We start from the raw sequence: 57,671 nt of genomic DNA, 5'->3' as shown, positions 1-57,671 counted from the left end.
TCGATAATAGAAGGAATGGAATGATTTTGGGTTCCGGCGCCGTAGGACTGGTAATAGAAAAAGAATCGGATGTATCAAATAGAGGTATGGACGGGATATGCCGTATTATTGGAACTCATATGTTTAATACTGCCGGGCATCAGGTTAAGATTGATGGTAAAGAATTCAGTATTCAACTGGATAGATTCCTAAATAAAATGGAAAGTGAGCACGGAATCAATAGAAATACGATTGCTCCTAAAACCGTTTATTACTCCCATGAGACCTATTCTCCAAGAAAAGGAGGCTGCTCAATTGCTGAGAAGCAAGCATTGCACCATGCTTTTGGAGAAAAGTTCAGAGAATTGAAGGTTATCAACACTAAGGGAATGACCGGACATACCCTTGGAGCATCAATTGAGGAAGCTGTTGCTGCTAAGTGTCTGCAATACCAGAAGATTCCTCCTGTTGTAAATTACAGAGAACCTGATCCGGAACTTGAAGGGTTAAATCTGTCAGAGGGCGGAAATTACAATTTTGATTACATTTTAAGGATAGTTGCAGGTTATGGGGCTCAAGGTAATTTCCATTTGCTGCAAAAGCTGGCGAACGGGGATAACAGATTCAGCGATAAGAATAAATATCAACAGTGGCTGGCTAATATAACGTCATCAGAAGCAGCTGAGTTGAAAAATATGGGCAGAATTTTGATAGCGGAAGGTAATAGAATTGGAATACAAAGAGTAGAAAATAATCTGCAGCAGCCAAGTATTGAAAGGGAAGAAACAATCAGTGCTAAGGTGCCAATGGCACCACAACAGGATAAGGTTGAATTAATTGTTCCAAAAGCAGATACTTTAATGAATGCAAGTATCAAAGATGAGATATTGAACATATATTCCAGTGTGACAAAATATCCTAAGGATATGCTTGATCTATCGATGGAGATGGAAGCGGATCTGGGAATTGATACTGTAAAGCAGGCGACTATATTCTCAATGATTTCCGATAAATTCAATTTGGCTCCTGAACAAGGTGTAAGACTATCCAATTATCCTACAATAGGTGATGTGGTTAACCTGATTTGCCAAATGAATGGCAGTGAAGAACAAGCTATGGTAGAAAAAGTACAGGATTCTGTTGAAACTGGTAATTCATCGGAAGGTTTGTTTGATTGCTCCTCGGACGTATTTCAAGTAATATCTGAAATTACCAAGTATCCTGCTGACATGTTGGATAGGGACATGGAGATGGAAGCGGATTTAGGAATTGACACTGTCAAACAGGCCACGATATTTTCTATACTCGGTCAGAAATATGGTGTTAGTGAAGAAATGTCCAAAAATGTTTCAATGTACAGGACGATTGATTCTGTAATTAAATTTATAGAGCAAAATCAAAAGACCGGTACAGGTAAATCAGTTGTGGGCAATAGTCCTGAAGAGAAAAATAGAACATCTATAAATAAGGCTGCAATCGAGACAGTGGGGCAATCAAAAACCATTGTTAAAAATACTGAGCTTAAAGAAGATTCAAAAAGTATTAACCATCAGGTATTAGCATTGATTTCAGAGATAACGAAATATCCTAAGGATATGCTGGAGTTGGAAATGGAGATGGAGGCAGACCTGGGGATTGACACTGTAAAGCAGGCTACTATATTTTCAATGATTGGTGATAAATTTGAGATTGGTAAAGAGAAGTTCAAGAATATCTCACAATATAAAACTATTGGTGCTATTATCAATATGATTGAGGAGTCTTTGGATAATAACGTAAAAGCAGATGATGAGGTTCTGAAAGTCAATAATGCAGAAAGTGACATAACTTATGAAGATGAATTAATTAAAACCGATGATGATAGCAAAATGCTTTCACTTCATATTCCTGTTTTTGTTGAAGAAGCTTTGGGTGTGCCCGATTATGAAATCAAAGATAAAAATATCTGGTTATTGGGAGATGATGATAAGACTGTTCAGAGGGTCTTAAAACATTTCAAGGAATATTCATATAATGTAAATAGCTTTGTGTTTGAAAAGAATTTCTCAAAAGGAGAGTTGGAAGGCAAAATAGCTCAATTTGTAAAAAATCCTGTAGATGTAATTGTCGATTGTACCCATCTTGGAGGAGCAATCGAGTTTGACAAAATGACAGGAGATGAAGAAGAGCAAATGCTGTTTTTAAGCAGTGAAGCCAGGTTTTATTTCTATAAAAAACTTTCAGAAGTTTTGGCCGAACCGCAGTTAAGAATACTTTGCCTTGTTAATATTGACGGATGCCATGGATATGCCAATGAGCAGGAAATAAACGATCCTTTTTACGGCGCTATTGGCGGATTTTATAAGGGGCTTCGCAAAGAGTGGCCAAAATCAAGTATAAAGGTTATTGATTTAGGCTGTGAACAAGTATCAGATATACCTGAGGAGAGCATGTCAAATATAGTTAAGGAAGCTCAAGAGAGTTCACTTGATTATGAAATAGGCTACCAAAACGGGGAAAGGAAAGTTCTAAAGATTGATATTCCTGATAGGGCAGAGTATAAAAACATTGAACTGCCCGAAAAGCCACATTTCCTCATTACTGGCGGAGGTTACGGAATTACAGCTGAGATAGTCAAGGGGTTATGTCAAAGGTTTAATGGAGGTAAATTCACTATATTAGGGCGTACACAGCTTCCTGAGAATGTTAGGGAACTATCGCAGCTTGATGAAAATGCTCTGGAACAAAAAAAGACGCAAATTCACAGTAAATTAAAGGAAGAAGGGAAAAAAGTAACCCCTGCATTGGTCCAAAGTGAATTTGATAAAATTGTAAAGGCAAATTCGATCTATCAGTTAATCGACTATGTCGAAAAAGCTGGTGGAAAAGCTTTATATGTACCATGCGATGTAAGAAATTATGATAGCATGAAGGGTGCAATGCAGGAAGCATTGAACCAAAATGGTGCCGTACATATTGCTGTTTATGCTGCAGGGATTGAAAAAAGCAGGTTAATAAAGCAAAAGACTTACGAGGAGTTTAAAGAAGTATTTTCTGTAAAAGCACAAGGTCTTTGCAATCTGTATAGATTGCTGGACTTAAATGACCTTAAGGCATTTGTAGGTTTTTCATCCGTTTCGGGCAGATTTGGAAATGAGGCACAGTTGGATTATTGCAGTGCAAACAACTTTATAAACAGTTTTATGGGAATGATTAAATCAAAGTATAAATCAGTACATGCTTTAAGCATTGCTTGGTCTGGTTGGAAAGATACCGGAATGGCGTGGAGAAATGAGTTTGTTAAAAATCATTCGGAAGAGTTAGGTTTACATCTGATTGAAGTTAAAAGGGGAACAGAGGCATTTGTTGAGCTTTTAACCAACGGAATAAACTCTCACGAAGTTATTGTCAGTAATGGGTTGCGTCATTTTGCCCATAACGGAATGATGAAATGCCCGGTGGAGGAAACACCTCTTTTGGACTGGGTATCGAAAACAAATGGAAAGTATGATAAAGGACATAAGGTACTTTCGGTTAAAACAGATCCGATTATTGACCAGCACAGACTTGGAACAACGCCAATAATGCCGGCGGTAGGCTTTTTGGAAATGTGCGCAGAATTTCACAGTATTAATTTCGGCCGTAAAGAACAGTATTGCTTCAGAAATGTTAAATTGAATAACGGCTTGAAATTGTACCATGAGAACCCTCAGGAAGTGATTTTAACTATCACTGATGAACCCAAGAATGGAAGCTTTTCAATAGCTTCGCACACTTATCTTAAATCAAAGTTTGGAATAACAAATCGTATTGAACTGAACAGTATGGAGGTAAGTGACAAGATCGGAGATTATTTATCTTTACTGGAAATAAGAAATATCGAAAATGAAACAATGGAGATGTTGTATCAGAAAGATATGATGTATGAATACAATACAAAAATACCAAATTCCATACATGTAGGGCCATTATTTATGAGTCAGGTCAAGGAGGACGGCACTATAAAAAGGGGCAAAAATGGAGTGGTATATTCGACAGTGCTGCCACCGGAGCAGATTAGCAATAAGAAGTATCAATTGGATAAATTATTGATAAATCCTGCATTTATGGACTCGGTATTTCAGGTTTGTGCAATTCATACTTTGATTGAAATCAAGAGAGTTTATCTGCCATGGCAAATTGAAGAGCTTGGAGTAGTAAAAGTTCCGAAAGAACCTTGCCAGTATAAAGCATATTCGAAAATTACGAATGAATCGGATGATGCTAAAACCTATGATGTTATTTTTCTTAATGAAAATGATGAAGTGTGTTACTATGCTAAAAATGTTGTTATGAAGAGAATAAATCTGTAGGATGGTAAACTTTTCACGTTAGTATATCGCATTTGCATATAAAAATTGTGCCCACCTGTTAGTTGAGGTGGGCACAATTTTTATAGAGCTATATAAACTTAAAATCTACTCATAAATTAAGGTTCGATGAGGCTATTGGAGCTTGCTTGAACATCTTTTGCAAAATCAGCAATTGTTTGGAAAGATTTATCAAGCTCATCCAAAACGTCGGAAATACCTAATATATCTGATGAAGTCGTCTTAAATTCAGAAAGTGTCTCTCCCATGACAGATTTTATATTTTGAATATAATCTTCCAGCTTCCTTATAAGTTTTTCGGATTGCATTATTTCATCTATAACAGAATTCTGACTGCTAAACATTTTCGAAAAATCTCCCTTGGTATTTTCCAAAAGTTCCATGGTAGCGCAGATATTTGCTTCTGTAAAATTAACAGCTTCTATAGATTGATTGGTTCTTTCAATCATTTTACTCAAAATATCGGTAATGGTTTTGGTAGAAGCATTAGTCTGATCTGCCAGCTTCCTGATTTCTGTTGCTACAACTGCAAATCCTTTTCCTGCTTCTCCAGCCCGGGCTGCTTCAATAGAAGCATTTAAAGCCAATAGATTAGTTTGATCTGATACAGCATTGATAATCTCTAGAGCTTCATTTATTTCCATATTGTTCTGCCTTATATATTCAAACTGAGTTATGGTCTGTTGATTAGATGTATTGATAGTGTTAACTTTATTAACGATATCATCTATATTGTTCTGATTCTTTCCAGTAATGTAACTCATAGACTCTGTTAGTTCTATAATTGCAGTAGAATTTTCCATAGTTTTATCAATATGCGCCTTAATCTGATCTATAAAATCTTGACTTTCTTCAGCTTTAGCAGCCATAGTTTCGGACTTTGATGAAATGGAGCATGCTGTCTTTGAAATATCAGTTACTGAATCACGGCTGTGATATATGTAGCTATACAAATCATTAATGTTTTTATTGATATTTCCGGCGTTGGTCATAACTTTATTCAATAAGGCTTCACTGTTTTCACTTTGTTCCAATGCACTGTTTAATATACTGTTTGTCTTTTTAGCCAGAAACATGAACATATAACCAAACCCTATTAGCTGTATTATATAATATTCAGTGGAACCCATAGCTAATTTCTTTGTAAATACAACATCATCCAGAATAAGCTTTCCATTATATAACAGATACAAGAAAAAGGACATTGCTATTAAGGATGGAATCTTAATAAACAGCAATTTTTTTAGAGTCTTTGAGTCATAGTACATTGCTCCGATAACAAATGGAAGCACCAGTGCCGGTGTAGCATAAACCCAGGAGCTCATGTATAATCCAACCGAAATAAGTTCTGTAGAAATCAGCAGAACACTAATAAAATTCTTCTTACCTTTTGAGAACTTATTATAAAAAAGCGGAATTAGCGCGGCTAATCCAGATAGAAGGATTAAACAATCCCCGGCATCTGCTTTTCCTTTTTTATTTATTTCGACAAGAATAAAGTCAAGTACAGAAAGAATCGAAAGGAATTTCATACATTTTAATGAAAAGGCATCGGATTCCTTACGACTTCTGGCAATAATATCTTTTGAACTCATATATAATAGCCTCCCATAATAATATATACCAAGCTTATATGCTGGAGAAAATTTGCTTTTTGACGCATAATTAGATTTAATTATTTTTAAACATAGCTGATATAAATATCGGCATAGTCTATTTAAATTTAACTATATTTTTATAATCAATATCAAGTGATCGGGGCCAATCTAAAAGCCCCCCTGACTCAAAAAAGAAACGGGTAATAAGATTAATGACGTATCAAATTCATATATAATATGTATAATATAAAAATGCTATAGGACAGAACAATATGGTATGCTTGGAGGAGCGATATGGTGATAACGAATTTGCTGTTATTATTGATTTTGTTTGTAGCTGGTGTTCTTTTCTTCGGAACCAGATATACGCAAAGATATTTTGGAGGCGTTAACCTGGAGACTATTTTGATTCAGCTTTCCATGCCGCTTGGAGGTACAAATCCGGAAATTGTCAAAAGTGCTGTGGTAAGTTGTGCAATATTGCCTTTGCTATACTCAGCAGCAATACTTGTTATGTATAATGTTTTTGGGTACTTCATAGGAATATTCATGGGGAAAACTGAAAGTTATCTATTACTTGCATTTCTTGCAATGTCCTTGATTCTCCTGTTTTCCAGCATGCTTTATTTTAATACACTCTTGAAGGCAACTAGATTTATGTCGCTAAGAAGTAAGAAAACCGATATCTATGAAAAATACTATCAGGCTCCCGAATCCGTATCAGTTTCCTTTAGAAATGGGAAGAGGAATGTTATTGTTATTTATCTGGAGTCCATGGAATCCACCTTTGCATCTAGAGAAGAAGGCGGATTAATGAAAGAAAATTATATTTCGGAGCTTGTAGCTCTTGCAAAATCAAATACAAGCTTCTCAAGTGTGACTGGCTTTGGCGGCTATGACCAGATAGATCAGGCACAGTTTACGATAGGGGCACTTGTAGCATCAACAGCAGCAATTCCGATAAATTCAACTGTGAATTGGAAAGAGATGCGCGATCAGGGAAATATATTCCCTGGAGTAAAGACGCTGGGAGACATGCTTAACGAAAATGGTTACAAGCAGGAATTTCTTTGTGGATCAGATGCCTCTTTTTCTGATCGGGATTTATGGTTTTTAAGGCATGGAAACTATCAAATCTGGGACTATTACGCGGCAGTGAAAAATGGATATATCCCGGAAGGCTATCATGTGTTTTGGGGGCATGAGGATCAGTATTTATATGAGTGTGCAAAGGGTGAGCTTACACGTCTGGCAGCAGGAAAAGAGCCGTTTAATTTTACCATGCTTACAGTGGATACACATCATCCCAATGGATATATCTGTGATAAGTGTGAAAACAAATACAAGGAGGAATTCTCTAACGTGCTAGCTTGTTCCAGCGAGCAATTAAATGACTTTGTTTCCTGGATTAAGATGCAGCCTTTCTATGAAAACACATCCATTATTATAACGGGTGATCATCTGAGTATGATCGGGGATTATTTCAAGGGGATAAATAAAAGCGATCGTAGAATTTATAATTGCTTTATTAATTGCCCTAATATCAGCAAAGCGGTGACTGAAAAACGGGTGATTACGTCATTTGACATGTTTCCTACAGTTTTGGCTTGTGCCGGAGCTACGATAGAGGGAGAGCGATTAGGCTTGGGAACGAACATATTTTCCAATGTCCCTACATTGGCAGAGGAACTGGGTTTGGATGTTTTAAAGACAGAATTATCCAAACATTCGGAGTATTATACTGGATTTTTTTCATAACCGTTGATCAGTAGATTAATCAGCTTCTTTTTCCTTAGCTCTACTAAATCCGGAAAGTGGATTCTTGTCAACAGCATCCTTGAGCTGTTCCTTATCTAAGTGAGTATATATTTCTGTAGTCGCAATACTTTCGTGACCTAGCAGTTCCTGTAGCGCTCTAATGTCGACTTTGCCATACTTATACATAAGCGTTGCTGCTGTGTGTCTTAGTTTATGGGTTGAATACCGCTGAGGGTCGAGACCAGCCTGCTTTATATATTTTTTAACTATCTTCTGTACTGATTCCTTGCTTATACGTTGTTTTCTCCCGCTTATAAAAAGAGCATTTTTATCTTTAACACCATTTACGGGACGAACTTTCATATAGGCTTCAATAGCTTCAAGACAAGCACTATTTAAAGGTATGCTGCGCTCTTTATCACCTTTGCCAATAACGGTAAGGGTGTCGTTTTTTATATTATTTATATTTATTCCAACTAATTCGGATAAACGCATACCACAGTTTAGGAAAAGGGTTAACATTGCATAATCACGTTCAGAATATGTTCCGGTGTTCACTGACGATAATAGTTGTTTGCTTTCCTCAACATTTAAATACCTTGGCAGGCGTTTTAAGATTTTAGGCGATTCAAGTTCGCTTGCAGGGTTTACATTAAGAAGTTTAGCCTTATTAAAAAGGTAATTGAAGAATGATTTTAAGCTTGCAACTTTTCTGGCACGGGCATATGAAGTATTGTCACGATTATTGCTGACGTATGACATAAATGAATATAAATCGCTTAAAGTAACAGTTTTAATTAGTTCTATATCAACATCACAAATATCGATCTTATCAAAATCCAGTTTTTTATCGACCAGATTTCTGTCCATTTTAAGGAATCGAAAAAAAACCCTCAAGTCATAAAAATATACTTGGACAGTGTTAATTGATTTTCCTTTGATTGTTTGAAGATAGTTTAAAAAATCTTTTAAGATTAAAGGCATTTCATAAGCAGAAATATTTTTCATAAGTATGACCTCAAATATAAATTTAGTTACATAAATACATATTATTAATAATACCTCTAAACATTGGGTTTTACAAGTCATGTCAACAATCTGTAATGTTATAAGTCTATGTAAAGAATCCCGGAGCTATGAAAGGGGTAAGCATTATGAATGCTGCTGATAAAGATAAGTTGTCAGGGAGTGTCGCAAAACTACTTAAAAGTAGAGAGCGATGCTCCCTGGTAAAATCTACTGAGCAGGTCTTGCACTGTCAATTACTTCATTTACATCAAATAGATCTTTAAGCTTTTCTGAATGATGCCTAAATGAATATCCATCTATGTTTTTCCTGTCAATTAAAGCGCAGTCTTCATATTTTTCCAGATAGTCATCGATACCTACACTGCAAAGTATGTTAAAACCGTTATTTAGCAGGTATTTTAACCTTGGGTCTTTGTGGCTAAAAGCGCTTCCATAGGGATAAATATATATCTGGGTAGGTCCAACCAGAGTTTCTACTTCCTTTTTCCAGCGTTCGGTATCCCGCTCAAATCTCTCGCGGCTTACCTTTACATCGTCAAGATGCCCATAACCGTGGCATGCAAAGGTCCAACCTGTTTCCTTTAGTCGTTTAACTACCTTTAGCGCTTCGCTCTTTTCTTTTTCGTAATCTAAGGAGTCCAATTTATTTGTCCTGTACCCTAAAATGCCCTCATAGCCTGTTGAGGCAATAATTCCTTTCGCGCCGTTAAAAGAAAAATTATTATGCTGTTCCACAAACGTATCTAATATGGGAACTATTTCGTTATCCATAGAGATAATTTCCTTGCCGTCTGGAGCCACGGAATACGTAGCAACATCGCCATTTTCATCTAGTACTAGTTTGTATACGTTTCCGTTTTCGAGCATATAATCATAGTAGTTTAGATCATCAATGGATACTATAAGAGGTTTTTTTCCGGCGGGAAGCTTTAGCTCTTTTTTCGCCAGTACAATTTTACCGTTTTCATTTTTAGTTTCATAGACATCTCTATAAGCTACCAGGATGAAGTCTTTTTTGTATAGAGATTCCAGAATTTTCTTAAATTCCTTTACCGTTACCATCCAATCATTATAGCCTTTGCTCATAGAGTCATTATCAAAGGCTCTTTCTGTGTAAGCTATTAAGGGATGGAAAAATATGTGCTGAATAGTTCCCTTATATGTAACGAGTTCGACAGCTGGAGTCGGAGAAGATACAACTGTTGGATCAGCTGATTTGATAGCTGGAATTACAACTTTCTCAGAACTTCCATTTTCATAAACCTTATTACTTACAGCCATAGTACTCTTGTCCATGTTGTTCTGCGTACTGCAGCTAGAACAGCAGAGTGAAATCAATAGGATAAAGAATACTATTTTCTTTCTAGATATGCTTTCTCTTATCATTTGTATAGCCCCCAAAAAACAAAAAACTACATTTTTTTATCTTCTTCTACCTAATTATACAACATTTATCCAGTTTGGAAAGCAGTAATTGGGTCTAAATTGTAGAAAATTTTTCAGCATTTTCGGAACAAAAATTGATACCTATTTATATTTGAACCTTTAAAAACCGTGAAGATAACTTTTATATGATGAAAATAGGAGTTTATATTTTAAAAATTGTAAAAATGGAAAAATGGTTATTGTTTTAGGATGAAAGTTATGTTAATATCTTTATGAGTTAAATTATATACAGACATAGAATTATATAAATATAGAGGATTTAGTTTATAATGAGTTGTTTTAGTTAATGATGAGTTGTTTTAGGGGTCATGCTAGTAGAAGAATTTTGCTTAATGATATTTAGATTGAAAAGTTTGATAAGCTTTGTTCTTTGTAGTCTTCAAACGTAATGTCTGATACACATTCTACTTTTTGAACCCAATTATAAAATTATATAATGTTTAAGTTTAATAGATTTAATTTAGTGTCTGTTATTTATATTATTATTTCTTAAAAATTGAGATTAGAGGTGTAAGAATGGCAGTTAAAATTGTCGGAACAAGAAGAAACAATGTAGGTATGATAATTATTACAGGTACAGTTTTTGTGCTTTTTGTAGTATCTGGGGTGCTGGGAATATTTCAATATTTCAAAATGAAGGGTAATTACCAGAAGCAAGTAGATGAATATAGTATCAAGGTTAAATCATACGAAAAACAGATTGAGCAAAGCTTGAGAACGGTTTATGTACCTATAGAGGATTTGAAGTATAATACAAAATTAGAAGAGTCAATGTTTGATACAATTGAAATATTATCTTCATTACCAAAGGATCAGTATATGGACAAAGAAGATTTCGGAAAGTTACTAAAAACTGATCTAAAAGCTCAAACTCCTTTGATGAAATACATGCTGCAAGCAGATAAAGTTGATGACGATTTAAGAGATGCCGAATTTAATACACTTACACTTCAAACAAACATAGCAAAGAACGATTTTGTAGATGTAAGAATACGATTTCCAAATGGTGAAGATTACATAGTATTATCAAAGAAGAAGGTTAATGATATTAAGTTAAATACCGGTACGATCTGGATTAACATTAATCAAAGGGAGTTAATTACTGTAAGTAGTGCCACTGTTGATGCTTATTTGAGAAAAGGTACAAAATTGTATGTTGTTAAATATGTACAGCCACAGACACAAAAAGGAGCCAAAACTACATATCCATTTAATGCTGATGTGCAAAAGGTTATGATGGCAGATCCTAATATACTGGAAAAGGCTTCAATTGCTTTAACTACTCAGGCAAGGGCTGACTTGGAAGCACGTATCAACATAATACCTAAGGAAAACTTAAATAGTGTTGGTTCCGGCGTTGATAAGGAGAATTCAGAGTTTAAAAAGAATATTCAAGATTTGGAGAAAGTGCAGAACAGTAAAACTAATGAAAATACTCAAACGGACAAAAGTCAGCAAAAGCAGAACGGACAAACTGGTAATCAGAGCAGCGGTCAAGTTGCTGCGCCTAATACAAAAGTAGACAATGGTGATGACCAGGGAAGTTCACTGGACGCGGTTTTGAATTAATAGCAATGATTATGGCTTGATAGAATTAGAACAGACAGAAACATTGATAATTCAAATATAGGTCAAGTTTACGTTAAAAATTAATGCAGAAAATTGCAAAATAATGGGGGAAGTGTTATATATGAAGGCTTTAATGCAAATTGGTTTTGCTGGCTCATATAAATGTGATTTACTTTTGTATCTTGCAAGAACAGTTTTGGCAGCGGGCAAAAAAGTTGCTATAGTGGATGCTGTGGATGATGATATATGGAGCTATAGTGTACCTGTATACTTGGATAACAAGATAGTAACCTATAGCGATGTTGATATATACTTAGGCTGTAAAACTGCTGAGTACTATGAAGAAATTAAATTTAACAACTATGATATTGTATTTGTTGATTTTGGTTTTAACAAGAATATGTCCAATTACATGAATCAATGTGATTCAGTTATTATGGTTACAGATATTGAAAGAAGTAATGTGCTCAAATTAAGAGAGTATATAAAAGCATTTATTGCATCTGAGGGCTTCGGCAGAAAATATACAGTTAATACAAGTGAAGATGGAAAAGAGTCTGAAAACAAATCACAGGTAGATATAATAAAAATATATCGTGATGTTATAGGAAGTAAGATAAATACCAGGTATACCGACACTCTTTTAGATATTAATGAAAAGTTGAATGTATTAATGGAGTACATAGTGCAATTTGATGAGATTAACTATAGATGTCAAATAGAGAGTCAATATAATGATAGATTCAGATTTGATAAACTTACCAAAGCTTATAAAGTCATGCTGCTTGAAATTATAGAAAGTTGTACTAATTTAGACAGAAAGAGCATTAATAAGGCGTTTAAAAAGGCAGAAAGGGGAAATTGACATGCAGGTAGCATTTTGGAGCAATTATCACCAGACGGGCACAACATGCAATCTTGTTGCGGTGTCTGCAATGATAATAATGGAATATAGATTAAAGGTGTTAATGACTCACAACCATTTCGACAGGAGTGCCTTGGAGACATCGTTTATTGACAGAGATTATGTAAAAAATGAATTATCAAGCCTTAATGATGTGGGGATTGATGCGTTAAGCAGTTTTATTAAGTATAATAAGGTTGACAAAGATAACATATCAAGATATACGACAACCATTATAAAGAATAAGCTGGAATTGTTGGTGGGTACGTCGATAACAAACAAGGATTTGTATGTAAAGGATATAAATGAAGTTATTGATATAATTCTGGCACACGCAAAATCTTACTATGATCTGATTTTTGTAGATGTTGCCCCAGGACAAGCTGATACTACCAAAAAAATATTTGAACATTCTGATCTGATTGTTGTCAACCTCAATCAAAACTACAATATTATTGAAGATTTTTTTGAGGAATATAGCGAGTATAAAGATCAATGCATATTCTTGTTAGGCAAGTATGACAGGAACTCGAGATTCAATGCAAAAGCCCTGCAAAGAAAATTCGGCATAAAATCAGGTATTGGGGTAATACCCTACAACATAGAATTCTCAGATGCTTGCTGTGAAGCGAAAGCATTAGATTTTATAATGAGAAATCTTAAGGCAGGCAAAGATGACATTAATTATTACTTTATTCAGGAAGTTCGTAATACAGTGGAGCTTATATTAAAGAAGCTTAATGTTGATATTTCTCTAAAGAAAATAGGTGATTAAATGCGGAATATATTTCTTATTATGCTTATAATTACCGGGGTTGCCGGAGGTATAATTTATTATTTTAAAGCCAATAAGTCAAAATATCTTGATTATGATATAGACGAAGACAAATATCAGCTTGATACTATATTAGAGTATATAAAGAATACATTTAACGATATTCTTAAGACAAACCTGTACTCTATGAATATTACCAGGGAAGAATTTGAGAAAAGAGTGCAAAATAAGAATGAGTTGAGAAAAGCGTTAAAGACTTGTATATATGGTGATATAAATGCAAAGAATTATGTAAAAAATTACATAAGAGACATATTGCTAAAGACTTATAAAATAGATGAATCAAATATAGATAAAATTATGAATTTCAACAGTGCAAAAGAATTAAGCATTCAGGACAAGTTTGAGATTTTGTTGTATGTATATAAAAAGAAACATGACCTAAAAGCGTTGGAAATGCTTTTAGAGGAAAATACTCTAGATAATGCAAAAGGGCTTGAAGAGGGAAATGACGGCGATGGAATAAGATATGCTATAACTTCAGAGGAAATTGAGCAGGCATACATACAAAAGGTTAAGAGGCTGACAAGCTTTGATGATAAGCTCAATGTTATTGTTCAAAGATTATACCAACGCTATAAAGGATATGGGGTTATAGATGAAATAAGAGATATGAAAATTGATGGGGTTAGCGGAGGCGTATCAGGTATTCCAAGTTCTTTCTTCCAACAATTTGATTATAATGGCGGTGTTCTTTCCAGTTTACCGATGTCTTATGACAGTGTATGGATATTCTTTAAAGGTAAGACAATTCATCTTGAATTTTTAAGTTTTGGTTCAGAGCAGGAGCTTATAAGGGTGTGTAAAAACATCTACAGGTATAACAATCCAGGGCAGCTCTCCGAGACTAATGGTTACAAGGTTAATGAAATGAAGGATGGAAGCCGTGTTGTTGTTGCAAGACCTCCTTTTTGTGAATCGTGGGTATTTTTTGTAAGAAAATTTGACAGTGCCGAGAATAAAGAACCAGAAGACCTGATAACTGACAAAAACAGCAAGCTTGCTATTGATTGTATGAAGTGGCTTGTAAAGGGATGCAGAGTTACAGCTGTTACAGGATTCCAGGGTACAGGAAAAACAACTCTTCTCATGTCCATAGTCAAATTTATAAACTATACCTTTACACTAAGGATACAGGAGATGGCTTTTGAGCTGCATCTTCGAAAGTTGTATCCGAAAAGAAATATAGTATCATTTAGGGAAACTTCTACAGTATCAGGTCAGGAAGGTCTTGACCTCCAGAAAAAGACCGATGGTACGGTAAACATAATGGGTGAGGTTGCCACAGCTCCGGTAGCAAGTTGGATGATTCAGATGGCACAGGTTGCATCACTCTTTACTATTTTTACGCACCACGCCAAAACTTCAAGCGACCTAGTGCTGGCTTTGAGAAATAATCTTTTGCAAACAAGGGTTTTCAGCAATGAGAAGGTAGCTGAAAGACAGGTTGCAGAAGTTGTTAACTTTGATATACACCTTTATAAAGACATCTCCGGACACAGGTATATTCAAAGAATAACCGAGATAATTCCTGTTATAGATGAATCTGATTACCCTGAGACCTATAAGGAAGGGAAGACACAGGAAGAAACCATGCGTGCGTTTGCTGATACTGTAAAGGAGTATTTTACAAGGGTTACAGACCGTAAAACATTTGAAACTCGTGATATTATTGTGTGGGATAATGGTGAATACAAAGTTGCAAATCCTATCAGCAAAAAAAGCTTTGATGAGATATGCAGCCACTTAAATGAGGAGGAGAAGGACGAGTTTAACTTGTTCTTGAAAGAGGGCTGGGGTGTTGCTTATGAATAGCCAGCGGATAAGAATTCTAATTGCAGCAATGGCGTTTATAATAATAATTTGTGTAATTGCCATTTTTGCAGCACTCAGCATGGATAAAAAGAAAAAATCAAAAAAATTTAAAAAGCAGGTATACAGAAGTAAAGGTAATGATATATGGTTCAGTACTTATACATATTTTAGCAAGTTTTTTCTTACCAAAAAGTACTTACGAAGGATAAGAAAAAGGATTGAGATGTTGGAAATGTCAGATAACTGGACAGTTTCCAGAAAAACTATGAAATTTGCTGCGATATCATTCTCAGCAGTTTTTGCCATGCTGGTAGTGTTAATGCTTTTGGATCTCAATCTATACTATTTTATAATTTCTCTTATAACGGTTGTTATTGTACACAACCAGATAATTAACATGCTTGTTGATGGTATAGAGAAAAAGCTTATAGTTCAGTTTGATAAGTTCCTTGGAGATGTAAGGCATCACTACCATGAACATGGAATGATTGACGAAGCAGTATATGATTCGATTAATGATTGCAAATATGAAATGTCGATACATGCAACCAGGATGTACGAAATACTGACATCAGACGATCCTGAGAATGAGATAGAAAAGTACAACGAACTTGCACCGAACAAATTTTTTAAAACTTTTATTGCAAACTGTTATACTGTACAAAAGTTTGGTGATAAAATAGTTGATGATGAATCCATGTTCCTGACAAACCTCAATTATTTGAAGCAGGAAATAAACCTTGAAATGTTAAGGCGTCAAAAGCTGGACTATCTTTTTAATAGTCTGTCAATAATAGCTTTGGCTCCAATATTTACATTAAAGCCTTTAGAAAGTTGGGGGAAAAGCAATTTACCTGAAATGGTAGACTACTTTCAAGGACCATATGGTTTCGTGGTGCAGATAGTATTGTTTTTGCTGGTAATACTATCCTATAAACTTATAAATACACTAAAAAGTGATTACCAGCACAATGAATATGATAACGGGATTTATCAAAGATTACTTAAAATTCCTGTATTAGCAGGCTTTATAAGTATACTCAAGAATAAACAGTATAATAAGGCCTTAAAATACGGTGATTTGCTGAAATCAGTAGGCATGAACCAGAGAGTTGAGCACTTTTACTTAAGAAGAATAATATATTTGATTGCAGCTTTATTTGTATGCATTTTTGTTTTTGTAAACATACATTCAATTTCTAAGCACAATATATTATATACTTCTGAGAGCTTGATGACTGATGATAAAAATACAGACAAAAAAGCTGAAGAAGAAATGCTTAAAATGGATCGTGAGATTATACAGAAATACGGTAATAAGAGAGTTGACTTTAAAACAGTAGAAAAAGCGGTTTTGGAATATGGCGTGATAGAAGACAAAACACTTGCAGGTATAGCTTCTAAAAGGATTATAGAAAAGTTGAAAAAATATCGTGAGGAGTATTTTAAATGGTGGGAACTTTTGATATGTCTTTTAATAGCTGTAATATCTTATAATATTCCTTACTGGTTAATTTTGTTCAGGAAAAAAGTTATTCAGATGAATATGGAAGATGAAGTTATGCAATACCATGCCATCATATTAATGCTTATGCATATAGACAGAGTCTCAGTAGAGGATATACTTAAATGGATGGAGCAATTTGCTGTGGTATTTAAGGATTCTATAAGCAAGTGCCTGAATAACTTTGAAAATGGTGATATGGAAGCCTTAGAGCAGTTAAAGATTGATGAACCCTTTGTTCCTTTTAGCAGAATTGTAGAGAATCTTCAATCTGCTTCGGATAAAATACCAATAGTAAGGGCATTTGACCAGTTGAAAGTTGAAAGGGGGTATTACCAGGAAAAAAGAAAAATGGATAATGAAATTACTTTAAATAAGAAGGGAATGTGGGGGAAAATGATAGCGTTTGTACCGCTTATTGCAACAATATTTCTCTATATCCTTTTGCCGTTTATACTAATTAGTATAAATCAGTTAATGGACTACTCAAGCCAAATGGGTAATTCAATTTAGAAAATCTAATTTTATAAAAGTGAGGAGAATTTTTTATGGAAAACGCAACAAAAGCAATTATTATCGCGGCAGCAGTACTAATCACAATGGCAATTGTTACTATCGGATTCTTTATTATGAATTCAGGTAAGGATGCTGCAACAAATGCAGTAACAAACATAAACAGCATGAATAACAAGCTTGCTGAAAGCGAGTATACAATGTACGATAATATGACGGTAACAGGCAATGATGTAGTAAGTGCAATAGAAAAAGTAGAAAGCTCAAAGGATTATATTGGAATACTTGTTGTAACAGGAGTGGGAGGAACTACCCAATCAAACTGGTACGCATATAATGCTTCAAATATAAATGCTCTATCTAGTGCTTCTAAAACAGTAGAAGATGCAGAGGACATTGAAGCTCCTTCAACTTACATAAATCCAGCTGGAAGATTTAAAGGTGAAGTGGCAAGAGATAATAATGGAAGAATTGCTTCAATAACTTTCACACAACAGTAATTTTTGTAGTGTATTTCATGAATGTTATGAATTGAAGCTGAAGGATGATTATAAATGGGAGAAAATTTAGCTGATTTTTTATTTGATGTGGCTATGATCTTGGTTTTTGTTTCAGCATTATCGTTATTCTTGTTTTTGAATCCATTGTCGGAAAAGAATGTTGAGTTGCTGGCAGGTACAATAAACAGGGACAAAGAGGTTGCAGAGAATAGAGTATATAATTCGGAGTACACTACTGTGACTGGAGCAGATATAATCAGCGACATTATTAATGGACTTGAAGCAGATATTATAGTTGATAGCAAGTACATTTCTAAAGATGTTGATATATTTAAAGATGATTTTAGTTTTTCCAGTATTAATGAAAGAGGCAATTATAAAGTTAAGAGGAATATTGATTCAAATGGTATAGTTGAATCAGTTAAATATGAATCTGAATAGGGGGCGGGGCTTTTTTAAGCCCGCCTAAAATGTTATTACGAGGTAGGTACGATGGGAGATTCATTGGGCAAAATAATTGCAATAGTTTTAGCAGTGTTATTATTATTTATTTATCCTACAAAGAATGAGTTTGAAAGACTTGATGAAACAAGTAGGATATATGTTCTAACTGAGACTTCAAAGTTTGTTGATTCTGTAAGGAATCTTGGATATATTACCCCAGTTATGTATGAGGAATTTTCAAGCAGACTTGCAGCTACCAACAATTTATATGAAATAAAAATGGAGCATAGAAAAAAAAGATACGATCCCGTATATGATGACCCTACAGCTGGCGTTTCGGCACCTCTTGCGGATGATGCAGATGAAGCGGATGAAGCAGATACGGAGGACCCAGCAGAGGGTGAAGCTGAAGCTGAAGAAGAGGATATTGGGCCTGTTGATTTTGTTGTTGGTTATAGAACATATTATAACGGTACAATTTTAGAGTCTATGTTCCCAGACCATCCAATTGTGGAAGGCGAAAATAGAAATTATGAACTTGAAAAAGGAGATTACTTTGCCGTAACGGTTTACAATAAAAATAAGACAATGGCTACAAGACTTCAAGAAATGCTATACAATACAAGCCTTAGTGCACAAAAAATTTACGTAAGGTATGGAGGAATGATTAAAGATGAAAATAACTGACCTTGCTATACTTTTTGTTATTATCATTCTTCCGCTTAACCTATTGTTGGATATAAAGGCACAATACGTCGAAGCAGCAGCGTATAAGAAAATAGAAATAAACAGGATACTGGACACTGCGGTTGAAGATGGTGTTGTGGGCATGATTGAAGGTGGAGCCGGTAAGAACATAGAGATCAATAAGGAAAATGGTGTTCGGGAATTCCTGAATTCCATGAATATAAATTTCAATCTGCTTGAAAACAGCATTGAGGCTAAGAAGCTTCAGGGGTATATTTCATGCATAGTTGTTGTAGATTATGATGGATATTATGTGGTATCAAATCAGGAATACTACAATTCAAAACACGAAAAAGAAATGAAATTGGTGTGTAATCCGAAACAATCCTTTTCCTATTCTGATGGGAGCTATGTGTACATTTTTACTCTCGATAACAGTCTGACAGTGGTGGAAACTGGAAGCAAGGAGATGTTTACCGGTACTCGTGATCAGGTTGCTGAAAAAATCGGACTAGGGTCATGTCCGGATTTTATGAAGGATGATAAACTATTTGATCAGCTAAGAAGAAAAACTATTATAGAGGACTTAAAAAAAGATGTTAATTTTACAATTAACAAGCATAATGATATTGCCAGAATGTTTGGCATTTCATATAACTTTACTCTTCCGCAAATAAAGGATGGAGATTGGTATAAGACTGTAGATGACGTTGGAATGCTTGTATTTTTTCAAGGTATGCCAATAGGTTTATCTGGTGAGAGAATCAACAGCTATGCTCTTGGTGGGGCAAGGCTGGTTAAGTCTTCCAAATATATACTTGAAGAAAGAGAAATTAGCCCTGGAATGATTCAGAAATTTTATCATAAGCAAGGTTGTAGCATAATAGCTCCTGAAGTAGAAACAAGTGACGAAATTGAGGTGCTTGATTCTAAAGCAGAATGTGCTGCAAACGGTTATATGCCTTGTCCGGTTTGTAATCCCTAATTATATAACCTTTAAGTTTAGGATTCACCGGATTTTTTTCACTAAAGGGTTCTATACAGGAGGATAAATTATGTCAATAGCAGTAAAGAATGAAGCTTTGCAACGTTGCGAAGCTGAATTTAAAAAGCTTTCACAGAAGTTGAGCCAAATAGAGAATAGCCTCCAAAATATAAGGAAATCACTTGATTCTGACATAAAAAATGAAAGAAATATTGACAGAGATTTTAAGAAGGTATGTGAAGCTGTAGATGAGAATGAGAGAAGCTTGACTGATATAGCAAAATTCCTTTCAGATACTGCTAAAGCATATGAGGATGCAGAGAAAAATATCGAAAAAGAATTGAATAAAATAAGCCAGAAGAAATCGGGCAGTAATATATTTTTAAATGTATTAGATAAGCTAAGTTCAATAAGAAAAAAGTTAGAATCTATTCTAAAAATACTAATTGGGTTTGGAATTTTCGGTTCACCTATAGGTACTATTATAACTTTAAATGAGATAAAGAAATACTTCGATGAAAAAGGCGTTACTGTGAATAATAAAGAGGTAAAGCCAATAGAAGTAAAGAAAGCAGATATACCGGAACTAAAGGGCATATTGTCTTATGATCCAAGTAAATACAAGGAAGAGGTTTTATTGCTGCAAAAAAGATTAAACGAGCTCAAAATTACAGATGATTTAGGCAGGGCTTTAGAGGAAGACGGAAAGTTTGGCGAGAATACATTGGCAGCGGTAAATAAATATAAAAAACAACATGGTCTCTGGAACTTTGGCGAATATGAAGGTAAAGTCGGTCAAACTACATGGGAGCATTTGTTTAAAAACATGAAGGTCCCATATAAAGGTAATGGAATTAATTCTAAGAATGAAGCTATTTTAAAACCTGAAAAACCTAATAGCCAGGATAAGAATGCAGAAAATACTCTTTTGAAATATATTGATCAGTATACAAATTTTACTATTGATGGTGTTACTGTTAAGATACCATATTATATTACACCTAAAGGAACTGAATTATATGGAGGAAAAGCTACACCTGAAAAGATACGGGAATTTTTACGTAAGAATGCATCAAATCCTTCGCAATATCAGGCAGTTATTGATGCTAACAAGAGGTATACCGGCATAGATTGTTCCGGTTTTGTAGCATATATTTTAAATGAAGCAACAGGCGGAAAGGTTTTAGAAGAATGGGGTACTACTTATGGTAATGGTATATCAGCTGCTGATTTAACGAGTACTAAAAAGGGTGACCAAATAAGTAAAGCAAAAGATATTGTGCCGGGATGTACAATGCGTACTGCTAATGGAGGGCATATAATTCTCATTTATGAAGTTGTTAAGACTAATGGGGTAGTAACGGAAATTAAATATGCACACTCAAATGGAAGTAAAGGCCCGCATTTAGGTTCGATTACAATTGGTGATGAGAATCAGGATTTAAATGGATCTAAACAAACATGGCACGATATAGCATATACAAATTCTGAAGCCAAAAGCTATTACGATTATACCGTATTATTAGATTGTGTAAAAGGTAATTTCGATTTGGGCACAAATAGTATAAATACACAACAAAGTAACCCTATAACGAATACCAATGTAAATGCTACACAACAGACTACAAATACAGTTTGCAAAGAATATGTAGTAAAGTCTGGGGATACGCTAAGCAAAATTGCTAAACAATATGATACGACTGTAGCAGAACTGGCAGAATTTAATAATATTCAGAATGTAAACATTATATCCGTTGGTCAGATAATTAAAATACCGAAATATGATATATCAACTAAACCTAAGGATAATCCTTCTGTTACTGTACCAGATGCTTCTTCGGGAACGGGTGGAGGTACGGGTTCTATCCTTTCACAAGTGGAAAACTTTTGTAGAGAGCCTATTAGTTCGACCTGGGGCATATCTGATAGTGCTATTGAACAATGGTATCTAAGTAAAAGTAATTGTGCGAGCAAGAATGCAAAATATAATCTTAATGCTGACAATATAAGAGAGGTCACAAATGCAGTTAAAGCTGCTGGTGTTTCACCTGTTTTATTTTACATCTATTCAGTTAACGAGGGTTCAGGTGGAAACATAGCTGGAGGGTTTATTAATCACTGGACACCTAAAAACGTAGATACTTCGGACCTGCCGATCTCATCTGCGATTCAGGATGCTAATTATTTGGTGCAGCAATCTAACAAAACAAACTCAAGACCTGCAACCGGCGGTGGTGAACCTGCCGATATGCCGACCGCAGCTGCATCCGACTTATTGAAATCTATCCCAGCCGGAAGTATAGGACTTGCTTACATTCCGGCGACATCTGCGTGTACTGCGGAAATAAATGATCTCAATGGCATAACGGGGGGCTGGACAGGATTATACGGTCACCCATTGCAAAACCTTATGGACGTGATTAAATCGCTAGGAGGCAACCTCTGATTAACTAATGCCTCTGCCCTGATCGGGTGGAGGCATTGAAAAGAGTTTGCAGAGCATTAAAGCAAACGGCCAGTCAAGATATATAAACGCCCTTTTCAAGGGTGCTCTTGACAAGCTATTTGCATTTCTATATATTGTAATCAAGGCTTGAAAGCCAAAATCTGGCTCACAAGCCCCATAAAAAATTATCATAGAAAGCAATTTACAGAAAAAGTTTCATACCATCTTAAAGTATGGTTTTTCTCAAAAGCTTATTAAATCGGGAGGTTTTCAATATGAAGAGGTTTTTCGTTTTTGCACTGACCTTGGTACTTATGCTATCCCTTACCGCATGTGGTAACAATGACAACGCGTCATCTAATAACTCAAGTGTTTCAATCAATGCAGCTACACCGTCAGATGAATCCTCAGTGTCTTCCCAAAGTTCATCTGTTTACTCTTCAACATCGACAAGCGTTTCGACAAATGCTTCCAGTTCAACTCAGGATATACAAGCTACAGGAATGAACCTTACACAAATTCAAGCTGGGAATTATACGAGTTTGCTAGGCACTTGGACAGGAGTGGCTTATGCAGTAAACCCACATAACGGCACTGGGGAGCAGTGGAAAGCGGGTTCACTTTCTACCCTCTCTGTCTCAAGTGACAAAATCGTACATGGCAATGGGGACTTGGTCATTCAGGGAAATACACTTAAGGATAGTGCGGGTTCACATACTCTTACGTTCGAAAATAATGGAGATTCACTCGATGCTTCCCTCACAGATCAAAATGTCGCCATCAACTGGGCTGTTTATTTTTACCCAATGGGTGCAAAAAATATTTTAGAACCAAATAATGGAGTGAAGATTGACAACACTAAAAACCTTATTGTCATTTGGTCAAGCAGTAATGGATTTACAGAAGTTTTTGCACAAACCAATGCCAAGTAATGTGATTGATTCGATATCAAATATTTTGAAGATCTGTTTGTCCTTAAGTACTATATAATTGCAGCTACTGCAATTATATAGTACTTAAAGCCGACGGAAATTATTTCTCGCTAAAGGGTTCAACATATTTTTTTCTACTGTAGCTAGGTACAAATAGTATAAATACACAGAGTAAGCCTATAACGAATACCAATGTAAATGCTACACAACAGACTACAAATACAGTTTGCAAAGAATATGTAGTAAAGTCTGGGGATACGCTAAGCAAAATTGCTAAACAATATGATACGACTGTAGCAGAACTGGCAGAATTCAATAATATTCAGAATGTAAACATTATATCCGTTGGTCAGATAATTAAAATACCGAAACATGATATATCAACTAAGCCTAAGTCGGATGTTGTTGTACCAAATTCTGGGGGCGATGTTTCTTCTGGGACGGGTAAGGGTGATTGTGATGTAATGGCGGTTGACTTCGGATGACCATCCTTCTTTTTGCCCAAAAAGGGGGTATTATATATTTTACAAGTAATGACAATAAGCTTTTCAAATATAAAGTAACATATTATTAAAAAGGGGAATGGTCATGAAAATAAGAAAAATTGTTGTTTCGTTGATTTTAGCTTGTTCCGTAATTATTAGTTTATCAATGTTTGTCGAAAACAGACAATTAAAAAGAAAGAATACAATATTAATGGAAAATAACCAAATAGCTAATTTAAGCAGTGTTGAGGGTGTAGAAATTAAGACTGTAAAAGGTGAAGAACCAGAAGTTGAAAATGCAGAAGTTTGCGATGGTGTATTAAAAGATGGGTTTAGAATAGATTTATATGAAAACTATGATGGCTTTCCTAGCGTTCCTGCATATGGTCCTTTGTGTAAGCTAAATGCATTCGGTATCAATCAAACTAAAGCTGCAAAAATAATTGGTAAAAAAGATGAGTTTTTTACTCGTATATCTATTGAGGGTGTTGTACCAACATGGGTAATTGAAGGCGAAAATAATAGTAATATAGGCTATATTGAAAATGAAATTATGTATGTATTGAGCGAATGTGATGTTTTTATAACGCCTGAAGAAGATTCAAAAAGTGTATTCAAAGCTTATAAAGGAAATTCAGTTACAGTTACAGCGGAGTATAAGGATTGGTATTTTATTACTATGAATTATTATATGGACTCAAACTCATTTAGCTATGGATGGATTAAAAAGTCAGATTTAGGTTATTATAAGGAGTTCGATAGTAATATCGAGCTTGAGGTCAATGTAAAAAAAGGGAGCCCTATTAAGATCGATGGAAATGATGGTGTAGAGATAGTAAAAGATTCATTAACATGGGGGAGAATTATGGAAGAATTAGAAAATGAATATGTCTTGTCGTTGCCTGGAGCTTCTGTTGCTACAGTAGAAAAAAAGTACATTGAACCCTTTAGCGATAAATAGCTCCTATTGTAATACTCTAATGGATAATATTGATTATGAAAATATTAAACTGGAATATTGGGATTTTAATAATACTGGATTAGTCTTAAAAAGGTAGGAAGCATATCCCTACCTTTTGCATTTCATCCCATCAAACGAGCATTATGTCAGAAATTGTTGATTTGCAAATATAGATAAAATATAATATATGAAATAGTTTTATAAATAAGTACAGGAGGATAAATTATGTCAATAGCAGTAAAGAATGAAGAATTACAACGTTGCGAAGCTGAGTTCAAAAAGCTTTCACAGAAGCTGAGCCAAATAGAGAATAGCCTCCAAACTATAAGGAAATCACTTGATTCTGACATAAGGTATGAAAGAAATATTGATAGAGATTTTAATAAAGTATGTGAAGCTGTAGATCAGAATGAGAGAAGCTTGACTGATATAGCGAAATTCCTTTCTGATACTGTTAAAGCATATGAGGCTGCGGAAAAAATGATCGAAAAGGATTTGAATGAAATAAGCCAGAAGAAATCAGGTAGAAATATATTTTCAGATATATTTGATAAGCTAAGTTCAATAAGGAAAAAGGCAGAATCTATTCTAAAAATACTAATAGGTTTTGGAATTTTCGGTTCACCTATAGGTACTATTATAACTTTAAATGAGATAAAGAAATACTTCGATGAAAAAGGCGTTACTGTGAATAATAAAGAGGTAAAGCCAATAGAAATAAAGAAAGCAGATATACCGGGACTTAAGGGCATATTGTCTTATGATCCAAGTAAATACAAGGAAGAAGTTTTATTGCTACAAAAGAAACTGAATGAATTGGGTTATACTGACGATAAGGGAAGAAAGCTAGTTGAAGATGGACTGTTCGGAAGTAATACATTATCGGCAGTAAATAAGTACAAAGAACAAAATGGTCTCTGGAATTTTGGCGAATATGGAGGTAAGGTTGGAAAAACTACATGGAATCATATATTCACAAAGGATAATGCAGTCTCTATTGATGGATCAGGCACTGCAAAAAATAGTAATACAGTAGAATCAGCGACATTTGTATGGCCTGTGCCATCATCAGAGCGTATTTCGTGTCCATTTGGTTCTAAAGATAGCCTCCACCCGAATGGACACAGTGGAGTAGATATTTCGGCAGCAAGTGGAGAGGATATAAATGCTGCAGTTGGTGGAGAAGTAGTATTAGCTCAATGGTTAAGCGGATACGGAAATGTTGTATATATTAATGCTGAAATAAATGGAAAGATGATTCAGATAAGATATGCACATATGAGTAAAATAGATGTTAAAAAAGGGGATAAAGTTAAAGCAGGCCAGGATATAGGTGATATTGGAAGTACAGGAAATTCAACAGGGCCTCATCTTCACTTTGAGGTTAGAGAATGTAACAAAGATGGAAATTGCCTTGGAAAATCAGATTCTGCACCTATTGATCCAATGCCATTTTTGAAAGGAAAAGTTACAAGCCTTCCTGAATCTCATAATATAAATACTAATGGAAAAGTATCTGGTAATACTGTAGAATATATAGTAAAAAGTGGAGATACCCTTAGCAAAATCGCAGAGAAATATGGTACGACTGTTGCTGAATTAGTGAAACAAAATAATATTTCCAATGCTAACTTAATAGTTGTGGGTCAGGTTATCAAAATACCAAATTCAAGTTCTTTGAATGTTGATGTAGGAAGTAATACATCAAATGACATTAATGATAGTGCTAAACATAACGATGATTGGATTCCTTCTTCTGTGATGAAGTTAAATGGTACGACTAAGGAGGAAAAAGCTCTAAAAAACTGGTTTGCAAATAAGGGGATTAAATGGTCACAAGAAAAGGTAGATGCAATCTGGCAAGCTACAGAAGAAATTAATAAGCAGTATGGTATTCAAATAGATCCACGGTTTCTCTTAGCTATCATAATTCAAGAAGGTACAGGAAGTTTTAATACAAGTAGTACTAACCGTGCTGCAGATGGACAACATGGCATTGAAACTAATTACGCTTTGGATTTGATGAAAGCAAATAGCTTGATTTTTGGTAAAATATTAGGCTATATTGATTGTGGTGATGAATTTAGAAAAGCAGTGTCAAATAATAATAACTTGAGTGGGATAAAGGGAAGTGGGGATATATTCCAGTATGCTAATTGGTTAACACCGATTATAAGAATGAATACCAAAAAAGTAGAGACTGGAGTATATGCAGGCCATGGTGCATGGGGCAATAGCGTAAGAAGTATTTACAATGATCTTACTGGTGGTGAGGCAAGCAATTATGAAAAGTATATTTCAGGTATAGATGATAGTGTTGTGCATAAAATTGCAAAGTCACAAGGAATCAAATTAAGGCAATATGAATTTGTTCCCAAACAGAATTCTCAAAATAGTAAAGGTAAACCTGATGGTAATTGGACTATAGTTGGAATACCCAAAAACTAGCATTAAAGGAAGGTGTAATTATTTATGAATAGGTTTAAGTGGATAGGTATATTAACTTTAACGATTTCTTTAGTCTTAATAACAAGTGGATGTAATAAATCAATTTTAGATAAGGACAAAACTAAAAATCTTGTAACTAATACAAAAAAGGTTGATTCTATTAGTAATACTGCTGTTCCATCAATAGCTTCAAAGGATAAAGATCAAGAAAGTCCTGAAATTAATGATAATGAAGGGACTAAAGATAGCCAAATCATGTCTAAAATAATGGGCAGTGACAAAAAGGAGCTAAAGGAAGAGGATTTTGAAGTAGTTTATAAAGACGTGATTATAAATAAAAATACAAAGATTGAGGATATTACTGCTAAGTTAGGACTATCTGAAGATTATGAAGCAAATAATCAAGGTTATATAAGTGGTAATACCAAGTATAGAAGGTGGAATTTATGTTATCCAAATTACAGTAATCCCGAAATTAGAATTATAGTGTTTTCAGAAAGGGAATATGTGGGCGATGAAATCAAAGATGGAAGTAGTTATATTGTAGGCATATATCTTGAATCGTTTGCAACAAAAAGTGGATTAATGGTGGGAGATGAGTTGGAAAAGGTTCTGGGCTTATATGGTAAGCCTGATGGTTTTGAAAAGGATACAGAAAATGTGGATGGTTTATACTTTCTTAGATATTCTAAAGACGAGTTGAACTTAGATATAACTTTAGAACAAGATTTTAAAAAGGTGAAATATATATTTTTAGACTATAATATGGAAAAATCGTCGAAAGAACAAGAGAATGAAAATAACTAAAATGATATTGTAGGTAGGGATTCAGAAAGTGAATGGAAGATAATTCGATAAAATGAGTTTGGATGAGATCCAGAAGATAATGGGAAAAGCTGAAATGAGTAAAGATTGGTATGAAGTACTTGAAAATATAGTCTATCAAATAAGATATCAATTTGATAGTTATCCTTTTTGGTTTTTTTCTAGAAACAAAAAGGGAGAAGATTCAACGTTTATAGCTATTAATGAAATTTGAGGTATACATTTATATTTCCGACATTAATGATTCTTGTTGCATGCAATAATACATACGAATGGACAGTATAAGTTCTATACACCCAATTTATTTTCTAAAGAAGTATTAAACTTAATTACGAGGAGAGTTATTAATGAGAAGAGGTATTATTATACTTTTATTTTTATGTAGTTTAATAGTAATGTTATCAGTTGTATCATGCTTACAGTTTGATGGAGCAAATTCTAATTCATTCGACAAATCAGTTGACTTAGAAAACGATATAAAAGAAAAGCTGTTTGGTATGTGGCAATATGGTGGCCGAAGCATAGGAGCCGGATATAATCATATTTACTATTTTAATAAAGATGGTACTTATAGATTTCAGCATAGTCAATACGATGGAGAAAATAGAGAAATTGAGCATTCGGGTGAATGGAAGGTAAATGGTAATAAAATCTATCTTACAGTAAAGAAGAAAATAGAATTAGAAGGTGGAGTTCTATCAGAAGCTTCAGGTTCTGTATCTTCAGAAAAGGAGATAATTGGCGGTGAGACCAAGGAAGTATATTTAAGTCTACCAGAGACAATGGAAATTAGTATTAGCGACTATAATAGTGAAGAAGGAACAATTAATATAAATGGAGAAGAGTATTGGAATTTAGATCAAAAATATTACGAAAAAGAATCTATGGAAAGTAACAGTTATAAGTTGGGTGATATGCAGGAGAATGGTTTTGAGGTTATTGAAGAACAGTCTTTTGAAGTTGAATTAAATAATTTTGGAAATGTTCGTTTTGTTTCTGGCTGTAAGAATAATGAGTATGATATTCCAAAAATATATTTTTATTTAGTGGATAAGCAAGGATATGTTAGGTACACTTTTCCGGAATTTTATGGGAATGAATGGACTTTTTCTGAACTAAAGGCAGTAGCATTTGAAGATATAAATAAAGATGGGTTAAAGGATGTAATTGTAATATCGGAATATATTTTTGGACATGGAGCAAATGCAGATGAACCATTTAAAGTTGCTGGGGTCTACTTGCAAAAGGGTAGTGAATTTGTAAGTATGGATAGTTTGAATAATGAAATCAATGGTACTAAAAATAATAATTCTATTAAAGAAGTAACAGAATTTTTGAATAAGCAAAATATTAAAGCATTTTAAGGTATGTACGAATAAGAAGCAATATCTAACTGACCCATCACTGGTTGTAAGCAATGGTCATGCACTTGTTAGAGGAAAAACTCTGAATATTTATAAAATTGGGCAAAAGGACTAAAAAAGCTGGATATGCAACTGATTCAAATTATGCAAACAGTTTGATAAAAAATATAGAAGTTTATGGGCTTAAATTAGATGGAGGGGCAAATTTGATACTAATACTGTAGATCGTCAACCAGGCATTTATTTGCTTATTGATGCATTGAAGGGCTTTTGAAGAGTTATATTTGGTGAAATTAATATTGAAAATCTTTAAAAATAACCATGAAATATAGTTAGGGGGATATTATGAGAAATGTTATAGTAGCAATTCTAATGATTAGTTTTTTGTTTGTTTCTGGTTGTGCAAAACCTAATGAGGCTTCTGATAGTTCTGATAAAAATGTGATTCCAAATAAGTCAAATACACAAGTGCAAATTGATTCAAATGCAAATGAAATTGACGCTACTACTAGTAATACTATTGTTGACGAGCAATCTGAAGCTAATTCGTTTTTTAATAGTGATATTTTACAGTTGAATTATAAAGGGATTTTTTTATTTGATGATACATTAGAAAAAGATGTAACATTAAGAGTTAATGAAATTACTAGTCTTAAGGATGGAAAAGTATATGAATTTAAGCTGGATCCAATTGATGGGATTCCTAATGAGCGGTTGTGTTTGGGGTATTTTTATGTACAGAAGGACAAAATTTATAAAATGGAACCAACAGAAGAGAATCTAAACAAGTTAAAGGTGAGTGGGGAATTACCAGATAATAGCGTAATTGTTTGCCAAGATAAAGTCATTAAAGATGAATTAGGTGAAGGGGAATCTGGATATCACCACTATTTGGAAATAAGTGGAGATACGCGGGAATTTCACTCTTATAATAATCAAGTTTCAACAGGTTATTTTGAAACAATTATTTGGGAAAAGAATAAAGGAATGATTAGTTATAAAAGTGGATATGGTGCTGATAGAGATTCAATTGAATTGCTACTAAGCAGTAAAAATATTGAAGGTAGGGGAGAAATAAATATGAATACTTCAGAAAGTTATAATACTTGTATTATAAAAAGAGATTCAATTAAAATTGGACAAAATATTGCTGGACTTACTGTCAAAAGTATTGAGAAAAATCAGAATTCAATAGCAGACCTAACATTTTCTGGTGAGATTACATTAACTGGTACATATGAATGGGGTGAAACAGGTGATGGAAATGGGTGTATATTCATTTTAGATAATAACTCAAAGTCCAAATTACCTGTGTTAGAAGCAATTGGAGAGATAAGTTCTATAGGAATTAATAACTCCGATGTTGCAGAAAAACTTTTACCTTTAGAGACAGGTAAGGCAGTAATTGTTATAGAGAAATATTCAATAGGTGAGAGACAACTGATTGCAAAAGCAGATTTAATAAAGGTATTAAGTGGTAAAGAATTAAATTAATTGAATTCATGATTACCTGATAAGATGGCTATTGATAATAAGAACATATACATTACAACTACTAATAATAAACTTATAAAGTATACTTTTGCAAAGTAGGTGCAGGATGTAAAAAGACAGAACATCATACTCCGAAACAATAGCTTTTGAATCGAAACAGCTTGTTGGGCCGCTGCAAGAGTATGGAAACTAGGAGATGTTTAAGAAGAAAGTTAAGTGGTTTATAGAAATAAAAGTTATGACCATTAGATGTGAAAATATGACTTTGGTCATCTAGATAATTTTTAAGATTTGTAGTAGCATATCGATGTGAGAAGAAAGCTGTTCGGGGAAAAATGGATATAATTTCAAGTGTTGATTTGGTTAGTATGGCAAATAAGTAAATGCAACTAATAGAGGTATACATTGATTATATATGATTTTAACTATTCGGCTAAAAGGTTGTAAGTACGTATATTGAAATAAGCAGGAGGACAGATATGAAGAAAATAATATTTGCAGTTATCATGGCATTACTTGTATCTATAGTGTGCGTTCCTTGGTTGGTAAGTGGAGCAGAAGGAGTGAGTGTTACTGTAGATAGCAAAGCAGTGAATTTTCCGGACGCAAAACCTTTTATAGATATGAATGGAAGGACGCTTATACCTGTAAGATTTGTTACAGAAAGTATGGGAGCAACAGTTGGATGGAATGAAGAGTATCGGAACATTTGTACCAATACGATATATGATTGTGGAAAAGCAAATAGTGATAAACACGAAGTATATAACCGATCCATCATTGGTTGTAAGTGATGGAAGTACAATTATAAGAGGAAGAGCAATTTATACTATTGAAAATTGTAATGATATGGAATGGATAAATAAATTTTTCCCATTTGGTTAAAGTGAGCTAGGAAAAGAACATGCAAGAGATATGGAAATCGAGTTTGCAAATCTTGAGCAAAAGGATGATTGGGAACACTCGATTAAGGCTCTATACGGGGTGCATCTGCTTTCGGTTATTAAGTGAGGTTTGAGAAATGAAAAATGCGCAGCTACAGAATTTTTAGTCTAATTTTGTTGTAAAAACGGATTGATATGATTTGTCGTATAAGTTATAATTTACATTGATTATATATAAATATAACTATTAAGAAATCATAATCTTTTTCTTAATAGTTGTTAAATAGATTATTAATATAATAAATCAATATATATATTAGGCATTTGCAAAATGACTTAAAAAATCAGATGTAAAAAGTTAGAAGAGATGTAAAATGGACTTTGATAACTTAAGAGGGATATATGTTAGTGATTTGACTGAAAAACCAGAACCTTGTTGATGAAATTACAGCACAAATAAGCTTATGTATAAGACATAAGTTTCAAGAGTAAGTTAGTAAATCAAGCGATTAAAGGTTTTAAACTACGTATATACTTGTGCTCATGAATTTTATCTGCAAGTATTACAGTAATTAGTTGTGTGATACCTGCGAGATATAAATCTGCTTTAATAGTTAGGTTGTCTCTTGTTTTAAGATTACCACAGGCCATAGGCTCCTTAAGGTATTGAATGTTTTTTTCTACTACAGTCCTAATTTTGTAGTCAGAAATCCATTCGTCAGAGCCTCTAATCACACCTGGATACATGCGTTTATCCATGGCAGGAGATGTGAAGGTTACACGACCGCAAGGCTTGCCATTACAGGGGTTATCACAAGAAGTAACCCATTTACCTTTAATTAGTTTTGCCTGTGGGCACCGCCATTTGAATCTTTCGATTCTTCCTTCTTCTCGGCTCCAGCCATTTGGTTTCATTGGTACAGAAGAATCTTTAGAGCAAAGTGGCCAACCATCATCATTGTATTTAATAGGCGGAAGATTAGGGTTTGAATTTCTGGAATTCAAAGGTATTAGAGCCCTTTGAAACTTGAGTTCATCTAAGAGCAATGTGTAGGTATCGCACGTATCAAAAATAGAATCACCAAGGAAAGTGCTTGGTTTAAAAATCCGGGTGAAGAGTAAAGAAGTCTGCAAATACTGGTTTAAGGGATTTGGAATCACTAATAGATTTATCTTCGTCTGGAGAATCCGATTTTTTCTCAATGTGCATTTCAGGATGTTTCTTTTTGAAGTCACTATCCAAAAAGGCAATATGTCTTGGAATGCCGAGGCCGTTGGTGATAATGCCAAACTTGTAGACATAGCAGAAGTAGCCGTTTATGTAGAGTTGCTTGATTTCTTTGTTTGCAGAGGCTGAAGAAGGCATAAGGCTATAAGCCATTTTATATACATCGACATCAGGCTTGTCCTTGTAGAAAGCCTTGAGTTTTTTTATGATAGAATTTATGAACTTTGGGTTATTCTCAGTTACAAAGGTTTCAATACCTGAAGTATCATAAGCGATAGTGGATGCAAGAGTAGTGTTAATTTCCTGGCAAATAGGTTCTGTAATATCTACAAGGTGGTTAAAGAAGTTTTCCAGGTAAATAACGAAATCTTGTTTGAACCGTGTAAACTGAGAGTTATGAGGGACGTCTGGAAGGCCACAGAATTCACGGGCTTCATGGCATAAATTAAGAAAAATAATGAGTAGCGAAACTGTAGGAATGCCAAGAATTTTCTGCAGAACTAATGCTGAAAGCATTGAAGAGAGTGAATATTTACGGTCTCTCCCTAGAGTTTTGTGGTAAGACCAATAAAAATCCTGTGGTATAAGCGAAGATAAATCAAGATGTTGTGAGAGTAGCTTAAGAAATTTTGGCTTATTATTTTGAAAAACATCTTTACATTCTTCGAATGTGTCAGCAAAAGAAATTTGTTTATAAAGTTTTACCATTTGTTTTCCCCTTCTCTTGTTTAAAATTGGATTAGATACCTATATTTTACTAGAAGCAGAGGGGGAAAACAATAAAAATATCAATTTGAAATGCAGTAAATTCAAGCGTTATAGCATTTCGCAAATAACTAATATATATATAAAATGGGGGTAATAATTTTGAAGAAAATAATATTTGCAGTTATCATGGCATTACTTGTATCTATAGTGTGCGTTCCTTGGTCGGTAAGTGGAGCAGCAGGAGTGAGTGTTACTGTAGATGGCAAAGCAGTGAATTTTCCGGACGCAAAACCTTTTATAGATATGAATGGAAGGACGCTTATACCTGTAAGATTTGTTACCGAAAGTTTGGGAGCGACGGTTGGGTGGAATGAAGATTATCAGGAAGTGACTATAAAAAAGGGTAATGTAGATATAAGCATAATGATAAATGACAGGAATATTGTGGTAAGCGGAAAAATTAAGACAATGGATACAGAGGCGATAATAAAGGAAAGCAGAACATTTGTACCGATACGATATGTTGCGGAAGGACTTGGAGCAAAAGTGGGATGGAATCCAAATACAAAGACAGTAATAATTACAACGGAAGCTGCAATAAATGCTGATATACCAAATGCCGCGGATTATTACAAGATTAATCCTGATATGCCCAAAGAATTGTATACATATGAATATAGAAAGGATTCACATAGTGGATGGTATGCAACCAATAAGTGGATGGTTGATAGGTATGGAGTAAAAACTGTAACTGATTTTATGAATGTTGGAAAAGGTTATATAGAAACTTGTTATAACGTAGATTATAGAACTTTTGATAAAAAAGAGTACATAGAAAAATTGAAATGGTATTTTATGCCTCGTACAAACTGGTACGGAGGAGATGGAAAAAGTAGACCTATTTTAGAGCATCTTGATTATTTGGCTAATATGATTGTAGAAAAACAAATAGTAATTAAGACAAAGTTTATAACAGATCCATCTTTAATATTGAGTGATGAGGATACTATTATAAGAGGAAGAGCAGTGTATACTATTGAAAGCTGTAATGATATGGAGTGGGTAAATAAATTTTTCCCATTTGGAGAGAGTGAGTTAGGAAAAGAACATGCACGTGATATGGATATTGAAATAGCCAACCTTGAGCAAAAGGATGATTGGGAGCACTCGATCAAGGTACTATATGGAGAATATCTGCTTGCAGTTATTAAGTGAGGTATATAAGTAATGAAAAAAAGCATTTCAATAATCATGGTTTTAATTGTATTTATCTCTGTTTATTTATGCGATACTGTTGTTTTTTGTGGAAGTATGGATACAGGGACTGACTTCTTAAAGGAGTTAAAAGAAGGTGAAACTATAAGAATAATTGAAGATAATTCAATACGCTTAGCAAGCTATGACAAAATAGCTACGACCAAAATTCGTTATAGGACAATAGGTTATACATTAAAACAAACAAGGGGTGAAATTCAAGAAGGGAGCTCAACAATTGTTCGACGAGAAGAAGATGGTGAAGATACACATGAAGATAAGCCTGAATTAATCAAGGAAGGCTATATGATTACTTATCATAAAGTAAATTCTACAGAGATGTACGACCAAATTGATAAGGTTAACTCCGAATGGGTAAATGAGCTCTATAACAATGGTGGAGGTATTTACCTTGATGGAATATTGACCATCAATCAATATGATAAAATTTTAGGTTCATTAGAGAAAGATAAAGACACGGGAAAATATGTTACAAGTGGTGAGGTATATAGGACTGCACCTGGAATAAAGTCAGCAAGAGGGTGGATGGACCCTGATGTTTTAGATACCCATTTTAACAAGTATGTATACTTTTATCCATTAACAAGAGACATTGGTGCTATTACTGCTAGTCTTTCAACAAATGCAAATCCAAGCCTTATACAGCGAGGTGTTAATGCTTCAGTTGAAGTTACTCTTGATTCAAGTAAATCGAGCGCAAAGTTTAAGGAATTAGGCAAGGATATGACAGACGCCAAGATTACAAATAGAAAGTATTGGATAAAAACCAATGATGGAAGGACTATAGAACCTAAGGACAACGGACAAACAATTTCAGTTTCCATAGATAATGTAAATTCCGAGACTACACTTTATTGTACTGTTCGAGTATATAGTCAGGATTTAGCGGATTTGGCCTCTGAGGATATAGTACCTCAGGATGAAGCAACAGTAGTAATAAATTTAGGTCAGAAGGGTGGTTCAAGTGCAACAGGCAACTTGAATGCTGATTTAAGAGGAAATGAAAAATACAATGTTTTGCAGGGTATACCAACTCAGGAAAGTTTATATGCAAATATAACAACCGAAAAGTATTTGACAGATTTTAGTTCTAAAAATGTGAGTGGAACCAAAAAATATCCGATTACCATTAAGAAGACTTACAATCTTTCATGGCAGGAGGATGAAGGTGAGACTGTATATGAATATGATGATAAAGGTAATGTAACCGGTTCGAGGTGGGTATCAGACTGGGAAGACAAAAGTGACACTGTGGTGAAGAAAGAAACCTATTATGTTGATAGAGATTACATATTCAATGTGATCGACAAAATGGGAGTATATGCTTTACAAAAAGCTGTGATAACAAACAAATGCTTACCTTCGGGAAGTGTTACTATCTTACCTAATGGCTATACTGCGCCAGAAGTAGTGGTATCACACAGTGATGTTGTAAAAGATCATATCAAGGATCCGGTATATGAATCTGAAATAGTATTAGAATCACAACCCTTATCTGGTGGAAGAAGTGGAAAACCGAGTGTTCCGGAACCTGCTTGGCAAGCAGAAGCAGAAGCTGCTATTGGAAATATACAAGTAAAAAATGACAAATTAATAATCGATGGTTTTACAGTTTTGGAAGATGATTGGCATGAGACACGTGCGACAAATCCACGTGAACCTAAAAAAGCCGGAATGGTTGGCAAAGATGTTTTGTACAAGAATAACATTAAGATTGATGCAAAGACTTTAAATGACGAGTATGAGAGTACTGGTACAGTATACTACAATAAGATAGCTGGTGTTAACAATGCTGAGACTGTGCGGACCGGGAAAGTTGACGTAAATCCTGTAATAGTACATGCTCCGGTTGTATGCGATCCAGTAATTGAAAATGATGTGCAGCATAATCAGGAAATAAAGCCTGATGACACAAGGGCAGCAATGATCCTTGGAAGGACATCAAAGTTTACATTTCCTACTGTAGGAAAGTATATAAACAAAAAGGGATACGTAAATGCAGATTATAGAAAGTATACAAAAGATAGAATTGTTAAGTTCCCTTTTGATGTTTATGTTGGGGACAAGTTCTTAAAGGCAAATACAGAGTATCATATGCCTGCAAAAGTAGATGAATTGACATTAACTGTTCCGACCTGGGTGAATGAAGGGAATTATGATGTACAATGCAGGACGATAGCTATTAACTCACCGGGGAATGACAGTCTGAAACAGAATCTGTCAAATATCTCCTATAAGAATTATATTGCCACAAAAACTATCCCTGTAAGGGTTATTGGGCGCGTTTATGGCTTGAAAATCACAGATATCAATGATTACCCCGATTGGGCAGAGGTATTCAGAACAAGCACAAATACAACGGAACACTCAGATAATTACTATTGGGTAGGGGATTTGGATGAAGATGGACAAAAACGTGGAAATTCGGATAAATTTACTTTTCCTGTTTTGAACGGAAGCCATATAACCAAGAAGAATTTAGGGGTATTGAAGACCGGTTATAAATTTAAATTTGAACTCAATACAATAGGCAATTATTTCAATGATTCTGACCTCATACGCATAAAGCCAAGATTTTACTATGTGAAGAAGGACGGCAGCGGGCGTAAGGAAGTGGATCTTTGGTACCAGGAAAAGATTAATGGGACGTCTACCCTTGCAAAAGTAGGAAGTAAAGTAGATAGCAAAAATATTAAAAGTATAGTGTTAGGAGATCCTTACAGAAATGTACCTGACGAAGAGTTGACGGATACGAGTGATATCCTTGAGAATACATCAAAAACTGAGTTTACAAATCAAAAGGCAAAGATAGGTTCCTATGGAGATGTTATTCTTTCAAAGCCTGTCAGAACTTTTGTTGGTGATACTTCGGATATACCTGATGTTGATGAAGAAAGAGTAAAAAAATCTGTACAGAAGTGGTATGGTGAGTATTGCGTACCAAACAACGCTTTTGTATGTGAAAAAGGATTGGATGTTGCTGATGCATTAGGTAATAAAGCCTTTACAGGAAAAGAGAAATTCTGGCTAAAAAATGGTTACATAATTGTGAACTTTGAAATAGAAACAATAAAGAACAAGGATGCGAAAAATCCACAATTGAGTTACTGGGGCAGCCCGCATTCTAACATGTGGAAAATAGAAGGATTTGATTATAAGAAAAAGGATGGAAGTGGAGCGACATTTACACTTTCAGATGGTGACATAATCTTCTATTACACCGACAAGAAGTCCTCGGATGACTATTCGTCAGGTGGAACCAATTAAGTATCTGTTAATTGTGTCTCTGGTGGGTTGACCAATATTATAAGCAAGTGATGTTTATAAATGGGGGGCTAACCCCCCATAATTTTATTATGTATCAGCTAATAATTAAGCTGATGTTCTCAATAACGAAAAAATTTCATCTTATGGTATTTCGCAATATGAAAACAGGAAGTTGTTTTTTGTAATCTTAAATGTTTACTTAATACAGTTTTTAAAGAAGGGTTGATCAAATTGGTAGTAGTTATTTCGGGTCCTGAATTTTGGGGTAGTATTGATGAAGCTCTGGTAAAACTGAACAAGGAGATCGGATATAAGAAAATTGACAGGGATATTGACATAATGGGCGAAGTTGAAAGACTCACTAGTATGACTTTGGACTTTCTTGTATTGGATATCTCATGTCTTGACGATCACAGGCGTGTACCTCAGGCAATTAGAAAGCTTATGATTAACAAGGAAAACCTCAGAGTAATTATAATTGCTCCACAGAGGTTTTCGGGCAATGAGGTTATAAGCAACCTTATATCAATGGGTATATATGATATAATCGGGCAGCGTGATAATGAAGAGAAGAATATAGCTCCGGCTTTAATTGAGCACTTTCAAAATCCATCAACATACGCGAAAGCAATAAAATGGGATGATGGTTTTGCAAGAAGGAAAGAACAGGAAAAGGAATTTATTGAGACAGGTAGTGGAAGATTTGGAAAGAATAGCGGCGGAAACACTCAGGCCAAAATGGTTGAGAAAGATAAAATAGTCGGTACCGTCGTAATTGCTGTTGTAGGTACTATGAGCAGGATTGGAACTACGCATACAGCAATATCCATAGCCAAATACCTGATGGATAACAGGCATGGTGTAGCAGTTGTCGAACTTCACAGCAGCTTTGCCTTTGATTGCATAAAGAATTCTTATGATAATGTTGTTGAAAAAAATGGGATGTTCTCTCTTGGAGGTATGGACTTTTATCCTTTTGATCCAGCGAGGGCTGTATCTGATTTGGTACTTGACGACTACAGCTATATAATTCTTGACATGGGCGTTTATGGAAAGTGCAATATTGCTGAGTTCAGACGTGCTCAGGAGAGAGTTATAGTTAGTGGGGTTAAGGATTGGGAACTGAATGAACTCGAGGAGCTTATCGAATCAGAGGATAAAAATTTTAAAAACAGATATTATTTTACTTTTTCAAATAACGCAATGTTTGAGTTGGTAAAGGAAAGCATGAATTCTCTTCCGTGTTTTCAGGCTCCATATAATCCGCAGCCGTTTGATGATAGTGACGAGTGTGCAAAAGTTTTTGGCAATATGCTAAGGAACGTAATGCCTCAAATAAATAGTGAAGATGAGAATGAGAGCTTTCTGAAATATATGTTAAAAAAAAAAGAGATAAAACTATACCATAAACCTATACTTGTAGACAAAATAATGTTAAGAAATGCCCAGGCCAACAGCAAACCTGTAATTAGTACTGAAATCAAGAAGTATTTGGGAGTTATAAGGTTTATAATTTCTATGATTATAGTTGCGATTGCGTTGACGCTTCTTTATTATTTGTTTTCAAAAACTACTGTATTCTCACAGATAAGAGACTTTTTTAAGGGAATATATTAGGTGTATCTATTATATAAATTATGTTAAAAAGCAGCAATTAATAATATGAATTGAGGGGGAAAAAACAATTGGCTAATATGACGCTATATGTATTAAGCGGAGAAACATTTAGAGAGTATAAGCTTCCTGGTTATGTTGAAGGGATAGTTAATGTAGATATAAGTCCTGGAACGGCTGAAGCTTCATTATTATATTTTATGCCTGTGTATGCCAGTAACGGCAATTGGGCGCTGCATGAGATGGATGAACTTAAGATAACAGTTAATGGAAAGAATATATACGATAGACAATTGTGCGCGGGAGATGCAATCAAGGTAGTATCTGCAGATGGAAAAGCAGAGGCAGTAATTTATGTTGATGAAGCAGAGGCATCGAGAGTGTCGTTCGACAAGTATTCTACAAGTGGCTTAAGCCAGATTAGTATTGGATATTCGGATAACAATACGGTTGTCTATAATGGCTTAAACGTTTCGGAAACTCATGCTGTAATTGATTTTATTTCAGGAAAAGCTGAGATTAAAGCAAAAGGCAGCAATGATCTGATATTTGTTAATGGTAAGAAAACGCAGTCCAGAATTCTGGCATATGGCGACATAATCTGTATAATGAGCCTCAAAATTGTTTATTTAGGCGGAATATTAGCTATTAACAGTCCGAGAGGACTTGAAAGATGTGCTCTTCCAAAATATACACAAGAAAGAGATATACAGGATAGTTCCGTAAACGGAAACTCCTATAATCAGGTTTATTTTCAGCGTTCTCCGAGAATTATAAAAAAATTGGATGAGTGTCAGATGGAGATCGACTCTCCGCCTGCTCCTAATACAGCCAAGGAACAGCCTCTCTTGTTGAGTATGGGTCCTTCGCTGGCAATGGGTATGGGTATGTTGGTTAGTACTATGTTTACTATAAATTCCTACAAGAGCAATCCTTATATGGTGATACCTGGGATAGTAACAACGGGTTGTATGCTTGTAGGTTCAATTTTGTGGCCTATACTTTCAAGGTCTTATCAGAAAAGGTCGAAGGCAAAGGAAGAGAAAAAGAGGGTAAAAAGATACAGACAGTACATGCAGAAGGTATATTCAAAGCTGGAGGAAAGAATTGAACGCAATAGCAAAATTCTATCAGGTACATATCCTGAACCGACAGTGCTGATAAACCGGGCAGTAAATAAGGATAGAAGATTGTGGGAACGTATACCCTCAAACAAGGATTTTCTTGACGTCAGGCTTGGAATAGGTACAAGACCTTCACTTATAAGCGTGGCAATTCCAAAGGAACGCTTTACTATGGAAGATGACCCGTTAATGGATGAATTGAACGATATAAATAAGGATTTCATTGTGGTGCCTAATATTCCTATCACTATTTCCCTGTTAAATAACAATATGCTTGGTGTAATAGGAGAAAGAAATGTAATTAACAACATTGCCATGTCAATGATTGTACAAATCGCTTCTTTGCATAGTTATGATGAAGTGAAAATAGTATGTGTATATAACAGGAAGGAAGAAGACAAATGGGAATGGGCAAAAAGGCTTCCGCATGTGTGGGGTCCTGAAAAAGCAATACGTTTTATAGCATCATCCCGTGATGAGGCGAGAGATGTATTTCATTTCCTTAATGAAGTACTTGGCGACAGGGAAGAAAAAAGTAAGGATAGTTCATTTGATACGAAAATGGAGCTGCCACATTTCATTGTCTTTATAGCAGATCAGGAACTTGCTGAAAATGAACCTGTAATGCGTTATTTGACAAGCTCCTCGGTGTCTCTCGGAGTAACAACGATATTTGCCTATGAAAAGCTGAATATGCTTCCTAAAGAATGTAATTCTTTTGTACAGTGTTCTGAAGCTGAATGTACCCTTTATCATAGAGATAACCCTGAGGATGGGATGATAGAATTTAAAACGGATCCAATAAATAGAAACGATTTGGACTCTTTCTCTTGTTCTCTTGCAGGTATGAAGGTAAAAGAACTGGCGTCGGCAATGTCTTTGCCGTCTGTGTTGACCTTCCTTGAGATGTTTAAGGTAGGAAGAATTGAGCACCTTGAAATCAAGAGAAGATGGAGGGAAAATCTGTCGTACAGATCACTGGAGGCGCCATTGGGAATAAAAGCCGGTGACACGCAGTTTTTCCTGAATATACATGAAAAATACCATGGACCTCACGGACTTATAGCAGGTATGACAGGTTCCGGTAAAAGTGAATTCATACAATCGTTAATACTTTCAATGGCTATAAATTATCATCCCTATGATGTGTCCTTCATATTGATTGACTACAAAGGAGGAGGGATGGCAAACTGCTTTATAGGTTTGCCGCATATTGCCGGTACTATAACCAATCTTGGAGGAAGCCAGATACGCAGATCATTGGTTTCGCTTCAAAGCGAACTTAAGCGCAGACAGAGAATATTTGCGGAATATGGAGTTAACCATATTGATAAATACCAGCAGATGTATAAGGAGCATAAGGCAAAAGAGCCGCTGCCTCACCTTGTCATAGTTTCAGACGAGTTTGCAGAATTAAAATCCCAGCAGCCTGACTTTATGAATGAGTTGGTTAGTACAGCAAGAATAGGAAGAAGTCTTGGCGTGCATTTGATTCTGGCTACTCAGAAGCCATCAGGTGTTGTTGATGATCAGATATGGAGTAATACAAGGTTCAGAATTTGTCTTAAGGTTTTGGACAAGGCAGATAGTAATGAAATGCTCAAAAGGCAGGAAGCAGCATATATTACGCAGGCAGGAAGGTGTTATGTACAGGTAGGAAACGATGAGATTTTTGAACTGGTTCAGTCGGGTTGGAGCGGAGCACCTTATGTACCTACTGACAAGATTGAAAATGACGGAGACAAACAGGTTATGTTGATTGATAACTCTGGAAGGGCGCTCAAAACAGTTTCCACAAAAACAGAGGCTGTGAAAAGCTCAAGTACACAACTTTCTGCAATCGTGGATTATATCGCTGATATATCTGTAAAAGATAATATTAGTCCTTTAAAGCTCTGGTTGGAACCGTTGGGCGATGTTATATTCTATGATAATATAGTAAAAGAGAGCGGTGGCTGGGATGGTGAAGGTTGGAAACCTGTTGACCATTGGATGAGACCTACCATAGGAATTTATGATGATCCGAAAAATCAGATGCAAAGTCCCCTCAGAGCAAACATGGGAGAGGATGGACACTTGTTGCTGTACGGAGCCCCTGGCACAGGCAAGACTACCTTTGTACAGACACTTATATATTCACTTATAAAATCATATTCGCCTGAGATGGTGAACTTGTATCTATTGGATTTTGGCGGAAGAACAATGGGGTATTACAGTGGTCTGCCTCATACCGGAGGAGTAATTTTTTCGGATGATGGAGATAAACTTGATAAATTGTTCAGAATGCTTACGAAGGAATTGGAAAGCAGAAAGAGAAAGTTTGCTGAATATGGGGTAGGTAATTTGCAATCCTATATGCAGATTTCGGGAACTGTAGAGCCTGCATTAGTTATGATAATAGATAACTACTCGGCGTTTGCCGAGCTATATCCGGATTCTGAAAGCACACTTGTGACACTTTCCCGTGAAGGCGGAAATTATGGTATATATATGGTATTCACCACTTCAAATACAAGTTCTGTTAAATACAGAGTGAGTCAGAATTTCAAACTTATGTATACTTTGCAGTTGAATGATAAGTATGAGTATGCATCTGTTGTTGGACAGACTGACGGACTTGAGCCGGAAATTGTAAAAGGAAGAGGTCTTGCCAAGGTTGATACTCCACTTGAGTTCCAGACTGCACTTGCAGCAGAATCTGATAATGAGGCAGAAAGGGTTACTCAGCTAAGGGAATTATTCGGAAATATGAAGGAAAAATGGTCTGGTCGTAAGGCAAAACCGATTCCGTTTGTGCCTGATGAGCTTTCAGTAGATTTCATGCTTGAAAGTGACGACTGTAAGGCGCTCTTCGAGCAGGAGTTGATTCCTTTAGGATATGATGTTGAGGAGGCAGAAATTCTATCCATTGATATTGGAAAGTTCTATGCATATTCCATTCTCGGTTATGACCAGACTGGAAAAACGAATATGTTAAAAACTTTGTTAAGATTGATTAAGTCAAATTTTGACTGGAAAGTTTATGTAGTTGATAGCGGAGAAGGTGAACTAAGAAGATATTGTTCAAAATATAATGCAGATGATTATATATGCGATACCGAGTCTTTTGATGGCTTCATTACTCCTCTTGTAAAGGAAATGCAGGCAAGACACAAAGATTTGAAAGCTTTCAGACAGAATGACAATAACCAGAGCGAATATGAATATATGCGAAAATATCAACGTATAGTAGTGCTTATAGATGATTTTGACGGTTTCTTTAAAATGATTTCTGATAATGCCTTAAGCTACGTTGAAAACTTATTAAGCGGCGGTAGTGGCCTTGAAGTGTATTTTATATTCACTGCTAATCCGGACAAGCTTAAAACATTTACCAGCCAAACGTTATATAATTCTGTGTTTACTGGAAAGAATGGAATTTTACTCGGGGGAAATGTAGACGGGCAGAATATATTCAATGTAAGTATGAGCTATCAGCAAAGAAACTGCCAGTATGATACCGGTATAGGATACATTATTGACAGGAATGAATATAAAGTAATTAAGACACCCCTTGCCTAGTGATTTTTAGCATTGCTGGCTTCAGAAGTTAATAAATACACTTCAGCTTAATTGCTATGGACTACATCACTTATGATAACCTAACGAAGTGGAGGTGGGGGGCTTGTTAAAAGTTGTTTTATGTGATGAAGATAATATATATATACAACTTTTAAAGAAGTTGATAATGGAGATAGCCATTAGAAATAACTATAATATTGAGATTGCAGTAATGGCTTCTTCACCCCAGGATGTTTTAGAGTATTTGGACAAAGAAAATGAAATATCGATTTATATTCTTGAGACAGTTTATAGTTTATCTGAAGAAGACGGTATTGAGTTGGCGAAAGCTGTCAGAGAAAAGGATCGTGATTCATATATTGTTTTTTGTACTGCTCATACTGAATATATTTATAAGGTTATGACGGGATTAATTAAGCCGTCGGGTTTTTTGATAAAGCAGGGAGAGGCAGTCAAAATTGAAGAACTTAAACATGTAATGGGGGATATTTACAGAGATTATCTGAATTTTTTCGCTGAGAATGAAGCGGTTTTAAATATTAACATAGGTACGGAGATATACAGAATTGATTATAATCAGATATTATATTTAGAATCTTACCAAAAGAAGATATATGTGCATACTGAAAACCAGAGGATAGGGTACTACGACAGTCTGTCATCCCTCGAAGAAAAACTGGGGGAAAACTTTATCAGGTGTCACAAGAGCTATATTATAAATGCGGACAAAATGTCTAGAATTTCTTTCTCGGACATGAAAATTGAGATGATAAATGGAACTGAAATAGATATATCTAGAACCTTTAAAGGAATATTGAAAGATAAACTCAAATGTTTATAAAATATTGATATATAGAGGAGTGATGGTGATGAGCCCGATTGGAGAAGCTGGTTTTGTTTTAACCCAGAAGGAGTTGATCTTCCTTGCTGCATTGACAGGTGCTGATGAGATGTATGGAGTTGAAGATACTGTTTCTGAAATAGATGAAAGTCAGGTTGCTGAGGAATGGGATATAGCAAGGGAACAGTTGGAAAATAAAAAATACATAGAGGTTGAGTTTGATAACTCGATAACCATGGATAATGATTTGTATTCTTTAATGGTTGCCTGTTGCAATCCCAAGGTTTTCATCAGAACTGCGATGATTGAAGGCAGTTCTTCGCGTACAAGAAATATATATATTAATGAAAAAATCGCCGTTGAGCTGGATCAGGATAGACTAAGCCCGAATAAGTGGATATTGACGCCACTGGTTAGTATTGAAAAAGTGTCAGACAATATTAAAGAGTGTTTTTATACTGAAACGGACTATGAGAGTGAAAATATCAGTTTCGACATTCCTCTATCAGATTTTGAGAAATTAAATGATACGGTAGTAAGGGAAGATAAGAGTGAAGCAAAAGAGCTTTTTATGAATTATGGATGTAGTGATGAGGCCTCTGAGGACTTGTTTGATGCTTTGAAGGACAAAAATTTTTGTATTTCACTATTAATAATGCTTTTAGACTATGACAGTATGAGTGATGTTAACAGTTTTACTTACTATGGGGGCACCAGACATTTATGGAAGTTGGATGCTTCAGCAATAGGAAAAGAGGATGAAATAGTTAGCAGTATAAGGTTTAACACTCTTAGTACGCAATCACTTCTTGGTGAAATTGATGAGATGGTTTTTGCACTAAAGCATTTATATAGTAATGCTATTGAAGGAGATGTGTAACATGGAAAAAGTATTTATTGAGGTTGTGGTTCCGGCGACAGGTAAAAAATATGAATTTATAATACCTGAAGTCATGAAAGTTGGGGTTGCAGCAGAGCTTATTGCACAGGCGGTACAAGAGGCAGAAGGAATTAAGCCTTATAAGGATAATGCTATTTTGTGTAAATGTGAAGATGAAACTGTTCTGCCAAGCAACAGTACAATCAGTAATACGGGTATAACAGACGGAACAAAATTAATTCTTGTTTAAAAAGAATAAAAACGCAATACAACCTATAAATTGTAAGAATATTACAAAAAAATGCGTTTCATCCTTTCAAATGAGCATTTCGTCAGAAACTATTGTAATGAAGAATTAATGTGTTTATAATGAAATCCATGAAAGGCAAAAAAACATCTGAATAGATGGGGAGGAGAAATAATGCTTCCACCTAAAAGACGAATAAATTATAGTCAGGTTATGAACCAGGTATCGAGTATAAGGGAGTTGTCGAAAAATACTAACAAAGTTGCGGATAATTTAGATGATGTTTTGGTGCAAACCGTGAAAGTTTGGAGTGGGGATGCATCCAAAGAATTTAAAAAGCAATGTGGAATTATGATTGAAGAAATAGAAAGTACTGCAAGAAAAATATCTGAGATAGCAGGGAAAATAGCTAATGCTGCTTCAGATATAGAAAGAGAAGACGATGCATATGAAAGACGTTATAATGACTACATAAGAGAACAGGAAAGAAAAGAACGTGAAAGAAAAGAGAAGGAAAGTAAAAAAGCAAAATAGCCTTTTAAGGCTGAAATAAATAAAAAATGTAGGTTAATCAATAAAGGAGGATTGTTGATATGGCAGGTAAAATAAGTGTAACACCTGAAGAGTTGCAAGGTTCAGCAAAGAAAATACAAGGTGAGATAGGTAGCTATGTAAAACTATACCAAAAGTTGTATCAGGAAGTAGATGGAATGAAAAGTTCATGGAGCGGTGAAGCTAATCAGGCATACGCAAAACAGATAGATGGCTTCAGAGTTGAGTTTGATAACTTAAAAAAGGTATTGGACAATTATGTTGAGTTTTTAGAAAAGTCAGCAAAGGTGTACAAAGATACAGAAGCAAACATCAAGGACGGAGCAGGAAAACTAACAAGTGGAAGATAATAAATTTGAGGAGGTAAAATATAATGGCAGAATTTAAAGTAACACCACAGGTGTTGAGGTCAACATCATCAAATATAAAGTCAATAAACACAAACTTTCAGGGTGTAATGAAAGATATTGAGACAGAAATGAACAAAATGAAGAAGAAATGGGAAAGTGAAGCAGCAAATGCCTTTATTTCAAAATTCACTGGTTTGAAGGACAATTTTGAAGCATATTACAAAGTTATTGACTCCTACACAAACTTTTTAGAGTCAACAGCAAAAGCATATGAAGAGGCTGATAAAGCAATTAATAATGCTTCAGGTAGTTTGTTTTCATAATAAGATAGTTGTAAAAGCTCTCTTTTTGTAGGTCTACCCTATAGGTAGGCCTACAATTATGTATCGAAATCTTAAGTAATGCAGGGAGTGAATACTGTGAATATTTCGGTATATCCTGATGGAATGAAAGCAATGCTTGAGCAGATATGCAGTCTTAAGCGGGAAGCCAACAGGATTGAAGCTGAATTCAGAATGGTTGGAGGAAGCATTGATCCGGAATTCCAAGATGTTTTAAACTTAATAAAAGTTGTTGAACAAGAGCTTGAACGAATTTGTATGTATTTTTCAAGATGTTGTAGTTTTGTTGAGCATACAATTACAGACTATCTTGATGCAGAGAAAACTGTGAATTATATGATTGAGAAGATTGGAAATTTCAAACTTGCAGGTAGCCAAAAAACTGGTTTGATTAAATCAAATAATAAAGAAATAAAGGGTTGGAAGATTGATTTTTGTGAAGTATTTAATGTGGCATTAATGGTGGAACCATGCCGGATACACAAAAAAGAGTTATTAATGAAGTACAAGATCAAGCCTGGTAAGATTGAAGCGGGAAAGAATATTCTTGTTAGGACATGGAATAGTCCTTGCAATTTATAGTGTATATAGAATTCGATCAGGGGGGGCATTTTATGGGAGATTTTGCCGTACAACTAAAAGTGTTAGAACAAAGTGAAGGAAGAATAAAAAGACTTTCTAAAGATTTAAGTAGTATTGGGAATAGCATTTCTAATATAAGGAGTTCACTTGACTCGGATATACGTAATCGTAACGGTATTGATAAAGGTCTTGGAGATTTAAACAACAGACTTTATGAGGAAGAAAGGAATCTTTCCGAGATCGCAAAATTCTTGGATAAAGTATTCAAAGAATATGAAAAAGCAGAAAATGAAATTGAGGATGCTATCGAAGAACTAGGCAAGACAACCACGCAAAGGAAAAGTTCAATTGTTGATATATTCAAAAAAAATGTGCCGACATTTATAAAGAGGCCTGAAGTTTTAGGTATGATTGCAATTTTGCCCATAATAGGAGTTCCAGTGAAAATATTTGGGCTTACAAAAATATTGGATTTAATAAAGGTTAAGCCCGCTAATAATGTTAATGTTAAAGGAAACACTACTATATCCAAACCTGTGCAAAATAAAAGCACTGTTGTGGCGCCAAAATTTGTATGGCCTGTACCTTCATCAACCCGTATTACATGTCCTTATAGTTCGAAGGATAGCCTTCACCCAAATGGGCACAAGGGAGTGGATATAGGGGCTGCAAGCGGAAAGGATATAGCAGCTGCTATTGGTGGAAAAGTAGTTCTGGCTAAATGGCTGGATGGATATGGAAACGTTGTGTACATTAACACAGAAATCGATGGAAAGAAAGTTCAGATAAGATATGCACACATGAGTAAAATAGAAGTCAAAGCAGGCGATGTAGTAAAAGCAGGGCAAGATATAGGTAATATAGGAAGTACTGGACGTTCAACAGGTCCGCACCTTCACTTTGAAGTCAGAGAATGCCTCAAAAATGGTAATTGTCTTGGAAATACAGACTCAAAACCTATTGATCCAATGCCGTTTTTGAAGGGAAAAGTCACAAGTATTCCATCTTCCAAAGATGTGAAACCTGATGTTACGGTGACTAGTAGGGTTAAAGAGTACAAAGTAAAAAGTGGTGATACGCTTGGCAAAATAGCGGCAAAGTATAGTACAACAGTTGCAGAGCTGGTAAGGATTAATAAAATTTCTAATCCGAACCTAATATATGTAGGGCAGGTTATAAAGATAACCGATCCAGGCAAGCTGAATAATGTTAAGCCCAAAGAGTCAAATAGTGGTAAAGATTCTGGTAAAACTGTTAAATATGTAGTGAAAAGTGGAGATACTCTCAGCAAAATTGCTGCAAAGTATGGTGTAACAGTTAATGAGTTAGCTAAATATAACAATATTGCCAACCCAAACCTTATATATGTAGGACAGGTTATAAAGGTGCCTGGGCATGGCAAGTTGAATGATATAGACGCAAATGATAAACCAAGTGGGAATAATAATAATGGAAATGGCAAAGAACCATCAGCTGATGGATTGTTCATTTGCAATGATTATCTGACAATGGCACAAATGAAGGTAAATGCCCAATATATTCTTGATTATCTCCGTGCCAAGGGGTGGTCCAAAAATGCTGTTTGTGCAATGCTTGGAAATATGCAGACAGAAAGTAACATGAACCCTGGTATCTGGCAGAGTTTAAAAGAAGGCAATAGAAAAGGTGGCTTTGGCATAGTCCAATGGACACCTGCAAGTAAATATTTAGATTGGGCAGAAAGTAAGGATTTAGAATGTACTTCTATGGAGAGTCAGTTGAAGAGAATTCTTTATGAGGTAGACAATAATGTTCAATGGATACACAGTTCAATGTCTTTCAAGGAGTTCTCCCAATCTAATGGTGATGTAGGCGATCTGGCTGCGTTATTCCTGAATCATTATGAAAGGCCTAAGGAACGTAACCAACCCAAGAGGGCTAAACAAGCTGAATACTGGTATAAGGTCTTAAATTAGACTTTTAAATGACCTCATATATAAGCTCGAATTTTCAGAGCTAAAATGTATTTTTATTTATGAGTTCTATTGTTATAATGAATTTATTACAATTTAAAAGACTATTAATTAATAATTAAACTGAACGTTTTTGACGGAGGTAAAAATGAATAGGAGATTGCTTTTAGCGACAACAATTACAACTATCTTTCTTTTAGCAGGATGCGGAAAAATTGCTCCAAACGATAAAGGACAACAAAACAGACAGTCACCGTTAGTATCGTCTACAACAATTGGCGAAAATGCAAACTCATCGGTGCCAACTAACTCAGTTGAAACTCAAGTTATCACAACACCAACTGAATCCGTATTGATTGAGGAAACAAAAAATCAGGAATATACAATTACTACTGAGACTTTTCAACAGGACAATATTAAAATTGAATACCCACAAATAAAGGGTATGGAAGACAGCAACAAGGAAAAGTCTATCAATGATTTGATTAAAAATAATGTTTTGAGTAGCCAGGTTGAAGAGCCTCTTAAGGGTTATCAGGAGGATACCGGGACTAAAGTAAACCTAACTCTCGATATGAAGTATAAGGTTACAATGAATACTGATGAATTATTAAGCGTTATTTTTACAGGATATTCAAACATAGAGGGTTCTGCATACCCAACAAATAGTATTTATGGGATAACGATAGATCTTAAAAATGTTGCCAAATTAAAAATTTCTGACTTTGCAACGTTAGACAGTAACTTTGCTCAAGAAATTAAGAATTCTACAGCAGTAACTAATGATGCAGTTAAAGATGGAATGGACAAAAATGTATTAATAGACCAGATTCAACAAACAGATGACCAAATTCTGTTACAGGGGTTAGCGGAAGAATGGGCTTATAACACATTCTATGTAACGCCGGATTCTTTAGTTGTAAGTGTAGATGTTGCCCATGCCTTGGGAGATTATGCGTTAATAGAATTGCCAGGTCAATATACTAAAAAATAAACATTGTAGCTTGCAATAATTTCTGTTATGGTTACTGACAAAAGGAGATGCTAATTTGAATACATTAAGTAGATTAGGTATGAAGTTTAATATCAGGACTTTCTTTATATTGTTCATATGCATGTTTTTATTAACATCATGTTCTAAATTTATGGGCAATCAAAATCAGAACAATGTACCGGGACAGAAAATTTATACTGCTTCTCCCGAATCAACAAATAATTCAGAAAATGTTGACATGCCTAATGTTCAACAAACTGATGATATAAATAAAGCTAATCAAAACTCTGATATGTCAGATGCTGTAAGTACTGATGTTAGTGGTGAAAAAGATAATGATTCAGGTCAGACGAAAGAGTCTCGGTTGGTTATGAAGATTTTTGTAAACTTAGGTATGGACGAGTATTATAAAGTGTTGGACATGAATGATAAAACAGTTACATACAGCTATTATAATTACGAAAATACAGATACACCTGAGCTTGCTCAGAAGACTGTAACATTTGACAAATTAATGGAAATAGAGCAAGGGGTTCGTAAATACTTATTTTTTGCTTACCTTGATGATGGTTCGGAAGAAGTAAAACTTGAAATGAGTGAAGACTTTTTAGCGGAGGTTGAGAATAATCCTAATTTCAGAGTTCAACTTGGTAAGTTTTTAAATAAGCCATTTTCAAAGAAACTGGTGAATAATACAATAACTTCATCAGATATAAAATGATCTATTGAGTTTTAGTGGGTTTATTTATCATAGGAAAGTAAAAATATTACATAAAAATGCGGTTCATCCTTTCAAATGAGCATTTCGTCAGAAATTATTGTACTAAAGAATTAATGTGTTTATAATGAAATTCATGAAAGGCAAAAAAACATCTGAATAGATGGGGAGGAGAAATAATGCTTCCACCTAAAAGACGAATAAATTATAGTCAGGTTATGAATCAGGTATCGAGTATAAGGGAGTTGTCGAAAAATACTAACAAAGTTGCGGACAATTTAGATGATGTTTTGGTACAAACCGTGAAAGTTTGGAGTGGGGATGCATCCAAAGAATTTAAAAAGCAATGTGGAATTATGATTGAAGAAATAGAAAGTACTGCAAGAAAATTATCTGAGATAGCGGGGAAAATAGCTAGTGCTGCTTCAGATATAGAAAGAGAAGACGATGCATATGAAAGACGTTATAATGACTACATAAGAGAACAGGAAAGAAGAGAACGTGAAAGAAGAGAGAAGGAAAGTAAAAAAGCAAAATAGCCTTTTAAGGCTGAAATAAATAAAAATGCAGGTTAATCAATAAAGGGGGATTGTTGATATGGCAGGTAAAATAAGTGTAACGCCTGAAGAGTTAGAAGGTTCAGCAAAAAAAATAGAAGGTAAAATAGGTAGCTATGTTAATCTATACCAGAAGTTATATAATGAAGTAGATGGGATGAAAAGTTCATGGAGCGGTGAAGCTAATCAGGCGTACGCAAGACAGATAGATAGCTTCAGAGTGGAGTTTGAAAATTTAAAAAAGGTATTGGACAATTATGTTGAGTTTTTAGAAAAGTCAGCAAAGGTGTATAAAAAAACAGAAGCAAGCATCAAGGACGGAGCAGGAAAACTTACAAGAGGAAGATAATAAATTTGGGGAGGTAAAATATAATGGCAGAATTTAAAGTAACACCACAGGTATTGAGGTCAACATCATCAAATATAAAGTCAATAAACACAAACTTTCAGGGTGTAATGAAAGATATTGAGTCAGAAATGAACAAAATGAAAAAGAAATGGGAAAGTGAAGCAGCAAATGCCTTTATTTCAAAGTTCACTGGTTTGAAGGACAATTTTGAAGCATATTACAAAGTTATTGACTCCTACACTAACTTTTTAGAGTCAACAGCAAAAGCATATGAAGAGGCTGATAAAGCAATTAATAATGCTTCAGGTGGTTTGTTTTCATAATAAGATATTTTTATTGTAGGTCTACCCTTTAGGTAGGCCTACAATTGTATATGGAAGAATTTCTTGATTTATCTGCAATATACTTCTTGTGTTTATATATTGTGTACATATATAATAGTAGCAAGAATTTACTGCAGTTTTGGGTTGTCAGAGATAATGGGGGTGGGTTCGAATGTCGAATATACATGCAGATATGAGAACATTGGAAGATAGTAAGCGTAGGCTTAGAAAACTTTCAGGAGACTTGGAGAATATAACTAATAATCTTAAGTCTATAAGGAATTCTCTAGATAGTGACATACGTTACAGTAGAGGTATAGACAGTCAACTTGTTGAATTGAGTTCACAACTATCAAAAGAGGAGCATATGCTTTTTAAGAGTGCAAACTTTTTAGATAAGGCTATAGAGGACTATAGAGCTTCAGAACAAACTATTGAACGTAGTTTGCAAAAAATAAATGCAGATCAAAAGCTAAAAATGCCTTTTGATGTTTTTGGAGATTCAGCTCCAATTGTGAATGTTAAAAGCAGTAATTCATTTGAGAAAGATGGTAAAAGTGATGAAAGTGTAAAACCGGATGCTGGAATTATGACTGACGTTCTTGATAGCTTGCCAGGTGGTGAGGTGCCAACAGAGGCTGAAATAGCTCAAATTGACGCAATTATGGATAAATATGAGTTGATGCTTATAAAAAACTATAAAAATGCAAGCGAAACGGATATAAAAAAAATATTGGAGGATATGGCTAAGGAGTTAACTCTAATAGCTAATAAGCATAGATATGATTTTACCTGGTGGTATTATGCTGTAAATACTGGTGGTATATTTGATGTAAAAAACAGCAGAGTAGTTGAGATAACTGTAAACGGTAAAGTTGAAAAAATTAAGATATGGAATCAGCCTTGGAAATATGATAAAAAGGAATATCAGGGTGATTTTGCAGGTAACTTTTTATATGGGTATCTTGGTGCAGAAGTATTTGGTACTGGTCAGCTTGGACAGTCAGTACTTAAAGGTGGGGCTGGTTTTGCACAATTTCTGAGTGACCGTGGTAATCCTGGTGTAAAGGCAGATCCACTCAGAAAATATTTTGATTCTTTGTCAAATGGCGGTTGGGGAGATAACGAAGGAGATAGTAATCAAATACAATTAGGTATTGATTCTTATAAAAGTGATCATAGTAGTTGGAAGAAAGTGCTAGATATTGAGGATTTACTTAATCCTTTAGATGATCTTATAATTAGTATGCCCAATATATTTGACCCAGACGGTATATTTAAAGATAAATATGTAGAAGACGAGTCAGGTTTTAGAAGAGATATGGTACTTATTGAAAAAATAGTAGGTAGCGAGATAAATTATATAAATACTGAAGCCATTCCTAAAGTTGTAACTTATTTAAACGACAGAATATTCGATCTAATAAGTATTGCAGGAAATGCAATTTATGATGGAGTAAGTACAGTAGGGCAAGCCATCGGTGATGGTATAGAGGCAATAGGTGATGGATTAGAGACTGTAGGAGAGGCAGTAGGTGACGGGTTGGAGACTGCAGGAGAGGCAATAGAAGATGGGTTAGAGACTGTAGGAGATGCTATAGACAATGGGTTAGAAACTGCAGGAGAGGCAATAGAAGATGGGTTGGAGACTGCAGGAGATGCTATAGAAGATGGATTAAATTCAGCAGGAGATGCGTTACATGATTTGCTGTTTTAGTGACAAAACAATAAGGCGGATTTAGTTTATAGGAGGAAAAATGAGAAGATCCAAACGTATATTTGCAATTTTATGTATATTTGCTACATTTACTGGGTGTAATTTTGATCAGGATAACAAAGCAAATAACATTGAAATAAAAAGTACTAATATTAATCAGGATTATTTTGTGTTCGAAGAGTATAAGCGTGCGTTGTTTTCATCTGAAACGAAGTATGGGTATATGAATTCGTTAGGGGAAGTAATTATCTCTCCATATTTTAAATATGCTGAAGACTTTTCTGATGGGCTGGCAAAGATCCAGACTAGTGAAGGTTTTGGAATTATTAATAAAAGCGGTCAATATGTCTTAACACCTGATTACGATGATTGTGAATATTTGGGTAATGGTTTAATTGCGTATAAAAATACTAAATGGGGAATAAAAGATAGCAGCGGTAAGAATATAACCCTACCTGAATATGAAGAAATATACAGTTTTTCAGAAGGATTGGCAGCAGTTAAGTTGGGAGATAAATGGGGATTTATAGGCACAGATGGGACTTTGAAAATAAAACCTGAATTCGATTCGGTAACCAGATTTTCTAATGGTTTGATTGATATAGAGGTAAATTCAAAGTGGGGGTTATTAGACACTTCAGGCAAGGTGGTTGTTGAACCTAAATATGACAATATGCTCCAAGTGGTAGATGACTTAATTTTATTGCAAGGTAGTAATTGCAAGTGGGGGTATTTAGATAAGCGAGGGAATAAAGTTATTGACTATGTTTTTGAAAAGGCCCATTGCTTTGGTGAAGGGCTTGCAGCTGTTTATGTGTCAGGAAAATGGGGGTACATAAACAAGCAGGGAAATTTGGAGATAGAACCGTCCTTTGATGAGGCTAAAATGTTTAGCCAGGGATTGGCAAGAGTAAAAAAAGATAATAAATATTTTTATATCAATAAAAAGGGCGAAATGATAAAAGAAACTGGAATGGACTATACAGAAATGTATGAGTTTAATGAAGGTATGGCTGCAATAATTAATAATGATAAATATGGTTTCGTTAATGATAAGATGGAGATAATAGTGGAGCCTAAATATGATGAATATAAGGATTTTAGTGAAGGATTTGCAATTGTGGGCGAGAAGATTCCCAAGTGTTATGACAGCTCATATGGATATATAGACAAAAAAGGTAACTGGCTAGTTGAGCCAAGTTTCACAGGAGCAGAGTCATTTAAGAATGGTCTGGCAAAAGTTTGGATGTCGGGACAAATGGGCTATATTGATACTAAAGGTAACATAATATATAAAAGTTGGTAGAAAACGTTAATAGTCCAAATTTAGTAAGTGAAGTTGCCAATATCGATGCCAACATTAACCATGACTTAAAATAGTCAAAGCTATAAGATAAAATAAAAAGTCCACCGTGTTAAATAAAATATAAATAAAAATCTATAGAAAGGAATGTATTTTTTTATAAATACATCGTACAAGTGATCATATGAAAAGAGGCTTAAGTATTGCTACTTTTATTTTACTTGGAATAATATTTGCCTATACATATTATCTCATATATCTCAGTTCAACTATCGGTATAAATACTTTTGATGATATTCTAATGTTTGGTTGTATGACTTTTTTAGCAGGTTTTGTTTTAGTTTTAGTTTTTTCCACACCATTACTCATTTTAGATGTAGTATGTGTTGTTGTTGCATCAATAGCTATAACAAAGGAAGGTGCATTTGGGAAAAAAGCTGGAATATCAGGAATATCAGGTACATTAATAAGTATATTGGTGCTTGTAGCTCACTTTTTGTAAATAAAATATACAACGCTAATGATAAAAATTATAATATCTACATGCCTCTATAGGCTGCAAATGGAATCAAAATCATTTTTAAAGTTAAAAGACTGAGCCTTTTTGCCTAATTGATTAAAAAACAATTTTTACAGTAAGCATAGACTTTTCATGTCAATATACTAAAGGTAAAAATCAAAGTTAGGAGAGTGGAAAAACAATACAAGGAATTACACGAAATAAAAACTTGGTTCCAGTAATTTCCAAGAAAAAGAAGATGATTACGAAAAAGAGAAGGTGACTTTTACAGGGTGCACCTTCTTTTTATTTGTATCTGCCTATTAGGTAGTCAACCGAAACTTTATAATAGTCTGCAATTTTGATTAGTGTCTCTATATGGGGTAGTGGGAGCATCCGTGTCACCAGGGGCAAAGTAAATGTTAATTTATGGCAATGTCTATTGGTATTCTTTCCTCCATATTCAAATCAAAGTTTCCGTATGGGTTTATATGTGTATAGATAAGTGGTGTGAGTGCTCGGAAGTCTTCTTGTGTCATAATATCATACCACTTGCTTTGTGTAAGAACTTTTTGAATCATTAAAGTATTAACGTACACAAGGCAATTTTGTAATAAATGTAATGTCAAAACTGCAATTTCTTGGTCTTCATACCTGTTGGTTGATATTTCTCCACCTTTTCCATAAAAAATAAATCCGTTAGCTGAATTCCAGTTTTCTATAACATTAAGACCTTCATGAATCTCAATTCTTAATTCCTCTGACCTTAAATATTCACAAAGAAAATAGTTTTATAGCTTTACCCAGTTCCATAAATGCAAGATATGTAGGATGTTTAATTTCATTATTTCTTTGAAATCTTTTCATAATGGCTTCGGTTTCAGCAGTTCCAAGACGTAAGGCAGTAGCATATTTAACCATTTGGTCATATTGCT

46 protein-coding genes and 1 pseudogene (1 of these 47 cut by a window edge) are annotated in these 57,671 nt (G+C 34.8%); 41 read left to right on the top strand and 6 right to left on the bottom strand.

Features of this window, described 5'->3' with window-relative positions:
• Window positions 1-4,310, top strand: partial view of a type I polyketide synthase gene (locus ACECE_RS0219620; protein ID WP_010250325.1) — the 3' portion only. It extends 3,904 nt beyond the left edge of the window; only the last 4,310 of its 8,214 coding nucleotides appear in the window; its start codon lies beyond the left edge, outside the window; it ends in the stop codon at window positions 4,308-4,310.
• Between the two features lie 116 nt (window positions 4,311-4,426).
• Here ACECE_RS0219620 and ACECE_RS31935 read toward each other — a convergent pair whose 3' ends face one another.
• A complete protein-coding gene (locus tag ACECE_RS31935; RefSeq protein WP_010250323.1) occupies window positions 4,427-5,923 on the bottom strand; it encodes a methyl-accepting chemotaxis protein in 1,497 nt (498 codons plus the stop codon).
• Between the two features lie 297 nt (window positions 5,924-6,220).
• Between ACECE_RS31935 and ACECE_RS28290 the strand changes: the two genes are divergently transcribed.
• Window positions 6,221-7,684, top strand: a complete 1,464-nt coding sequence (locus ACECE_RS28290; protein WP_010250321.1) for an LTA synthase family protein — start codon at window positions 6,221-6,223, stop codon at window positions 7,682-7,684.
• Window positions 7,685-7,699: 15 nt separating this feature from the next.
• Here ACECE_RS28290 and ACECE_RS0219600 read toward each other — a convergent pair whose 3' ends face one another.
• Window positions 7,700-8,692, bottom strand: a complete 993-nt coding sequence (locus tag ACECE_RS0219600; RefSeq protein WP_010250320.1) for a tyrosine recombinase XerC — start codon at window positions 8,690-8,692, stop codon at window positions 7,700-7,702.
• Between the two features lie 228 nt (window positions 8,693-8,920).
• Window positions 8,921-10,099 (bottom strand): polysaccharide deacetylase family protein, encoded by a 1,179-nt coding sequence (locus tag ACECE_RS28285; protein WP_010250318.1) that lies wholly within the window; start codon window positions 10,097-10,099, stop codon window positions 8,921-8,923.
• 576 nt (window positions 10,100-10,675) lie between these two features.
• On the opposite strand from ACECE_RS28285, the gene ACECE_RS28280 reads away from it, so the two are divergent.
• The 19 genes from ACECE_RS28280 (at window position 10,676) to ACECE_RS0219490 (ending at window position 31,664) form a co-directional block, all read left to right on the top strand.
• Window positions 10,676-11,728 carry an SAF domain-containing protein gene (locus ACECE_RS28280; RefSeq protein WP_010250316.1) on the top strand — a complete coding sequence of 351 codons (1,053 nt, stop codon included), beginning with the start codon at window positions 10,676-10,678 and terminating at the stop codon, window positions 11,726-11,728.
• Between the two features lie 121 nt (window positions 11,729-11,849).
• Window positions 11,850-12,593 (top strand): hypothetical protein, encoded by a 744-nt coding sequence (locus ACECE_RS0219585; protein ID WP_010250314.1) that lies wholly within the window; start codon window positions 11,850-11,852, stop codon window positions 12,591-12,593.
• A gap of 1 nt (window position 12,594) precedes the next feature.
• Complete coding sequence (locus ACECE_RS0219580; protein WP_010250312.1) at window positions 12,595-13,407, top strand: P-loop NTPase family protein; 813 nt, start codon at window positions 12,595-12,597, stop codon at window positions 13,405-13,407.
• Window positions 13,408-15,282, top strand: a complete 1,875-nt coding sequence (locus ACECE_RS0219575; RefSeq protein ID WP_010250310.1) for a P-loop NTPase family protein — start codon at window positions 13,408-13,410, stop codon at window positions 15,280-15,282.
• Window positions 15,275-17,299 carry a hypothetical protein gene (locus ACECE_RS0219570; RefSeq protein ID WP_040428632.1) on the top strand — a complete coding sequence of 675 codons (2,025 nt, stop codon included), beginning with the start codon at window positions 15,275-15,277 and terminating at the stop codon, window positions 17,297-17,299. Before ACECE_RS0219575 ends, ACECE_RS0219570 begins: the two co-directional genes overlap by 8 nt.
• A gap of 35 nt (window positions 17,300-17,334) precedes the next feature.
• Window positions 17,335-17,799, top strand: coding sequence for a hypothetical protein (locus tag ACECE_RS0219565; RefSeq protein ID WP_010250307.1), 465 nt, complete (start codon window positions 17,335-17,337; stop codon window positions 17,797-17,799).
• Between the two features lie 54 nt (window positions 17,800-17,853).
• Entirely contained in the window at window positions 17,854-18,240 is a 387-nt protein-coding gene (locus ACECE_RS0219560; RefSeq protein ID WP_010250305.1) for a hypothetical protein, read from the top strand.
• Window positions 18,241-18,291: 51 nt separating this feature from the next.
• Window positions 18,292-18,930, top strand: coding sequence for a hypothetical protein (locus ACECE_RS0219555; RefSeq protein ID WP_010250303.1), 639 nt, complete (start codon window positions 18,292-18,294; stop codon window positions 18,928-18,930).
• On the top strand, window positions 18,917-19,915 hold the full coding sequence (locus ACECE_RS0219550; protein WP_010250301.1) for a hypothetical protein: 999 nt from the start codon (window positions 18,917-18,919) through the stop codon (window positions 19,913-19,915). Before ACECE_RS0219555 ends, ACECE_RS0219550 begins: the two co-directional genes overlap by 14 nt.
• Window positions 19,916-19,985: 70 nt before the next feature.
• Window positions 19,986-22,361 carry a LysM peptidoglycan-binding domain-containing protein gene (locus tag ACECE_RS31930; RefSeq protein ID WP_010250299.1) on the top strand — a complete coding sequence of 792 codons (2,376 nt, stop codon included), beginning with the start codon at window positions 19,986-19,988 and terminating at the stop codon, window positions 22,359-22,361.
• A 275-nt stretch (window positions 22,362-22,636) separates the two neighbouring features.
• Window positions 22,637-23,293 (top strand): DUF6287 domain-containing protein, encoded by a 657-nt coding sequence (locus ACECE_RS29675; protein ID WP_010250297.1) that lies wholly within the window; start codon window positions 22,637-22,639, stop codon window positions 23,291-23,293.
• A gap of 588 nt (window positions 23,294-23,881) precedes the next feature.
• Window positions 23,882-24,739 carry an SH3 domain-containing protein gene (locus ACECE_RS0219525; protein ID WP_010250294.1) on the top strand — a complete coding sequence of 286 codons (858 nt, stop codon included), beginning with the start codon at window positions 23,882-23,884 and terminating at the stop codon, window positions 24,737-24,739.
• 225 nt (window positions 24,740-24,964) lie between these two features.
• Window positions 24,965-27,187: a peptidoglycan DD-metalloendopeptidase family protein gene (locus ACECE_RS32200; RefSeq protein ID WP_010250293.1), complete on the top strand. Its 2,223-nt coding sequence runs from the start codon at window positions 24,965-24,967 to the stop codon at window positions 27,185-27,187.
• A gap of 24 nt (window positions 27,188-27,211) precedes the next feature.
• Window positions 27,212-27,994, top strand: a complete 783-nt coding sequence (locus ACECE_RS28255; protein ID WP_010250292.1) for a hypothetical protein — start codon at window positions 27,212-27,214, stop codon at window positions 27,992-27,994.
• A gap of 52 nt (window positions 27,995-28,046) precedes the next feature.
• Window positions 28,047-28,226 (top strand): hypothetical protein, encoded by a 180-nt coding sequence (locus ACECE_RS0219510; RefSeq protein ID WP_026073923.1) that lies wholly within the window; start codon window positions 28,047-28,049, stop codon window positions 28,224-28,226.
• A 133-nt stretch (window positions 28,227-28,359) separates the two neighbouring features.
• A complete protein-coding gene (locus ACECE_RS29665; protein ID WP_010250291.1) occupies window positions 28,360-29,376 on the top strand; it encodes a hypothetical protein in 1,017 nt (338 codons plus the stop codon).
• Window positions 29,377-29,474: 98 nt separating this feature from the next.
• Window positions 29,475-29,600, top strand: a complete 126-nt coding sequence (locus ACECE_RS32680; RefSeq protein WP_010250290.1) for a hypothetical protein — start codon at window positions 29,475-29,477, stop codon at window positions 29,598-29,600.
• Between the two features lie 121 nt (window positions 29,601-29,721).
• Complete coding sequence (locus tag ACECE_RS31515) at window positions 29,722-30,870, top strand: hypothetical protein (RefSeq protein WP_010250289.1); 1,149 nt, start codon at window positions 29,722-29,724, stop codon at window positions 30,868-30,870.
• Window positions 30,871-31,349: 479 nt separating this feature from the next.
• Window positions 31,350-31,664, top strand: coding sequence for a stalk domain-containing protein (locus tag ACECE_RS0219490; RefSeq protein WP_010250288.1), 315 nt, complete (start codon window positions 31,350-31,352; stop codon window positions 31,662-31,664).
• Between the two features lie 591 nt (window positions 31,665-32,255).
• On the opposite strand, the gene ACECE_RS32425 is transcribed toward ACECE_RS0219490, so the two are convergent.
• Both ACECE_RS32425 and ACECE_RS32420 read right to left on the bottom strand, forming a co-directional pair.
• A complete protein-coding gene (locus ACECE_RS32425) occupies window positions 32,256-32,759 on the bottom strand; it encodes a hypothetical protein (protein ID WP_010252870.1) in 504 nt (167 codons plus the stop codon).
• Window positions 32,760-32,853: 94 nt separating this feature from the next.
• On the bottom strand, window positions 32,854-33,690 hold the full coding sequence (locus ACECE_RS32420) for a transposase (RefSeq protein ID WP_407636673.1): 837 nt from the start codon (window positions 33,688-33,690) through the stop codon (window positions 32,854-32,856).
• 159 nt (window positions 33,691-33,849) lie between these two features.
• Here ACECE_RS32420 and ACECE_RS29660 point away from each other — a divergent pair, with 159 nt between their 5' ends.
• From ACECE_RS29660 to ACECE_RS0219380, 20 genes are all read left to right on the top strand, one after another.
• Entirely contained in the window at window positions 33,850-34,905 is a 1,056-nt protein-coding gene (locus ACECE_RS29660) for a copper amine oxidase N-terminal domain-containing protein (RefSeq protein ID WP_010250285.1), read from the top strand.
• Window positions 34,906-34,917: 12 nt separating this feature from the next.
• A complete protein-coding gene (locus ACECE_RS28230) occupies window positions 34,918-38,232 on the top strand; it encodes a DUF5704 domain-containing protein (RefSeq protein WP_010250284.1) in 3,315 nt (1,104 codons plus the stop codon).
• A gap of 231 nt (window positions 38,233-38,463) precedes the next feature.
• Window positions 38,464-39,849 carry a hypothetical protein gene (locus ACECE_RS0219470; protein WP_010250282.1) on the top strand — a complete coding sequence of 462 codons (1,386 nt, stop codon included), beginning with the start codon at window positions 38,464-38,466 and terminating at the stop codon, window positions 39,847-39,849.
• Between the two features lie 77 nt (window positions 39,850-39,926).
• Window positions 39,927-44,531, top strand: coding sequence for a type VII secretion protein EssC (gene essC, locus ACECE_RS28225; protein WP_235715984.1), 4,605 nt, complete (start codon window positions 39,927-39,929; stop codon window positions 44,529-44,531).
• Window positions 44,532-44,634: 103 nt separating this feature from the next.
• Window positions 44,635-45,372 (top strand): LytR/AlgR family response regulator transcription factor, encoded by a 738-nt coding sequence (locus tag ACECE_RS0219460; RefSeq protein WP_010250278.1) that lies wholly within the window; start codon window positions 44,635-44,637, stop codon window positions 45,370-45,372.
• Between the two features lie 28 nt (window positions 45,373-45,400).
• Window positions 45,401-46,252 (top strand): hypothetical protein, encoded by an 852-nt coding sequence (locus ACECE_RS0219455; RefSeq protein WP_010250276.1) that lies wholly within the window; start codon window positions 45,401-45,403, stop codon window positions 46,250-46,252.
• 1 nt (window position 46,253) lies between these two features.
• On the top strand, window positions 46,254-46,502 hold the full coding sequence (locus tag ACECE_RS0219450) for a hypothetical protein (RefSeq protein WP_010250274.1): 249 nt from the start codon (window positions 46,254-46,256) through the stop codon (window positions 46,500-46,502).
• A 171-nt stretch (window positions 46,503-46,673) separates the two neighbouring features.
• Window positions 46,674-47,033: a WXG100 family type VII secretion target gene (locus tag ACECE_RS0219445; RefSeq protein WP_010250272.1), complete on the top strand. Its 360-nt coding sequence runs from the start codon at window positions 46,674-46,676 to the stop codon at window positions 47,031-47,033.
• Window positions 47,034-47,092: 59 nt separating this feature from the next.
• Window positions 47,093-47,401, top strand: a complete 309-nt coding sequence (locus ACECE_RS0219440; RefSeq protein ID WP_010250269.1) for a WXG100 family type VII secretion target — start codon at window positions 47,093-47,095, stop codon at window positions 47,399-47,401.
• A 23-nt stretch (window positions 47,402-47,424) separates the two neighbouring features.
• The gene (locus ACECE_RS0219435; protein WP_010250268.1) at window positions 47,425-47,724 is read left to right on the top strand and encodes a WXG100 family type VII secretion target; all 300 of its coding nucleotides are present in this window, start codon (window positions 47,425-47,427) and stop codon (window positions 47,722-47,724) included.
• 96 nt (window positions 47,725-47,820) lie between these two features.
• Window positions 47,821-48,324 carry a hypothetical protein gene (locus tag ACECE_RS0219430; RefSeq protein WP_010250266.1) on the top strand — a complete coding sequence of 168 codons (504 nt, stop codon included), beginning with the start codon at window positions 47,821-47,823 and terminating at the stop codon, window positions 48,322-48,324.
• A gap of 32 nt (window positions 48,325-48,356) precedes the next feature.
• Window positions 48,357-50,279, top strand: a complete 1,923-nt coding sequence (locus ACECE_RS32195; protein ID WP_010250264.1) for a phage tail tip lysozyme — start codon at window positions 48,357-48,359, stop codon at window positions 50,277-50,279.
• A gap of 145 nt (window positions 50,280-50,424) precedes the next feature.
• The gene (locus ACECE_RS0219415) at window positions 50,425-51,270 is read left to right on the top strand and encodes a PdaC/SigV domain-containing protein (RefSeq protein WP_010250262.1); all 846 of its coding nucleotides are present in this window, start codon (window positions 50,425-50,427) and stop codon (window positions 51,268-51,270) included.
• A 55-nt stretch (window positions 51,271-51,325) separates the two neighbouring features.
• The gene (locus tag ACECE_RS0219410; RefSeq protein ID WP_010250260.1) at window positions 51,326-51,991 is read left to right on the top strand and encodes a hypothetical protein; all 666 of its coding nucleotides are present in this window, start codon (window positions 51,326-51,328) and stop codon (window positions 51,989-51,991) included.
• A 176-nt stretch (window positions 51,992-52,167) separates the two neighbouring features.
• Complete coding sequence (locus tag ACECE_RS0219405) at window positions 52,168-52,527, top strand: WXG100 family type VII secretion target (protein ID WP_010250258.1); 360 nt, start codon at window positions 52,168-52,170, stop codon at window positions 52,525-52,527.
• Between the two features lie 58 nt (window positions 52,528-52,585).
• Window positions 52,586-52,894 carry a WXG100 family type VII secretion target gene (locus ACECE_RS0219400; RefSeq protein ID WP_010250256.1) on the top strand — a complete coding sequence of 103 codons (309 nt, stop codon included), beginning with the start codon at window positions 52,586-52,588 and terminating at the stop codon, window positions 52,892-52,894.
• Window positions 52,895-52,917: 23 nt separating this feature from the next.
• Window positions 52,918-53,217 carry a WXG100 family type VII secretion target gene (locus ACECE_RS0219395; RefSeq protein WP_010250254.1) on the top strand — a complete coding sequence of 100 codons (300 nt, stop codon included), beginning with the start codon at window positions 52,918-52,920 and terminating at the stop codon, window positions 53,215-53,217.
• 172 nt (window positions 53,218-53,389) lie between these two features.
• Window positions 53,390-54,934, top strand: a complete 1,545-nt coding sequence (locus ACECE_RS28215; RefSeq protein ID WP_010250252.1) for a polymorphic toxin type 44 domain-containing protein — start codon at window positions 53,390-53,392, stop codon at window positions 54,932-54,934.
• Between the two features lie 40 nt (window positions 54,935-54,974).
• On the top strand, window positions 54,975-56,240 hold the full coding sequence (locus tag ACECE_RS0219385; protein ID WP_010250250.1) for a WG repeat-containing protein: 1,266 nt from the start codon (window positions 54,975-54,977) through the stop codon (window positions 56,238-56,240).
• Window positions 56,241-56,421: 181 nt separating this feature from the next.
• The gene (locus tag ACECE_RS0219380; protein ID WP_010250248.1) at window positions 56,422-56,739 is read left to right on the top strand and encodes a hypothetical protein; all 318 of its coding nucleotides are present in this window, start codon (window positions 56,422-56,424) and stop codon (window positions 56,737-56,739) included.
• A gap of 419 nt (window positions 56,740-57,158) precedes the next feature.
• On the opposite strand, the pseudogene ACECE_RS30340 reads toward ACECE_RS0219380, so the two are convergent.
• Window positions 57,159-57,671, bottom strand: a pseudogene (locus ACECE_RS30340) (Tn3 family transposase); the annotation flags it as partial.

The organism is Acetivibrio cellulolyticus CD2 (assembly GCF_000179595.2).
Lineage (GTDB): Bacteria > Bacillota > Clostridia > Acetivibrionales > Acetivibrionaceae > Acetivibrio > Acetivibrio cellulolyticus.
This window is presented reverse-complemented; position numbering and strand designations above follow the sequence as displayed.

Coding starts and splice junctions, on each gene's coding strand:
- ACECE_RS0219380 (WP_010250248.1), top strand. CDS start 56,422: ATGAAAAGAGGCTTAAGTATTGCTACTTTTATTTTACTTGGAATAATA.
- ACECE_RS0219600 (WP_010250320.1), bottom strand. CDS start 8,692: ATGAAAAATATTTCTGCTTATGAAATGCCTTTAATCTTAAAAGATTTT.
- ACECE_RS0219445 (WP_010250272.1), top strand. CDS start 46,674: ATGCTTCCACCTAAAAGACGAATAAATTATAGTCAGGTTATGAACCAG.
- essC (WP_235715984.1), top strand. CDS start 39,927: ATGACGCTATATGTATTAAGCGGAGAAACATTTAGAGAGTATAAGCTT.
- ACECE_RS0219490 (WP_010250288.1), top strand. CDS start 31,350: ATGAAGAAAATAATATTTGCAGTTATCATGGCATTACTTGTATCTATA.
- ACECE_RS31930 (WP_010250299.1), top strand. CDS start 19,986: ATGTCAATAGCAGTAAAGAATGAAGCTTTGCAACGTTGCGAAGCTGAA.
- ACECE_RS0219400 (WP_010250256.1), top strand. CDS start 52,586: ATGGCAGGTAAAATAAGTGTAACGCCTGAAGAGTTAGAAGGTTCAGCA.
- ACECE_RS28215 (WP_010250252.1), top strand. CDS start 53,390: ATGTCGAATATACATGCAGATATGAGAACATTGGAAGATAGTAAGCGT.
- ACECE_RS0219405 (WP_010250258.1), top strand. CDS start 52,168: ATGCTTCCACCTAAAAGACGAATAAATTATAGTCAGGTTATGAATCAG.
- ACECE_RS32195 (WP_010250264.1), top strand. CDS start 48,357: ATGGGAGATTTTGCCGTACAACTAAAAGTGTTAGAACAAAGTGAAGGA.
- ACECE_RS28290 (WP_010250321.1), top strand. CDS start 6,221: ATGGTGATAACGAATTTGCTGTTATTATTGATTTTGTTTGTAGCTGGT.
- ACECE_RS0219435 (WP_010250268.1), top strand. CDS start 47,425: ATGGCAGAATTTAAAGTAACACCACAGGTGTTGAGGTCAACATCATCA.
- ACECE_RS0219550 (WP_010250301.1), top strand. CDS start 18,917: ATGAAAATAACTGACCTTGCTATACTTTTTGTTATTATCATTCTTCCG.
- ACECE_RS0219565 (WP_010250307.1), top strand. CDS start 17,335: ATGGAAAACGCAACAAAAGCAATTATTATCGCGGCAGCAGTACTAATC.
- ACECE_RS0219585 (WP_010250314.1), top strand. CDS start 11,850: ATGAAGGCTTTAATGCAAATTGGTTTTGCTGGCTCATATAAATGTGAT.
- ACECE_RS0219570 (WP_040428632.1), top strand. CDS start 15,275: ATGAATAGCCAGCGGATAAGAATTCTAATTGCAGCAATGGCGTTTATA.
- ACECE_RS0219385 (WP_010250250.1), top strand. CDS start 54,975: ATGAGAAGATCCAAACGTATATTTGCAATTTTATGTATATTTGCTACA.
- ACECE_RS28230 (WP_010250284.1), top strand. CDS start 34,918: ATGAAAAAAAGCATTTCAATAATCATGGTTTTAATTGTATTTATCTCT.
- ACECE_RS32420 (WP_407636673.1), bottom strand. CDS start 33,690: ATGGTAAAACTTTATAAACAAATTTCTTTTGCTGACACATTCGAAGAA.
- ACECE_RS0219560 (WP_010250305.1), top strand. CDS start 17,854: ATGGGAGAAAATTTAGCTGATTTTTTATTTGATGTGGCTATGATCTTG.
- ACECE_RS31935 (WP_010250323.1), bottom strand. CDS start 5,923: ATGAGTTCAAAAGATATTATTGCCAGAAGTCGTAAGGAATCCGATGCC.
- ACECE_RS0219415 (WP_010250262.1), top strand. CDS start 50,425: ATGAATAGGAGATTGCTTTTAGCGACAACAATTACAACTATCTTTCTT.
- ACECE_RS28285 (WP_010250318.1), bottom strand. CDS start 10,099: ATGATAAGAGAAAGCATATCTAGAAAGAAAATAGTATTCTTTATCCTA.
- ACECE_RS0219440 (WP_010250269.1), top strand. CDS start 47,093: ATGGCAGGTAAAATAAGTGTAACACCTGAAGAGTTGCAAGGTTCAGCA.
- ACECE_RS0219395 (WP_010250254.1), top strand. CDS start 52,918: ATGGCAGAATTTAAAGTAACACCACAGGTATTGAGGTCAACATCATCA.
- ACECE_RS29665 (WP_010250291.1), top strand. CDS start 28,360: ATGAGAAGAGGTATTATTATACTTTTATTTTTATGTAGTTTAATAGTA.
- ACECE_RS29675 (WP_010250297.1), top strand. CDS start 22,637: ATGAAGAGGTTTTTCGTTTTTGCACTGACCTTGGTACTTATGCTATCC.
- ACECE_RS28280 (WP_010250316.1), top strand. CDS start 10,676: ATGGCAGTTAAAATTGTCGGAACAAGAAGAAACAATGTAGGTATGATA.
- ACECE_RS28255 (WP_010250292.1), top strand. CDS start 27,212: ATGAATAGGTTTAAGTGGATAGGTATATTAACTTTAACGATTTCTTTA.
- ACECE_RS0219510 (WP_026073923.1), top strand. CDS start 28,047: ATGAGTTTGGATGAGATCCAGAAGATAATGGGAAAAGCTGAAATGAGT.
- ACECE_RS32200 (WP_010250293.1), top strand. CDS start 24,965: ATGTCAATAGCAGTAAAGAATGAAGAATTACAACGTTGCGAAGCTGAG.
- ACECE_RS0219525 (WP_010250294.1), top strand. CDS start 23,882: ATGAAAATAAGAAAAATTGTTGTTTCGTTGATTTTAGCTTGTTCCGTA.
- ACECE_RS0219455 (WP_010250276.1), top strand. CDS start 45,401: ATGAGCCCGATTGGAGAAGCTGGTTTTGTTTTAACCCAGAAGGAGTTG.
- ACECE_RS0219450 (WP_010250274.1), top strand. CDS start 46,254: ATGGAAAAAGTATTTATTGAGGTTGTGGTTCCGGCGACAGGTAAAAAA.
- ACECE_RS31515 (WP_010250289.1), top strand. CDS start 29,722: ATGAGAAATGTTATAGTAGCAATTCTAATGATTAGTTTTTTGTTTGTT.
- ACECE_RS0219575 (WP_010250310.1), top strand. CDS start 13,408: ATGCGGAATATATTTCTTATTATGCTTATAATTACCGGGGTTGCCGGA.
- ACECE_RS0219580 (WP_010250312.1), top strand. CDS start 12,595: ATGCAGGTAGCATTTTGGAGCAATTATCACCAGACGGGCACAACATGC.
- ACECE_RS0219555 (WP_010250303.1), top strand. CDS start 18,292: ATGGGAGATTCATTGGGCAAAATAATTGCAATAGTTTTAGCAGTGTTA.